General features: G+C 32.7%; 69 protein-coding genes, 1 pseudogene and 1 other annotated feature (1 of these 71 running past the window's edge). Of the genes and pseudogenes, 7 read left to right on the top strand and 63 right to left on the bottom strand.

Going from position 1 to position 57,671, the window contains the following annotated elements; genetic code table 11:
- The 13 genes from JG776_RS05295 to JG776_RS05235 all read right to left on the bottom strand — a co-directional run.
- Window positions 1-541, bottom strand: the beginning of a protein-coding gene (locus JG776_RS05295; RefSeq protein WP_291965372.1) for an acetyl-CoA carboxylase biotin carboxylase subunit. Its footprint begins 800 nt before the window's first position; 541 of the gene's 1,341 nt are visible here — the first part of the coding sequence; its start codon is at window positions 539-541; its stop codon lies beyond the left edge, outside the window.
- Window positions 542-555: 14 nt separating this feature from the next.
- The gene (fabZ, locus tag JG776_RS05290; protein WP_291965412.1) at window positions 556-987 is read right to left on the bottom strand and encodes a 3-hydroxyacyl-ACP dehydratase FabZ; all 432 of its coding nucleotides are present in this window, start codon (window positions 985-987) and stop codon (window positions 556-558) included.
- Window positions 980-1,447, bottom strand: coding sequence for an acetyl-CoA carboxylase biotin carboxyl carrier protein (gene accB / locus JG776_RS05285; protein ID WP_291965369.1), 468 nt, complete (start codon window positions 1,445-1,447; stop codon window positions 980-982). Before accB ends, fabZ begins: the two co-directional genes overlap by 8 nt.
- 4 nt (window positions 1,448-1,451) lie before the next feature.
- Window positions 1,452-2,684 carry a beta-ketoacyl-ACP synthase II gene (fabF, locus tag JG776_RS05280; protein ID WP_291965367.1) on the bottom strand — a complete coding sequence of 411 codons (1,233 nt, stop codon included), beginning with the start codon at window positions 2,682-2,684 and terminating at the stop codon, window positions 1,452-1,454.
- Between the two features lie 10 nt (window positions 2,685-2,694).
- The gene (gene fabG, locus JG776_RS05275) at window positions 2,695-3,426 is read right to left on the bottom strand and encodes a 3-oxoacyl-[acyl-carrier-protein] reductase (RefSeq protein WP_291965365.1); all 732 of its coding nucleotides are present in this window, start codon (window positions 3,424-3,426) and stop codon (window positions 2,695-2,697) included.
- Between the two features lies 1 nt (window position 3,427).
- Window positions 3,428-4,354, bottom strand: coding sequence for an ACP S-malonyltransferase (fabD, locus tag JG776_RS05270; protein ID WP_291965363.1), 927 nt, complete (start codon window positions 4,352-4,354; stop codon window positions 3,428-3,430).
- Window positions 4,355-5,299: an enoyl-[acyl-carrier-protein] reductase FabK gene (gene fabK / locus JG776_RS05265; protein ID WP_291965361.1), complete on the bottom strand. Its 945-nt coding sequence runs from the start codon at window positions 5,297-5,299 to the stop codon at window positions 4,355-4,357.
- A complete protein-coding gene (gene acpP / locus JG776_RS05260) occupies window positions 5,299-5,532 on the bottom strand; it encodes an acyl carrier protein (protein ID WP_291965359.1) in 234 nt (77 codons plus the stop codon). The genes fabK and acpP overlap by 1 nt, the downstream gene beginning before the upstream one ends.
- Before the next feature lie 10 nt (window positions 5,533-5,542).
- Window positions 5,543-6,502: a beta-ketoacyl-ACP synthase III gene (locus tag JG776_RS05255; RefSeq protein WP_291965357.1), complete on the bottom strand. Its 960-nt coding sequence runs from the start codon at window positions 6,500-6,502 to the stop codon at window positions 5,543-5,545.
- Window positions 6,503-6,964, bottom strand: coding sequence for a MarR family transcriptional regulator (locus tag JG776_RS05250; RefSeq protein ID WP_027308802.1), 462 nt, complete (start codon window positions 6,962-6,964; stop codon window positions 6,503-6,505).
- 230 nt (window positions 6,965-7,194) lie between these two features.
- The gene (locus JG776_RS05245) at window positions 7,195-7,971 is read right to left on the bottom strand and encodes a hypothetical protein (protein WP_291965355.1); all 777 of its coding nucleotides are present in this window, start codon (window positions 7,969-7,971) and stop codon (window positions 7,195-7,197) included.
- 23 nt (window positions 7,972-7,994) lie between these two features.
- Window positions 7,995-8,186 (bottom strand): PspC domain-containing protein, encoded by a 192-nt coding sequence (locus JG776_RS05240; protein WP_027308804.1) that lies wholly within the window; start codon window positions 8,184-8,186, stop codon window positions 7,995-7,997.
- A 202-nt stretch (window positions 8,187-8,388) separates the two neighbouring features.
- The gene (locus JG776_RS05235; protein WP_291965352.1) at window positions 8,389-9,306 is read right to left on the bottom strand and encodes a TIGR01212 family radical SAM protein; all 918 of its coding nucleotides are present in this window, start codon (window positions 9,304-9,306) and stop codon (window positions 8,389-8,391) included.
- Between the two features lie 80 nt (window positions 9,307-9,386).
- Here JG776_RS05235 and JG776_RS05230 point away from each other — a divergent pair, with 80 nt between their 5' ends.
- Window positions 9,387-9,836 (top strand): aromatic acid exporter family protein, encoded by a 450-nt coding sequence (locus JG776_RS05230; RefSeq protein WP_291965351.1) that lies wholly within the window; start codon window positions 9,387-9,389, stop codon window positions 9,834-9,836.
- 16 nt (window positions 9,837-9,852) lie between these two features.
- Window positions 9,853-10,290: a Fur family transcriptional regulator gene (locus JG776_RS05225; protein WP_291965350.1), complete on the top strand. Its 438-nt coding sequence runs from the start codon at window positions 9,853-9,855 to the stop codon at window positions 10,288-10,290.
- Here JG776_RS05225 and JG776_RS05220 read toward each other — a convergent pair.
- From JG776_RS05220 to JG776_RS05210, 3 genes are all read right to left on the bottom strand, one after another.
- The gene (locus JG776_RS05220; protein WP_291965347.1) at window positions 10,280-10,732 is read right to left on the bottom strand and encodes a threonine/serine exporter family protein; all 453 of its coding nucleotides are present in this window, start codon (window positions 10,730-10,732) and stop codon (window positions 10,280-10,282) included. The two genes, JG776_RS05225 and JG776_RS05220, sit on opposite strands and share 11 nt — an antisense overlap.
- A 6-nt stretch (window positions 10,733-10,738) precedes the next feature.
- The gene (locus JG776_RS05215) at window positions 10,739-11,494 is read right to left on the bottom strand and encodes a threonine/serine exporter family protein (protein WP_291965345.1); all 756 of its coding nucleotides are present in this window, start codon (window positions 11,492-11,494) and stop codon (window positions 10,739-10,741) included.
- A gap of 286 nt (window positions 11,495-11,780) precedes the next feature.
- Window positions 11,781-14,144 (bottom strand): glycoside hydrolase family 31 protein, encoded by a 2,364-nt coding sequence (locus JG776_RS05210; protein WP_291965343.1) that lies wholly within the window; start codon window positions 14,142-14,144, stop codon window positions 11,781-11,783.
- 287 nt (window positions 14,145-14,431) lie between these two features.
- Here JG776_RS05210 and JG776_RS05205 point away from each other — a divergent pair, with 287 nt between their 5' ends.
- Complete coding sequence (locus JG776_RS05205) at window positions 14,432-15,301, top strand: metallophosphoesterase (protein WP_291965341.1); 870 nt, start codon at window positions 14,432-14,434, stop codon at window positions 15,299-15,301.
- Between the two features lie 134 nt (window positions 15,302-15,435).
- Here JG776_RS05205 and JG776_RS05200 read toward each other — a convergent pair whose 3' ends face one another.
- The 3 genes from JG776_RS05200 to JG776_RS05190 form a co-directional block, all read right to left on the bottom strand.
- Window positions 15,436-19,719, bottom strand: coding sequence for a 2-hydroxyacyl-CoA dehydratase (locus JG776_RS05200; RefSeq protein ID WP_291965339.1), 4,284 nt, complete (start codon window positions 19,717-19,719; stop codon window positions 15,436-15,438).
- Between the two features lie 474 nt (window positions 19,720-20,193).
- Window positions 20,194-20,691 (bottom strand): SEC-C metal-binding domain-containing protein, encoded by a 498-nt coding sequence (locus tag JG776_RS05195; protein ID WP_073248133.1) that lies wholly within the window; start codon window positions 20,689-20,691, stop codon window positions 20,194-20,196.
- 40 nt (window positions 20,692-20,731) lie between these two features.
- Window positions 20,732-24,802 (bottom strand): diguanylate cyclase, encoded by a 4,071-nt coding sequence (locus tag JG776_RS05190; protein ID WP_291965335.1) that lies wholly within the window; start codon window positions 24,800-24,802, stop codon window positions 20,732-20,734.
- 171 nt (window positions 24,803-24,973) lie between these two features.
- Window positions 24,974-25,221 (top strand) — a binding site (T-box leader).
- 78 nt (window positions 25,222-25,299) lie between these two features.
- On the opposite strand from JG776_RS05190, the gene asnA reads away from it, so the two are divergent.
- Entirely contained in the window at window positions 25,300-26,307 is a 1,008-nt protein-coding gene (gene asnA / locus JG776_RS05185; protein WP_291965334.1) for an aspartate--ammonia ligase, read from the top strand.
- A gap of 316 nt (window positions 26,308-26,623) precedes the next feature.
- Here the strand turns inward: asnA and JG776_RS05180 are convergent, their stop codons facing one another.
- The 4 genes from JG776_RS05180 to JG776_RS05165 are packed head-to-tail and all read right to left on the bottom strand — an operon-like array spanning window position 26,624 to window position 32,828.
- Entirely contained in the window at window positions 26,624-28,435 is a 1,812-nt protein-coding gene (locus JG776_RS05180; protein ID WP_291965332.1) for an LTA synthase family protein, read from the bottom strand.
- 11 nt (window positions 28,436-28,446) lie between these two features.
- Window positions 28,447-28,620, bottom strand: coding sequence for a hypothetical protein (locus JG776_RS05175; protein ID WP_291965330.1), 174 nt, complete (start codon window positions 28,618-28,620; stop codon window positions 28,447-28,449).
- Between the two features lie 12 nt (window positions 28,621-28,632).
- The gene (locus tag JG776_RS05170; protein ID WP_291965328.1) at window positions 28,633-30,192 is read right to left on the bottom strand and encodes an ATP-dependent helicase; all 1,560 of its coding nucleotides are present in this window, start codon (window positions 30,190-30,192) and stop codon (window positions 28,633-28,635) included.
- An 8-nt stretch (window positions 30,193-30,200) separates the two neighbouring features.
- The gene (locus JG776_RS05165) at window positions 30,201-32,828 is read right to left on the bottom strand and encodes a DEAD/DEAH box helicase (RefSeq protein WP_291965326.1); all 2,628 of its coding nucleotides are present in this window, start codon (window positions 32,826-32,828) and stop codon (window positions 30,201-30,203) included.
- A 272-nt stretch (window positions 32,829-33,100) separates the two neighbouring features.
- Here JG776_RS05165 and JG776_RS05160 point away from each other — a divergent pair, with 272 nt between their 5' ends.
- The 3 genes from JG776_RS05160 to JG776_RS05150 all read left to right on the top strand — a co-directional run bounded on the left by JG776_RS05160 (window position 33,101) and on the right by JG776_RS05150 (window position 36,699).
- On the top strand, window positions 33,101-34,711 hold the full coding sequence (locus tag JG776_RS05160) for a Na/Pi cotransporter family protein (RefSeq protein ID WP_291965324.1): 1,611 nt from the start codon (window positions 33,101-33,103) through the stop codon (window positions 34,709-34,711).
- Between the two features lie 5 nt (window positions 34,712-34,716).
- A complete protein-coding gene (locus JG776_RS05155; protein ID WP_291965322.1) occupies window positions 34,717-34,932 on the top strand; it encodes a hypothetical protein in 216 nt (71 codons plus the stop codon).
- A gap of 165 nt (window positions 34,933-35,097) precedes the next feature.
- On the top strand, window positions 35,098-36,699 hold the full coding sequence (locus JG776_RS05150) for a Na/Pi symporter (protein WP_291965321.1): 1,602 nt from the start codon (window positions 35,098-35,100) through the stop codon (window positions 36,697-36,699).
- 48 nt (window positions 36,700-36,747) lie between these two features.
- Here JG776_RS05150 and cwlD read toward each other — a convergent pair whose 3' ends face one another.
- The 40 genes and pseudogenes from cwlD to JG776_RS04950 all read right to left on the bottom strand — a co-directional run.
- Window positions 36,748-37,425: an N-acetylmuramoyl-L-alanine amidase CwlD gene (gene cwlD, locus JG776_RS05145; protein WP_291965319.1), complete on the bottom strand. Its 678-nt coding sequence runs from the start codon at window positions 37,423-37,425 to the stop codon at window positions 36,748-36,750.
- A 118-nt stretch (window positions 37,426-37,543) separates the two neighbouring features.
- The gene (gene rpsI, locus JG776_RS05140) at window positions 37,544-37,936 is read right to left on the bottom strand and encodes a 30S ribosomal protein S9 (RefSeq protein WP_291965317.1); all 393 of its coding nucleotides are present in this window, start codon (window positions 37,934-37,936) and stop codon (window positions 37,544-37,546) included.
- A 25-nt stretch (window positions 37,937-37,961) separates the two neighbouring features.
- Entirely contained in the window at window positions 37,962-38,396 is a 435-nt protein-coding gene (gene rplM, locus JG776_RS05135) for a 50S ribosomal protein L13 (protein ID WP_035166393.1), read from the bottom strand.
- A gap of 123 nt (window positions 38,397-38,519) precedes the next feature.
- Window positions 38,520-39,254: a tRNA pseudouridine(38-40) synthase TruA gene (truA, locus tag JG776_RS05130; protein ID WP_291965313.1), complete on the bottom strand. Its 735-nt coding sequence runs from the start codon at window positions 39,252-39,254 to the stop codon at window positions 38,520-38,522.
- A 2-nt stretch (window positions 39,255-39,256) separates the two neighbouring features.
- A complete protein-coding gene (locus JG776_RS05125) occupies window positions 39,257-40,054 on the bottom strand; it encodes an energy-coupling factor transporter transmembrane protein EcfT (RefSeq protein WP_291965310.1) in 798 nt (265 codons plus the stop codon).
- Window positions 40,051-40,911 (bottom strand): energy-coupling factor transporter ATPase, encoded by an 861-nt coding sequence (locus tag JG776_RS05120; protein ID WP_291965308.1) that lies wholly within the window; start codon window positions 40,909-40,911, stop codon window positions 40,051-40,053. The genes JG776_RS05125 and JG776_RS05120 overlap by 4 nt, the downstream gene beginning before the upstream one ends.
- The gene (locus JG776_RS05115) at window positions 40,896-41,738 is read right to left on the bottom strand and encodes an energy-coupling factor transporter ATPase (RefSeq protein WP_291965307.1); all 843 of its coding nucleotides are present in this window, start codon (window positions 41,736-41,738) and stop codon (window positions 40,896-40,898) included. Before JG776_RS05115 ends, JG776_RS05120 begins: the two co-directional genes overlap by 16 nt.
- Window positions 41,739-41,810: 72 nt before the next feature.
- Complete coding sequence (gene rplQ, locus JG776_RS05110; RefSeq protein ID WP_027309152.1) at window positions 41,811-42,158, bottom strand: 50S ribosomal protein L17; 348 nt, start codon at window positions 42,156-42,158, stop codon at window positions 41,811-41,813.
- Window positions 42,159-42,170: 12 nt separating this feature from the next.
- Window positions 42,171-43,118 (bottom strand): DNA-directed RNA polymerase subunit alpha, encoded by a 948-nt coding sequence (locus JG776_RS05105; RefSeq protein WP_291965306.1) that lies wholly within the window; start codon window positions 43,116-43,118, stop codon window positions 42,171-42,173.
- Window positions 43,119-43,179: 61 nt separating this feature from the next.
- Entirely contained in the window at window positions 43,180-43,800 is a 621-nt protein-coding gene (rpsD, locus tag JG776_RS05100) for a 30S ribosomal protein S4 (RefSeq protein WP_291965304.1), read from the bottom strand.
- A gap of 18 nt (window positions 43,801-43,818) precedes the next feature.
- Window positions 43,819-44,217, bottom strand: a complete 399-nt coding sequence (gene rpsK, locus JG776_RS05095) for a 30S ribosomal protein S11 (protein WP_291965302.1) — start codon at window positions 44,215-44,217, stop codon at window positions 43,819-43,821.
- 17 nt (window positions 44,218-44,234) lie between these two features.
- Window positions 44,235-44,612, bottom strand: coding sequence for a 30S ribosomal protein S13 (gene rpsM, locus JG776_RS05090; RefSeq protein ID WP_291965300.1), 378 nt, complete (start codon window positions 44,610-44,612; stop codon window positions 44,235-44,237).
- Between the two features lie 95 nt (window positions 44,613-44,707).
- Entirely contained in the window at window positions 44,708-44,821 is a 114-nt protein-coding gene (rpmJ, locus tag JG776_RS05085; protein WP_018663678.1) for a 50S ribosomal protein L36, read from the bottom strand.
- Window positions 44,822-44,834: 13 nt separating this feature from the next.
- Entirely contained in the window at window positions 44,835-45,053 is a 219-nt protein-coding gene (gene infA / locus JG776_RS05080) for a translation initiation factor IF-1 (RefSeq protein ID WP_291965297.1), read from the bottom strand.
- A gap of 17 nt (window positions 45,054-45,070) precedes the next feature.
- Window positions 45,071-45,340 (bottom strand): KOW domain-containing RNA-binding protein, encoded by a 270-nt coding sequence (locus JG776_RS05075; protein WP_027309146.1) that lies wholly within the window; start codon window positions 45,338-45,340, stop codon window positions 45,071-45,073.
- Window positions 45,341-45,351: 11 nt separating this feature from the next.
- A complete protein-coding gene (gene map, locus JG776_RS05070; RefSeq protein ID WP_027309145.1) occupies window positions 45,352-46,101 on the bottom strand; it encodes a type I methionyl aminopeptidase in 750 nt (249 codons plus the stop codon).
- Window positions 46,098-46,751, bottom strand: a complete 654-nt coding sequence (locus JG776_RS05065; RefSeq protein WP_291965294.1) for an adenylate kinase — start codon at window positions 46,749-46,751, stop codon at window positions 46,098-46,100. The genes map and JG776_RS05065 overlap by 4 nt, the downstream gene beginning before the upstream one ends.
- Before the next feature lie 20 nt (window positions 46,752-46,771).
- Window positions 46,772-48,046, bottom strand: coding sequence for a preprotein translocase subunit SecY (gene secY / locus JG776_RS05060; protein WP_291965292.1), 1,275 nt, complete (start codon window positions 48,044-48,046; stop codon window positions 46,772-46,774).
- A 2-nt stretch (window positions 48,047-48,048) separates the two neighbouring features.
- Window positions 48,049-48,489: a 50S ribosomal protein L15 gene (rplO, locus tag JG776_RS05055; RefSeq protein WP_027309142.1), complete on the bottom strand. Its 441-nt coding sequence runs from the start codon at window positions 48,487-48,489 to the stop codon at window positions 48,049-48,051.
- 16 nt (window positions 48,490-48,505) lie between these two features.
- Entirely contained in the window at window positions 48,506-48,685 is a 180-nt protein-coding gene (gene rpmD, locus JG776_RS05050) for a 50S ribosomal protein L30 (protein WP_027309141.1), read from the bottom strand.
- Window positions 48,686-48,699: 14 nt separating this feature from the next.
- A complete protein-coding gene (rpsE, locus tag JG776_RS05045) occupies window positions 48,700-49,197 on the bottom strand; it encodes a 30S ribosomal protein S5 (protein WP_291965286.1) in 498 nt (165 codons plus the stop codon).
- A gap of 19 nt (window positions 49,198-49,216) precedes the next feature.
- Window positions 49,217-49,585 carry a 50S ribosomal protein L18 gene (gene rplR / locus JG776_RS05040; protein WP_027309139.1) on the bottom strand — a complete coding sequence of 123 codons (369 nt, stop codon included), beginning with the start codon at window positions 49,583-49,585 and terminating at the stop codon, window positions 49,217-49,219.
- 18 nt (window positions 49,586-49,603) lie between these two features.
- Window positions 49,604-50,146, bottom strand: coding sequence for a 50S ribosomal protein L6 (gene rplF / locus JG776_RS05035; protein ID WP_027309138.1), 543 nt, complete (start codon window positions 50,144-50,146; stop codon window positions 49,604-49,606).
- A 23-nt stretch (window positions 50,147-50,169) separates the two neighbouring features.
- The gene (gene rpsH, locus JG776_RS05030; RefSeq protein WP_027309137.1) at window positions 50,170-50,568 is read right to left on the bottom strand and encodes a 30S ribosomal protein S8; all 399 of its coding nucleotides are present in this window, start codon (window positions 50,566-50,568) and stop codon (window positions 50,170-50,172) included.
- Window positions 50,569-50,593: 25 nt separating this feature from the next.
- Window positions 50,594-50,779: a type Z 30S ribosomal protein S14 gene (locus tag JG776_RS05025; RefSeq protein WP_027309136.1), complete on the bottom strand. Its 186-nt coding sequence runs from the start codon at window positions 50,777-50,779 to the stop codon at window positions 50,594-50,596.
- A gap of 16 nt (window positions 50,780-50,795) precedes the next feature.
- Entirely contained in the window at window positions 50,796-51,338 is a 543-nt protein-coding gene (gene rplE, locus JG776_RS05020; RefSeq protein ID WP_051350702.1) for a 50S ribosomal protein L5, read from the bottom strand.
- Between the two features lie 21 nt (window positions 51,339-51,359).
- Entirely contained in the window at window positions 51,360-51,677 is a 318-nt protein-coding gene (rplX, locus tag JG776_RS05015) for a 50S ribosomal protein L24 (RefSeq protein ID WP_027309134.1), read from the bottom strand.
- 24 nt (window positions 51,678-51,701) lie between these two features.
- The gene (rplN, locus tag JG776_RS05010; RefSeq protein ID WP_018663705.1) at window positions 51,702-52,070 is read right to left on the bottom strand and encodes a 50S ribosomal protein L14; all 369 of its coding nucleotides are present in this window, start codon (window positions 52,068-52,070) and stop codon (window positions 51,702-51,704) included.
- Between the two features lie 25 nt (window positions 52,071-52,095).
- Window positions 52,096-52,350 carry a 30S ribosomal protein S17 gene (rpsQ, locus tag JG776_RS05005; RefSeq protein WP_027309133.1) on the bottom strand — a complete coding sequence of 85 codons (255 nt, stop codon included), beginning with the start codon at window positions 52,348-52,350 and terminating at the stop codon, window positions 52,096-52,098.
- Window positions 52,351-52,368: 18 nt separating this feature from the next.
- Complete coding sequence (gene rpmC, locus JG776_RS05000) at window positions 52,369-52,581, bottom strand: 50S ribosomal protein L29 (protein ID WP_291965276.1); 213 nt, start codon at window positions 52,579-52,581, stop codon at window positions 52,369-52,371.
- Window positions 52,571-53,011 carry a 50S ribosomal protein L16 gene (gene rplP / locus JG776_RS04995; protein ID WP_291965274.1) on the bottom strand — a complete coding sequence of 147 codons (441 nt, stop codon included), beginning with the start codon at window positions 53,009-53,011 and terminating at the stop codon, window positions 52,571-52,573. The genes rpmC and rplP overlap by 11 nt, the downstream gene beginning before the upstream one ends.
- A gap of 24 nt (window positions 53,012-53,035) precedes the next feature.
- The gene (gene rpsC, locus JG776_RS04990) at window positions 53,036-53,710 is read right to left on the bottom strand and encodes a 30S ribosomal protein S3 (RefSeq protein ID WP_291965272.1); all 675 of its coding nucleotides are present in this window, start codon (window positions 53,708-53,710) and stop codon (window positions 53,036-53,038) included.
- A gap of 25 nt (window positions 53,711-53,735) precedes the next feature.
- Entirely contained in the window at window positions 53,736-54,071 is a 336-nt protein-coding gene (gene rplV, locus JG776_RS04985) for a 50S ribosomal protein L22 (RefSeq protein ID WP_291965271.1), read from the bottom strand.
- 18 nt (window positions 54,072-54,089) lie between these two features.
- On the bottom strand, window positions 54,090-54,371 hold the full coding sequence (gene rpsS, locus JG776_RS04980) for a 30S ribosomal protein S19 (RefSeq protein WP_291965269.1): 282 nt from the start codon (window positions 54,369-54,371) through the stop codon (window positions 54,090-54,092).
- 65 nt (window positions 54,372-54,436) lie between these two features.
- Window positions 54,437-55,264 carry a 50S ribosomal protein L2 gene (gene rplB / locus JG776_RS04975; RefSeq protein WP_291965267.1) on the bottom strand — a complete coding sequence of 276 codons (828 nt, stop codon included), beginning with the start codon at window positions 55,262-55,264 and terminating at the stop codon, window positions 54,437-54,439.
- Window positions 55,265-55,327: 63 nt separating this feature from the next.
- A complete protein-coding gene (gene rplW / locus JG776_RS04970; protein ID WP_027309126.1) occupies window positions 55,328-55,627 on the bottom strand; it encodes a 50S ribosomal protein L23 in 300 nt (99 codons plus the stop codon).
- Window positions 55,627-56,247 carry a 50S ribosomal protein L4 gene (gene rplD / locus JG776_RS04965; RefSeq protein ID WP_291965264.1) on the bottom strand — a complete coding sequence of 207 codons (621 nt, stop codon included), beginning with the start codon at window positions 56,245-56,247 and terminating at the stop codon, window positions 55,627-55,629. The genes rplW and rplD overlap by 1 nt, the downstream gene beginning before the upstream one ends.
- Window positions 56,248-56,271: 24 nt before the next feature.
- Window positions 56,272-56,901, bottom strand: a complete 630-nt coding sequence (gene rplC, locus JG776_RS04960; protein ID WP_027309124.1) for a 50S ribosomal protein L3 — start codon at window positions 56,899-56,901, stop codon at window positions 56,272-56,274.
- Window positions 56,902-56,957: 56 nt separating this feature from the next.
- On the bottom strand, window positions 56,958-57,266 hold the full coding sequence (rpsJ, locus tag JG776_RS04955; RefSeq protein WP_027309123.1) for a 30S ribosomal protein S10: 309 nt from the start codon (window positions 57,264-57,266) through the stop codon (window positions 56,958-56,960).
- 307 nt (window positions 57,267-57,573) lie between these two features.
- Window positions 57,574-57,671: pseudogene (locus JG776_RS04950) on the bottom strand (elongation factor Tu); the annotation flags it as partial.

Below are 57,671 nucleotides of genomic sequence, written 5' to 3'. Positions count from 1 at the left end.
TAAAACTTTGTGCAAATTCTTCTTCTTTAAAAACAAGTCTCATTCCTCTTCCTCCACCTCCAGCAGAGGCCTTTATCATAACGGGGAAGCCTATATTTTTTGCAATCTTTAATCCCTCATCTAAGGATTTTACAGCACCCTCTGAACCTGGAACCACAGGTACCCCTGCTTTTTTCATCGTCTCCTTTGCCACTGACTTATTTCCCATAAGGGATATAGCTTCTGGAGATGGACCTATAAATTTAATTCCACACTGTTCGCACATCTTTGCAAACTTACTATTTTCAGATAAAAAGCCATAACCTGGATGTATACCATCACATCCTGTCATCAGTGCTGCTGTTAATATATTTTGCATATTTAAATAGCTATCCTTAGATTTTGCAGGACCTATACATATTGCGTGGTCAGCAAGGTGTGCGTGCAAGCAATTAGTATCTGCCTCTGAATAAACTGCTATTGTTTCAATACCAAGCTCTCTACACGCCCTTATAATCCTTACTGCTATTTCACCTCTATTTGCAACAAGTATCCTTTTCATACATAACCTCCAGCCTATGCTGTAATAAACATAATTTCAGCTTCACAGGCAATTTCATCTTTAACGTAGGCAACAGCCTTTCCAACTCCTGCCCTTGACTTTAGTTTTATCATTTCAACCTCAAGCCTTAGTACATCTCCAGGAACTACCTTTCTTCTAAACTTTGCATTGTTTATCCCTCCAAAATATGCCATCTTACCCTTGTAGTCCTCGTGGGATAAAACTGCAATGGCACCAACTTGAGCAAGAGCCTCAATTATTAAAACACCTGGCATTACCGGTTCTTGTTCAAAATGTCCTTGGAAGAAATACTCATTGAAGGTTACATTTTTATATCCTATTGCTCTTTTACCTGGCTCTAATTCATCCACTCTATCCACAAGCAAAAATGGATATCTATGTGGAATTATCTTTTTTATATCATTTATAGTAAGCACATTACTCACCATCCTTTTGAATTCTAAAGAGTGCTTGACCGTACTCCACCATTTCACCATTTTGTACACATACCGCCGCAATAATACCATCAACTTCTGCTTCAATCTCATTCATTATCTTCATAGCCTCAATTATGCACAGTATGTCTCCCTTCTTAACCCTTTGACCAACTACAACAAAGGGTGATGCATCTGGTGATGGTGCACTGTAGAAGGTGCCAACCATTGGAGACCTCACAATTATCTCATCCCTAATCTCCTGTATCTTTATATTTTCTACCTTTTCATAGGATTTTTCTTCAATCTTATCTACAGAGATAGGCCCTTCTATTTTTGGTACTTCCTTTAACAAAACGCCCTCACACTCTTTTTTCATAACTATCTTTGTGCCGCCCTCTTCGACCTCAAAATATGTTAAATTAGAGTTACTCACACATTCAATTAGTTCCTGAAGCTTCTTTACATCCATAACATCAACCTTCCCATTTCTTTAATAATATGCTGGCATTATGGCCACCAAAACCAAGTGAGTTAGATAATGCATAATTCACCCTCATTCTGCGTCCTGTATGTGGTACATAGTCTAAATCACATTCTTCATCCCTAACATTTAAGTTTATTGTAGGATGTACGAAATCCTCCTGAACAGACTTAACGCATACAATTGCCTCAACTGCACCAGCTGCACCAAGAAGATGTCCAATCATTGATTTTGTCGAGTTAACAGCTAATTTATACGCGTGATCTTTGAAAACTTTCTTTATTGCTGTTGTTTCAATTTTATCGTTATAGGGTGTGCTGGTTCCGTGGGCATTTATATAATCTACACAGGTTATATCAATACCCGCCTCCTTTATTGCCATCTCCATAGCATAGGCTGCACCTTCTCCTGATTCAACAGGTGCTGTAATGTGGTAGGCATCACAGGTTGCACCATAACCTACAACCTCTGCATATATTTTTGCTCCTCTTTTTACTGCGTGCTCTAAACTTTCAAGTATTAAAATTCCGCTTCCTTCTCCCATTACAAAACCTTCTCTTTCTTTGTCAAATGGAATTGAAGCCCTATTTTTATCTTCACTAAAGCTAAGGGCTTTAAGTGAGCTAAAACCTGCAAGGGTAAGAGGAGTTATTGCTGCCTCCGTTCCCCCTGTGATTGCAACATCAAGAATACCTGACTTTATCAATCTAAAAGCTTCACCTATTGCGTTGGTTCCTGATGCACAAGCTGTAACTACTGTATTTGCTATTCCCTTTGCACCAAATTTAATTGCAATATTACCTGCTGCAAGATTGCTTATCATCATTGGTATAAAATATGGAGATACTCTACCTGGTCCCTTTTCTAAAAGTGTTGTATGTTCATTCTCAAGTGTCTTTATTCCACCTACGCCTGAGCCTAAAACTACCCCAAATCTATATTTATCCACATTATCAACATTAATTCCTGAATCTAAAACTGCTTCATTTGCTGCTATAAGAGCAAATTGTGTAAATCTATCCATCCTTCTTGCTTCTTTTTTATCAAGATAATCTTCTATATTTATATCAACTTCTGCTGCAAGCTTAGCTTTAAAATTTTGATTATCAAAAGATTTTATGAAATCAATAGCGTTTTTACCTTCCTTAAGACCATTCCAAAAATCCTTAACATTATTTCCAAGTGGAGTTACCGCTCCAATTCCTGTTACAACAACCCTGTTCATACTACACCTCCTACATAACCATTCCACCATCAACGTTTATAACCTGTCCTGTTATATATGACGCCTTATCTGAAACTAAAAACGCGACCAAATGTGCAACATCCTCTACAGTTCCAACTCTCTTTAGAGGTATTAAATTTTTTATTCCTTCCTTAACCTTATCACTTAAAACCTTAGTCATATCTGTATCTATATATCCTGGTGCAACTGCATTTACTGTAACACCCCTTGGTGCAAGTTCCTTTGCAACTGATTTTGTAAGTCCTATTACTCCAGATTTTGATGCCGCATAATTTGCCTGACCTACATTACCAATAAGTCCTATTACGGATGATATGTTTATTATCCTTCCTGCATCTGATTTTATTATATAAGGTGATGCGTGTTTTATCATATTGAAGGTACCCTTTAGGTTAACATCTATTACTGAATCAAAATCCTCTTCCTTCATTCTCAAAATTAATGTATCCTTTGTTATTCCTGCATTATTTACAAGTATATCTACTTTCCCAAATTTATTTATTGCCTCATCTACAATAGATTTTGCTCCATTAAAATCACTTACATCGCCCTTAACAGTTAAAACTTCAACACCATATTTTTTAGCCTCTTCAACTGTCTCTTTAACATCATCTTCACTCTTTCTATAATTTAAAACCAGGTTTATTCCCATTTTTGCAAGTTCAATCGAAATTGCTCTTCCTATTCCACGGCTTGCTCCTGTTACTATTGCCACCTTCATATTACTTACCTCCAATATACTGTAATGTTTTTTCAAGTGATTTAATATCTTCAACATTTAGAGTTGTTAGTTTTCTATCTATCTTTTTCACAAAACCACTTAAAACCTTAGATGGTCCAAGCTCTACGAAGGTGTCATAACCATCTTCAATAAGCTTCTTTACTCCCTTTTCAAAGTATACTGGAGAAATCATCTGCAATTTTAAAATCTCTCTTACATTATCATTATTCTTATAATAATCTCCATTTAAATTTGTAATTACCTTCTTTTTAGGGAGATTAATATCTATCTCCTTCAATACACTATAAAATTCTTCACTTGCATCCTTTAGCATATCTGTATGGAAGGCACCACTTACATTTAGCTTTACTGCCTTTGCACCTAAGCCTTCTGCTATATTCATAGCCTTAAGTACTGCATCTTCTTCACCTGCAATTACAACCTGCTTTGGACAGTTGTAGTTTGCAGCTCTTACAAATCCAGCATCCGCTGCTTTTTTACAAATATCTTCTATCATATTCTCATCAAGCCCTACTATTGCAGCCATTGTCCCACTAACCTTTTCTGCACACCTTCCCATAATCTGCCCTCTTTTTCTCACAAGCTTTGCACCATCCTCTAAAGTAAAGCTTTCTGCAAAACATAGAGCTGAATATTCTCCAAGGCTAAGCCCAATTGCTGCATCTACTTCTATTAACTTACATTTCATAACATTTAATGCCGCCATACTCACAGTAAATATTGCAATCTGTGCATATTCTGTCTTATTTAAATTTTCTTGCTCTTCAAAACACAGCTTTGCTACATCTATATCGATACTTCTATTTACTCTTTCAAATACTTCCCTTGCTTCCTTTAATTCATAAAGTTCTTTTCCCATATTTAAGTATTGACTTCCCTGTCCTGAAAACAAATAGGCTATCTTCATTTATCTCACCATCCCGCCTAAAGCTTTATATAAATCTGATGCTTCTTTTACTATCTCCTCAATAATTTCACTACAAGTCTGTTCTCTTTTAACAAGCCCTGATACTTGCCCAGCCATTACAGAGCCAAAATCTATATCACCATCTATAGCAGCTCTTTTTAGAGAACCTGCTGCCTTTTTCTCAAAAACTTCAGCATCAAGACCTTGTTTTTCAATATTTAAAAGTTCTCTTGTAAATCTATTTCTTAGGGAACGTACTGGATGTCCTGTTGATAAGCCTGTGATAACTGTGTCAATATCCTTTGCTGATAAGACTCTCTGTTTATAGTTTTGATGTACATTACATTCCTTTGCAACTAAAAATCTTGTTCCCATTTGAACTCCAACGGCACCTAAAGAAAGTGCTGCTAAAAGTCCTCTTCCATCCGCTATTCCTCCTGCTGCAACAACAGGTATTGAAACAGCATCCACAACCTGAGGTACAAGTGCCATAGTTGTAAGTTCTCCTATATGTCCTCCCGATTCGTGTCCCTCTGCAATTACTGCATCTACACCACTTCTTTCCATTCTTTTTGCAAGTGCAACTGATGGAACCACTGGTATTACCTTTATATTATTTTGCTTCCACATTTCAATGTATTTTCCAGGGTTACCTGCACCAGTTGTCACTACTGCTACTTTTTCTTCACATACTACCTTTGCAACCTCCTCTGCATAGGGACTCAAAAGCATTATGTTTACGCCAAAGGGCCTATCTGTTAATCTCTTAGCTTTTTTTATTTCTTCCCTAACTATTTCACCCGGGGCATTTCCTGCTGCAATAATTCCAAGCCCACCTGCATTTGAGACAGCAGCCGCAAGGCTACTGTCTGCAATCCAAGCCATTCCACCTTGAATAATTGGATGCTCTATATTTAAAATTTCACAAAGCTTTGTTTTTATCATTATTCATCACCTATTCTTTCCTTTATGTACTCTACTACATCCTTTACAGTTTTAATATTTTCTGCATCTTCGTTTGGAATTTCGATTCCAAACTCATCCTCAAGGCTTATTAATATTTGGAAAAGGTCTAATGAATCAACACCTAAATCTGCAAATGTTGTATCCTCTGCTATTTCATTTTCATCTAAATTAAGTTGATCTGCTATTATATTTCTTATCTTTTCAAACATCATTGACTCCTCCTTATATACTCCAATTTATTATTAGGCCTCCTGAAGTTAATCCTCCTCCAAAGCCAACTAAAACAACCTTATCATCCTTCTTTAACATCCCCTTTTCATACATCTCACATAGGGCTATACCTATGCTTGCAGATGAAGTATTTCCATATTTATCTATATTAACATAGAATTTATCCCTTCCTATTCCTGTCTTATCTGCAGCATAGTCTATTATTCTTATATTTGCTTGATGTGGAACAATATAGGCTATATCATCCTTTTGTAAATTTGCGTCCTTTAAAAGAATATCAATGCATTTCACTATTGCATTTGTTGCAAACTTAAAAACTTCCCTTCCATCCATCCTTACAAAACTATCCCACGTGTTCTGTATTAAAATGTTTCTTAGAGGAAGCCCATTACACTCAAGGTATTTTCCCTTTTCTCCCTCTGATGAAAGGTACATACTTAGCACTCCATCCTTTGATGCTTCTACAACACAGGCAGAAGCACCGTCACCAAACAGAACGCAGGTATTTCTGTCATTCCAATCAACTATCTTTGAAAGAGTTTCTGCACCAATTATAAGTGCATATCTATAGTTCAACGTTTTTAGCATTGCGTCTGCAGTAACAAGACCATATATAAGCCCTGTACAACCTGCATTCAGATCAAAGCAGGCTGCATTCTTTGCTCCTATATTCTTTTGAACAACACAGGCTGTTGATGGAGTAAAATAATCGGGTGTTACTGTTGATACTATTATCAAATCAATATCCTCTGCACTTATTTTAGCCATATCTATTGCCCTTTGTGCAGCAATACTTGCTAAATCAGAGGTATTTTGTCCAAGGGTTAATCTTCTCTCTTTTATTCCTGTTCTTGTTACTATCCATTCATCTGATGTGTCAACAAAATTAGATAGTTCATCATTTGTTACAACCCTCTCGGGAACACATTTTCCAATACCAATTAGTTTCACTTATTCTTCACCACCTATTTTCTTAAGCCTTTTCTTAAAGAAGTTATTTAATTTTTCAAGGGAACTTACTAAAATCTTTTCTTCCTCATCAGTTAGTCCCTCAATTACTTCATTAATCATAGCACTATGGAACTTTTCGTGCATTCTATAGGCAAGTTTTCCCTTATTTGTTAGATGTACAAAAACTATTCTTCTATCCTCTTCTGAACGTTTTCTTTCTACATATCCTTTTTTCTCAAGATTATTTACTGCAACAGTAAGGGTTCCTACCGTTATGTTTAGTTTTTCTGCGACTTCAGACATAGTCTTATCTCCATACATTCCTATTGCCTCAATTGTATGGATTTCTGTGATTGATAAATCATTAAAATCCTTTGATTTTAATGCCTGCTGTTCAATCATAAGTATGTCATTAAATAATTCCACTAAAAGCTCGTTTAAAACTGAATATGTCTTTGACACAGTACCACCTCTATACTTTGATAATCAAATATTTTTATAATCAAAGTATATAAAAATAAATATATTCTGTCAAGGTGATATTCTAAATTTATTTCCAAAATATACATTATTATTTTAATTGTTCCAGAAATAAGAGTCAATAAAATGTATTACTGTTAATATTTTGTTCAAAAAATTAACTTTGTTAAATTTAAATCAAAAAAATAAAAGGGGGCAGTTGCCCCAATATATTATTCTACTATACTATCCTCTTGTGCTTGAACTTCCTTTGTATTAGATTCAAGTCCTATATAATCTTCTATATATTTATTAATTATATAAACAGTTACTAAAGTTGCCATATATGAATTTATTAGTGTTTGTATAATTTTTACATTATTGAATAATAAACTTACTAATAATCCTATGATGATATTAAATACGAAAACACCTAAAATATTAAAGAAATTTGAAAATCCAAACTCAAAAGACCTTTTAAATGCTCCTGTAAAACCTTCATCTTCAACCACAAGAATAGGAATCACAGGTGTTACCAATATAGCCATAAAAGCTAAAATTAAAACAAAAAGTAATATTCCAATTATAAAGACACCTGCTGAGCCTTTAGATGCAACATATAAGATACCTGTTATATATAAAGATAAAAATATATAAATAATCAGTGCAGCTATTAATGCCAAGGATACCACCAATACTCTAAGATAATATTTAAATGCCTTTTTTGAATTTTTATTAAAATCTATTTTGCCACTTAAAACCTTATCCTTTACCATCAAATTTGTCCAAGCTGTTAAATATGGTGATATAAATAATAATACAACCATCAGTAGCAGTGCAACCATAATTTGTCTTGAATAGGCTCTAATTATACTATTTATATCAAATCCATATCCAAAACCAATTTGATTTTTCACTGGTATTCTTGCATTCCCTAAAAAATTGCATATAAATAGAGGAAGCACCATAAGTGGTTCTGTAAAAATAAGCTTTAAACTTTTCTTAAACATAAAAATCCCCCTAACATATAATATCATTCAATCGGTTCAAGTGGAATTACTATTGCACATATTAAATATGCTAAAATACCTGAACCTCCAAGAAATGTAGCAAAAACCCACGCTAATCTAACTAATGTAGGGTCAATTTCAAAATACTTGGCAATTCCACCACAAACTCCTGCTATCATCCTCTCCGTCCTTGACCTATAAAGCTTTTTGTACATAACTTCACTCCTTTTTCATTTTCTAAAACATATATATTTTTATTTTTTCTATTTATGTATTTATTTTTATATATTTACTATTTTCTACTAAATAAAAGCTCATTTCAAGTAAATTTTGTTAAAGAATTTGTAACGTTAAAATAAAAAGGTGAAATGTTCTTTACAACATAATGTATAATGTCACATTTCACCTAAGTAGCATTTACACAAGTCTTCCCTGCCAAGTGTCTCTCTCTATAAACCTTCTGTCTATTGCATTTAGAACTTCCCATTTTTTCAAGCTCCACATTGGACCAATTAAAAGTTCCCTCGGGCTATCCCCTGTCATTCTATGAACCACCATATTTTCAGGAAGTCTCTCTATACAATCAACAACTAAATCTACATACTCATCCATCTCTAAAAATTTCAATTCCCCTCTTTGATAAAGTTCCACCATTTTTGTTCCCTTCATTAGATGTAAAAGATGAAGCTTTATTCCCTGTGTATTTGTCTTTGCAACAAATTCAACAGTTTCAAGCATTCTCTTTCTATCTTCTTTAGGCAATCCAAGTATTACGTGGGTTACTACATCTATATTTCTCTTTTTTAATTTTTCTACTGCATCAATATACGTCTCAAGGTTATATCCTCTATTTATTAGCTTTGCTGTATCATCGTGTATAGTTTGAAGTCCAAGTTCTACCCAAATATATTTTTTTTGATTTATTTCACTCAATAAATCTAAAACATCATCAGGTAGGCAATCTGGTCTTGTTGCTATTGCAAGTCCTACAACACCATCTAAATTTAATACGCTATAATACTTTTCTCTTAATACATCAACTGGTGCATAGGTATTTGTATAGGCTTGGAAATAAGGAATGTATTTACCTTCCTTCCACTTCTTATTCATTATTTCTTTTATATCATTAAATTGTTTAACTAAATCATCTCCACAACCTGCAAAATCTCCAGAACCTCTTGCACTACAGAATATACATCCTCCACTTGAGATCTTGCCATCTCTATTTGGACAAGAAAATCCAGCGTCAAGGGATATCTTAAAAACCTTCTCTCCAAACTTCTGTCTTAAGAAATAATTAAGGGAATAGTATCTCTTATCTCCCCACATCTTCATTTGTTTCACCACCTATATTTGAAAATTATTTCGTCTTTGATTATAATAATCTTAATAAACAAAATTGTAAAGGTGATGAAATGAATATTGGTCTTAGGAACATAAAAACTGCACTTTCGGTGTTTTTATCAATTTTAATTTCAAATTTTGTTTGGCTTGATTATCCATTTTATGCTGCTATAGCAGCACTTGTTTGTATGCAAACCACTTTAGAAAAAACATTTATAACAGGTAAAAATAGACTTTTAGGCACAGTAGTTGGGGCACTTCTTGGTTTTATATTTGCTTCTATATTTCCAACAAATGCAATATTTTCTGCTTTAGGTATAATTGTTCTTATATGCATTTGTAATAGGCTTGAGTGGAATGATGCAATATCAATGGCAGGAATTGTTTTTTTAGCAATTATGTTAAATGTAAAGGATAATAAACACGCCCTTATATACAGCTACAAAAGACTTTTTGAAACACTTATCGGAATTGTCGTTGCATTTTTAGTGAATTCCTTTATATTCCCACCAGAAAAATAATATGGAGTGTGTTAATATGAATGCAGTACAACTTGAAGAGATATTAAAGTCAAATGGATATAAAATGACAAACCAAAGAAGAGCTATATTAGAGGTTTTATGCGAAAACATTGGTAAGTTTTTATCTGCTGAAGACATACTAACTTTATCTAAAATTAAATGCCCTCAAACAAATTTTTCAACAGTATATAGAAATTTAGAAATTCTTGAAGAACTTGAATTAGTACATAAAACAAATATGGATGCAAATAGCACCTGCTTTTATGAAATAATTGATTTAGACAATCACCACCACCATATTATATGTACACAATGTGGCAAAACAAAGGCTATAGACTTTTGTCCCCTCGAAATGTTTAAATCAAATATAGATGATGAGGACTTTGAGCTTTTAGACCATAAGGTTGAACTTTATGGAATATGTAGTGAATGTAAAAAAAAGCCTAAGAAGTAACCTTAGGCTTTTTTCTATACTTTTCATTAACTTTGTATACAAATTGAAATACAGTAGATGCCAGCATTATCCCAAAGGCAATTGCACCTGCTGTTCCTATTGTTTCTATTCCCTTATTTGCAGCAAATATTAGTCTTCCTTCTACTATTGCTCTAACAGTAGTATAGGCAGTAATACCTGGAACAAGTGGATAAATCCCTGGAATTGAAAATACAAAGGCTGGAGTTTTACGCTTCCTTGCCATTGCCTCACTATATATTCCACAGACAAAAGCTGCAAGAAAGGTAGAAAAAACTACTCTATCTGTCTGTATAAATAATACCTTAAATACAACCCAAGAAATTCCTCCACATAAACCAGCCCATACTAAATTTTTTCGTTCAATGTTAAAAAGTATTGCACCTGCAAAACTTCCTACAAATGCTAAAACAAAATCCATCATATTACCTCACACCCAACTTAATTGTAGTATTAATGAAACACCAACACCAAGACCTATCGCTATTGCTATAAAGGATGCTTCAATTAACCTTGCAAAACTTGATATAAAGTCACCATATAGGGCATCCTTTATACCATTTGTAATGGCAACACCAGGAACAAGCGTCATTATAGCACCTATTATTACTTTGTCTACATTTATATAGTGAATTAACTTAGCAACTACTATTGATAATACTCCTGCCATAAGGCCTGACAGAAAAAACTCTAAAAATTGAAAGAATCCGTACTTTTGAATGTTATCTTTTATATAAAAAATAAACATACTTATTACAAAAGCAACTAATGAATCTAAAAAGCTACCTCCAAATAGTTTAGCAAAGCCAAAGGCAACAAAGCCCGATGATATAATCTGAAGATTATAACTAAAATAGGGCATATTTTTTATTCTATTTAACTCCTCCATTGCCTCTTTGTAGGAGGCCCTCTCATTTAAAAGCCTTCTTGAAAAGGTGTTTACCATCTCAACCCTATGAAGATCAACGCTTCTTTGCCTTATTCTTTTTACATTACTTAAGACATCTCCATTTTTGTTTCGTACTGTTAAAGAAAATCCTGTTGGCATAACAAAGCACTCACAATGGACTCCATAGGTATTACAAATTCTTGTTATAGTATCCTCAACCCTATATATCTCTGCACCACTTGATAAAAGTATCTCCCCTGAAAAGCTTGCTATATCCATAACTTCCTTAATATTCACACTATCACCTTTCCTTAATGTAATAATAACAATAAATAATATATCATAAATTTATTAAAAGGTTTATTGTTTATTAGTTAAAATAACTTAAACAAATTGTAAACCTCTGTAAAAATATTTTGACATTATTATTTACATTATGTTTACAATTTATCAACAACATCTTAATATTGAATGTGTATTATTAGATACGTAAAGTGAAGCTCAAATTTCCCCCCATAATAGTTCCCCCTTTAATATAGATTTATAAAAAATGGTATAAGCCGGCATTAAGCCGGCTAATTTCCTATATATAGAATTTTATTTGGCAATCTTTAATCTCTAAAGAAACTACTGTATCTTTTCCATTAACTTCCCATTCAATTTCAACATCATTTGCTGTAACCTTTTCTGCCTTTATGTTCTTTAATCTAATCTTTGCCTTTTTATAGCCCTTATCATATCCTTTCTGTTCAACACTAAAACTTATATTTACAAAGTCCTCTTGTTCAGTTTGTACTAATTTGTAAAGATTATATTCTCCTTCCCTATAATTAAAGGTCTCTCTATCATCTTCATAGTGAAGATAGCTTCCATTACCCTTATAAACTTCAAATTCTACTTCATCCAATTCCTTTTCTCCTACATAATTCATCTCTTTATATGTTGGTATAATACTACCTTCTTTTATATATATAGGACAGATATCAATTGGGGCATCCTTTAGAACTACCCTATTTCCTTCTAATACTTCTCCTGTCCAATAGTCATACCATACACCCTGTGGTAGATATACTGCTCTAAAGGTTTTTCCCTGCTCTAGTATTGGTGCAACTAAAATATTTTCACCAAATAAAAATTCATCATTTAATTCGTAGGTATTCTTATCCTCCATATAATGCATAAATAGAGGCCTCATTATTGGAAGTCCTTTTTCTTCTGCTTGGTAGAATAAATCATATAAGTATGGCAGAAGCTTGTATCTTAGCTTTATATACTTTCTATTTATCTCCTCTGTCTTTTCATCAAAGGCCCAAGGTTCTTGGTCTCTTGTGTGTATACAGGAGTGGTTTCTAAATAGTGGAGTAAAGCATCCAAGTTGTACCCATCTTGATAAAAGCTCTGGAGTACAATCAAACTGGAATCCTCCCACATCTGTTCCGCAGAAGGCAAAACCTGATAATCCTAAATTTAAAAGCATAGGAACAGCCATTCTTAAATGTTCAAAGAAACTATGGTTATCTCCTGTCCAAACTGTTGAATATTTTTGTGTTCCTGCAAAGCACGCCCTTGTTATAACAAAAGGTCTTTTATTCGTATATCTCTTTAACCCCTCATAGGTAGCCTTTGACATAAGATGTCCATATACATTGTGAATCTCCCTATGGTCTGTTGGATATCCATCGTTTTTAAATTGAACATCATCTGGAAGTGGTCCTCTAAAGGATGCTGGTTCGTTCATATCATTCCAAATACCAGCTACACCACTATCTACCATAACCCTTTGCTTTTCCGACCACCATCTTCTAACCCTTTCATCAGAAAAATCAGGATATAAAGATTCTCCTGGCCAAACCTCATTTATATAAGGAATACCATCCTTATCCGTTGCAAAATATCCATTTTCTATTCCTTCATCATAAACATAGTATCCCTTATCCTTTTTAACACCTGGGTCGATAATTGTTACAACCTTAAAGCCCATATCCTTTAGCCTGTCTGTAAAGGCCTTTGGATCTTTAAATTTCTCCTTATCCCAAGTAAACACCCTGTATCCATCCATATAATCTATATCAAGATATATTACATCACAGGGGATATCCCTTTTTCTAAAGTTTTCTGCAATCTCTAAAACCCTACTCTCAGGAGCATAACTCCATCTACACTGCTGATAGCCAAGTGTCCACATTTGAGGAAGTGGTGTTCTCCCTGTTAAATATGTATATGCATCAATAACATCAACTACCTTTGGGCCATAGATAAAATAATAATCCAAATTACCATCATCGGCACCAAAATAGTAGTAACTACTGTTTTCCTTTCCCATATCAAAATATGTTTTAAAGGTGTTGTCAAAGAATATACCAAAGGCCTTATTTTCTCTCAGTGTAATAAAGAAAGGAATAGATTTATATAGTGTTGTATAGTTTTCAACGTGGGGTTTTGGATCATCTGTATTCCACATCTCGTAATAATATCCTCTTTTGTTAAGATGTCCTGTTTTTTCTCCAAATCCATAAAAATATTCATCCCCAAGCATCTTTTTTATAACTTCTATTTTATGAGGTTTAAAATCTGTCTGTGTACTTATTCCTTCACCTTCTGCAATTGAAGTATTTCCACGTCTTATAAATGGGCATCTCTCACCATCATAATCTAAACATAATGGATTTTTCTGTTTATCATAAAAATCTACCCTAAAGTTGTCATACACTACAACAATAACATCATTAGTTTCTATCTCTACTCTATCTTCATATCTTTTTTCTAATATGTTTGCTTCCTTTATTTTCAAATTCTCAATAGCCTTTGAATTATGTTCCTTATATTTCATTGGAACAAAAACGTTTATAATTGTATCACTTATTACATCTATGATACCCTCTCCATTTTCGAAACTAAATATAAACTTATTCTCTCTCCTTACATATTCCTTCACCTTTCCTAACAAATAAATCACTCCCTTCTCTATAATTCTACAACAAAATTAAACGCTTAAGTAGTGGCAATTTGTATGAGTTTTTAAAATAATTTAAACAAAATAAAAGAGTATGTACTTTGCAATTTTTAGAAATTTATAACTATTTATTAATTACCTCTTTTTTTCATTATTGTTTGTTTTAATTGTTTCACTACCAATCAATGTTAGAAAAAGTATATTATTATTAATTATTTTAATGTATAATAATGGTAATAATACAGTAAGGCAAAATTTAGTAAATAAGTGAGGTAATAAAAATGAAGGTTAAACAAAAAAACATCCTTATTGCTGTAACTTTACTAATAATAATTATTTTTATAAAGATATATTTTGATAATAATTCAATTCAAGTATCATACTATACAGTAAAATCAAATAAAATTCCAGCTTCAATGAAGGGCTTTAAAATACTTCAATTATCAGATTTACACAGTAGAGAGTTTGGAAATAACAATAGTAAAATTATTGAAAAGATTAATAGTGAAAATCCTGATATTATTGTAATGACGGGTGATATGATTAATAAAAAAGATACTAATTATGAAGTCTTCTTCAATTTAGCAAATCATATTAGCAAAAACTTTGATACATATTATATCTTTGGTAACCACGAACAAAACTTAAATTATGAACAAAGAAAAATATTGAAAGATAAACTTAATGAATTTGGAATAAAAGTGCTTGATAATGAAAAAGTTACAATTAAAAAAGGCAATGATAGTATTAATATATATGGATTATGGTTTCATCTTAGATATTATAAAGATTTAAATATGCAAACTACAAAGGATTTATTTTTTGGTGAAAAACAGATAAAAGCTATTTTAGGGGATTTGGATACTAATTCATATAACATCTTGCTAACTCATAATCCCCTATATGCTGATACCTATTCCAATTGGGGTGCAGATTTAATTTTATGTGGGCATATTCATGGTGGTATGATTAGAATACCCTTTGTTGGTGGATTACTCTCTCCTGAGAGAAGTTTTTTCCCTAAATATGATTCTGGCAAATATCAAGTCAATGGTAAAATATTGATTGTAAATAGAGGATTGGGGTATGGTGATTTTAAAATTAGGCTATTCAATCCACCAGAAATATCTGTAATTACACTTTCCAATTGACCAAACATATCATATTATGCACCATCAAGGGCAAGTAAAATTCAGAATAATAGTATGATTATAAGAGCCAGTTGATTTAATTTTATCCCAACTGGCTCTTACATACTCCCTTATGGACTATTATTTTTGACCGTTTAGTTCTCCTCTGCTACGCTTGCCTCTTGTAGTATGTTGCTGTCCATATATTTTTGAGCTGATTCTAATACCCTCCTATGGGCTACAGACATCATAAGTTTAAGCCTGTTTACTTGATTTACTTCACTTGCCCCTGGATCATAATCTATTGCAACTATATTTACATCCTTATATCTTTCCCTTAATGCCTTTGCAACTCCCTTTCCTGTTACGTGGTTTGGAAGACAAGCAAAGGGTTGAAGACACGCAATGTTTGGCACTCCCATTTCAATTAGCTCAATCATCTCTGCCGTTAGAAGCCATCCTTCTCCTGTTTGATTTCCTAAATCTATTATTTCCTTTGCCTTTTCAGCTAAATGGTAAATAGTTGTTGGTACCTCAAATCTTGATGAATTCTCAAGAGCCCTTCTTATCACATTTCTATACATCTCAACTACTTTTATAGTTGCATTTCCTAAAATCTTTGCCTTTTTGCTACCCGATAAATACTTATGCTTATATTCTGCATCGTAGGCACTATACAAGAAGAAATCAACAAGGTCAGGAACTACAGCTTCTCCTCCCTCTTCTTCTATTAGCTTTACAATATCGTTATTTGCTGTTGGATGGAACTTAACAAGTATTTCACCTACTACACCAACTCTTGGCTTTCTTGTTTCTTCTATCTCTACAGCTTCAAAGTCTGCAATCATATCAGTTACAACCTTCTTATACTCAAAAACGCTTCCACTTCTCACTACTCTTTTACATCTATTAATCCATTTTTCATAAAGCCTGTCACAGCTTCCCTTTTCCTTTTCATATGGTCTTGTTCTATATAAAAGCCTCATAATTAAGTCTCCAAGGAGTAGTGCCATAACTCCTCTATGAAGCATTGGAAGTGTTACCTTAAAACCTGGATTTTTTTCAAGTCCAACGGCATTTAGTGATATTACAGGAATGTGTGAGAGTCCTGCATCTGAAAGTGCCTTTCTTAAAAATCCTATATAGTTTGTGGCTCTACATCCTCCCCCTGTTTGAGATATTATAACAGAAGTATTGTTAAGGTCATACTTACCTGACTTTAGTGCACTCATAAGTTGTCCAACTACAATAATTGAAGGATAGCAAGCATCATTATTTACATACTTTAGTCCCTCATCTATTGCATTTTTATCAACTGATGGAAGAACCTCAAGGTTATATCCTGCCCATCTAAAGGCCTCCTGTACTAATTCAAAATGAATTGGTGCCATCTGCGGTGCAAGTATTGTATGTTTTTTCTTCATATCCTTTGTAAAAGTAACCTTTTCACTGTATGTCTTTATTCTCTTTGGAACAAAGTTTAACCTATCTCTTTCTTCAACTGCAGCTTTAAGTGACCTAATTCTAATTTTTACTGCCCCTAAGTTATTTATTTCATCTATCTTAATTAAAGTATAAATCTTACCATAGGCTTCAAGTAGTTCTTTAACTTGGTCAGAAGTTATAGCATCAAGCCCACATCCAAAGGATGTAAGTTGAACAAGCTCTAAATTTTTACTTTTTGCCACAAAACTTGCAGCCCTATAGAGTCTTGAATGATATGCCCATTGGTCTACAACCCTTAAAGGTTCATCTAATTTACCAAGATGAGCAATACTATCCTCTGTTAAAACACAAAAGCCCTGTGATACTATAAGTCTATCTATTCCGTGATTTATTTCTTTATCTAAATGATATGGGCGTCCCGCAAGTACAATACCCTTATTATTATTCTTTTCAATATATTCTAATACTTCCTGTCCCTTTCTTCTTATATCCTCTTTAAATCTACTCAATTCCTTATCTGCCTTATCTACTGCCCTATTAATTTCTTCAAACGGTATATTAAAATCAGAAAGTTCTTCCGCCAATCTACTCTTTAGTTTTTCCTTATCATCAAAGGGTAGGAATGGATTTAAAAACTTTATTCCCCTTTCATTTAAAATATCCATATTGTTTTTAATTACTTCACTATAGGATGTTACAACTGGACAGTTATAGTGGTTGTGGGCATCACTAAATTCTATCTTTTCATAGGGCAATGCTGGATAGAAAATAAAGTTTGCTCCCTTATTTATTAAGTTTACAATATGCCCGTGCACAATCTTTGCAGGATAACATACTGTATCTGAAGGAATTGTATCCATTCCAAGTTCATATAACCTTCTTGTTGATGTATCTGATAATACAACTTTAAATTTAAGCTCAGTAAAGAAGATAAACCAGAAGGGATAATCTTCATACATATTAAGTACTCTTGGTATTCCAACACTTCCTCTTATAGCTTGGTTATCATCTAAAGGTTTATAGCTAAATAGTTTGTTATATTTATATTCATAAAGATTTGGTAGCTTCTCCCTTGTATTTTCTATTCCTGCTCCTCTTTCACATCTATTACCCGTTACAACACTTTTATCATTTATTCTTGTAATAGTAAGAAGACAATTGTTTGTACATAGTTTACACCTTTTTATTTCATTTGAATATGTTAAACTATTTATCTCCTCTAACTTTAATATTTTTGATTTTTCTCCATCTGTGTAATTATCCTTTGCTATAAGTGCAGCTCCAAAGGCACCCATTATTCCTGATATATCAGGTCTTACAACATTAAGCCCTGTTATTTTTTCAAAAGCCCTTAAAACTGCATCGTTGTAGAAGGTACCGCCCTGCACTACAACCTTGCTTCCAATATCCTTTGAATCCTTAAGTTTAATAACCTTAAAAAGAGCGTTTTTTATAACAGAGTATGAAAGTCCTGCTGAAATATCCTCAACAGTTGCACCTTCCTTTTGTGCCTGCTTTACCTTTGAATTCATAAAAACTGTACATCTACTTCCTAAGTCTACAGGATGTTTTGCAAAAAGTGCTGACTTTGCAAAATCCTCTATTGACATCCCAAGAGACTTTGCAAATCCCTCAATAAAAGATCCACATCCAGATGAGCAGGCTTCATTTAACATAATATTTTCAATTATTCCATCCTTTACAGTCAGACATTTCATATCCTGTCCGCCTATATCTAATATAAAGTCCACTCCATCTAAGAAATAGTCTGCTGCTCTAAAATGTGCAACAGTTTCAACTTCACCTATATCTATATTTAATGCATTTTTTAATAGCTGTTCTCCATAACCTGTAACTGCAGATTTTGCAATATATGTTTTATCGTTTAAGTTCCTATATAGATCCTTTAGAGCTTCTATTATAGAGTTTAATGGACTTCCTTGATTACTGGAATAAAAAGAATATAGAAGGTTTCCATCTTTATCTATTAATGCTACCTTTGTTGTAGTTGAACCTGCATCTATTCCTAAGAAACATTCGCCTTCATAGGTTTCTAAGTCTCTTCTTTTAACCTTGTTTTTCTGGTGTCTATTTTTAAATTCTATATACTCATCTTCATCCTTAAATAAAGGTTCTAATACATCTTCATCAACTTCTATTATATTTGCTGCTTCATCTAATTTATTTATAATTTCACTTAATTTGTACAAATTGCTGTTGCTACTTAAAAGTGCTGCTCCTATTGCTACAAATACTTGTGAATTTTGTGGTATATAAACATCCTCTTCTTTTAGGTCAAGAGTTTCTATAAACCTTCTTCTAAGCTCTGATAAAAAGTATAAAGGCCCTCCTAAAAATGCAACTTTACCCTTTATAGGTCTACCACAAGCAAGTCCACTTATAGTTTGGTTTACTACTGCCTGAAAAATAGATGCAGCTATATCCTCTTTTCTTGCTCCCTCATTTAATAGAGGTTGTACATCTGTTTTAGCAAAAACACCACATCTTGAGGCAATTGGATATATTATCTCATAATCCTTTGCAAGTTCATTTAATCCATCTGCATCTGTATTAAGCAAACCTGCCATTTGGTCTATAAATGCACCTGTACCTCCTGCACAGGTTCCATTCATTCTCTGCTCTATTCCATTTTTAAAATATGTAATTTTAGCATCCTCTCCACCAAGTTCTATAGCAACATCAACTTCTCTTATTAATTTTTCTACCGCGTAGGTTAAAGCTACAACTTCCTGCTCAAAGGGTATATTTGTCCACTTTGAAATTGAAAGTCCACCCGAACCTGTAACCTTAACCTTAAAATCTAAATCTCCAAATTCATCTAAAAGCTCCTTCAATAAAGCCCTAAGAGTTCCTTTAATATCAGAATAATGTCTTTGGTATCTTTTAAAGAGTATCTCTCCATTTTTCCCAAGCAAAACAAGTTTTACTGTGGTGGAACCTACATCTATACCACATCGCAAAACCTTCATCATACTAAGACCTTCCTTCTATAACAATTTAAATATTAATATTATACTATTGTTTTTTAATTTGATTACTAAAATTATAAGTTGTATTTGTAAATTTAATTTTATGTCAATAATAAAATTCACCTTAATTGGTGAACTCAAATAATTTATTATATTTACGCTAACTTATATTTTTACTTTTAAATTATATAAATTTCTTGAAAAACTAATAATATTTTATCATATTATTTTTAAAATGGTAAATTTAAAAGAAAATTTAAACTAAAATTTTTTAAATATACAAATTTCTATATAATAAAATACAATAGCAAGCTATCGTTTATATTTTTAGTCTACTACAAATAATAAGAAAAAAATATTTATTATTTAATTATATAATAATTCAGTTATTATATAAATACAATATATTATATCGTTCTTTAAAATATTATTCATTTTTAAAAATAATATAGTAAAAAAATAAGGTGCATCTGCACCTTATTTTCCACAACACTTCTTATATTTCTTACCTGAACCACAAGGACAAGGATCGTTTCTACCAACCTTATTTTCATTTACAACTATCTTTGACTTGTTGTATTCTTTTCTTATCTCTTTTCTTCTTTCAACTGTTAAAATGCCATCCCATTCTGGAAGTTCATACAACCAATTTGCCTTTGCATCAAGCATATTGTAGTATAGCTTTTCAAAATCTATTTCAAGCTTAAGTTCTGTATCTTCTTCTAATTTTTCTTCATCTACTGGATTTACTAAGCTTGTATTAATACCTGATACAAATGCAGCAAATGTAAGTTCATCAACACCATATTGATTAGCAAGGTCCTTTAACTTTCCTTCAATAATGTTTTTCTTATTTTCTAATATGTCCTTGTAGATTAATTGTTCCTTCTTTAGATAATCTGTCCAAAACTCTTCATAGTCTGGTGCATTAACCTTTGAATCTGCAAGCTCTTCCCACTTTTTATATAAGCTCATACCTAACGCTCCTTTGTATAAAAGTTTTAACAACACTTGATTATACCATAAGCAAGTATATTTGAGCAATAGTTGAAAGCATATTATAATCCTGTTGTGTCAGAAGCAAGTTTTGGTTATCAAATACAATATGTAAAACATATTCAATCTTTTCATTTTTTATTATAGGAACAAGTACATTTTCTTTAATGAAAAATGAATTATTATTTTTTATAGTTTCAACAAATACCTTTAGACTCTTATCTTCTATCATCTTTAATAGAGTATATTCGAATAAATTATCTTCAATAATTTTAGTTGAAGGTATAAATATGTCTACATATGTTGCTGATGTAATTTCCTTAATAATGTTTTTATATAATTCAACCTTTTGTTCTTTATTTAATCTCATTTTAACTATATTTATTAATTTATACATACCATTTAAATAATTTATATCCTTTAATATATTTCCAGTTGAAATAGATTTTTCATTATTTACTTTTATATTATTTTCTGCATCCCAAGCTGTACATTTATTTTTACCTGTATTTTTTGATAAATAAAGAGCCATATCTGCTTTTTCAATTGCTGAATTTATTTTTTCCTTAGTATTGTTACAAAAATATATTCCCGAACTTACTGTAAGTTTAAAGTCTACGCCCTCTATAGCCTTATTTTCTATAATTTTTCTTACTTCTTCACAAAAAACTAATGCTTCTTCCTTTGATGTATCTGGCATAAATAATAAAAACTCTTCTCCACCATATCTAAAGAGTAAATAATCTCTTTTTTTAGTTGTTAATATCACCTTAGAAAACTCCTGTAAAACCTTGTCCCCTAATAAATGACCATATTTATCATTTATATATTTAAAATTATCCATATCAAACATTGCTATACTATAATTCTTGAAATTATCCAACTCCTCAAAAACCTTATCCATATATTTTCTATTATATGCACCAGTTAACTTATCAATATAAAAATTCTGATTGATGTTAAATTGATGTATATTATATATCAATAAATTAGTCAACATTTTACATTGATTAAACGAATCTACATTTATATTATTGTAAAATTTATCGCTTTCAACTACCAAAAAAGCTTCATTAAATTCTTGATTTTTTATTTCAATTATCATTTTCGTTACCTTTTTATTTATATTATATTTATATGATTTATAAATACCTTCTTTTAAATCTTTTACTATTTGCCTATTTTTCAATTTATTATTTGTACTTACTATTACATTATTTGAAGTATCTACTATATATACTTCTTGAGACATAGTCATACATTGTATAAAATTTGTTATTAATTCTAAGTTTTTGACACAATCACCTGAAAACTCTTTGACAACTTGAATTATATCTTCAAATATTACTTTTCCTTTATTTTTGGTTTCATCTATCCAATATTTCTTTATAATATCATCATTTATTCTACTATGTTTATTATCTTCACTTAATACAAAATTAAAATATTCTATTAGATTTTCTCTTTCAAGTTCTTTTAAATATAATTCATATATTTTTATATAATTATTTTTGTACGAAAAATCTACTGCATAAAAAATATTATTTATTATATTTGCTGCTTGCATTATATCATTTATAGCTGAAAATTTATTATTTTTATTATTGTTTAATATTGATTTTATGCAATACAGCTTCCATAGTATGTGCTTATTTTTTACACTTCCTATAATTGATTCTATGGTTTCTAAATTTAAAGGATATCCTAAAAAATATCTTACTATATAGTCTTTTGCTATTGAATCTATATTACATTCTTCATCTAATTTTACGCCTTTATATATTGTCATTGCATAGCTATCAAAACCTTTTTCACATAACTGTAAACATATATCTAATTTTAAACTTGGATTAATATTGTCTATATTATCAATAAAGTATTGGGGATTATTTATATTAAATAACAACTCTATCTCTTCATTTATAGGCAGCTTATCCTCATTCAGCCTTATCTTATTTAAATAATTATTAAACTCTACTTCATTATTTATTAATAAGTTAAACAAAGCCATTGATAAATTATAGGCCCATAAATAACTATTATGTACCTTATCTATCAATTCCTTTTGTTCTTGAATATATTTCATTGCTTTTTTAAAATTTCCATTCCATAATTCTATAAAAGAAAGACATCCTAAAAGTATATTTTTTATAGCTAAATTATTAACTCTATTTATGTATCTTATAGCTTCTATACAATATTTTTTACATTCATCAAAGTTAAATTTATAAAATGATATAAATGCCATATTACATATAGGCATAATTTCTAAGGATGTAACGTTATTTCTCCTTGCAACTTCTAAAGACCTTTTTAAATATTTTAATCCCATTTCAAAATTCTTTAAATCATCAACCCATATTGTGCCACAATTATTTAGTGAATGCACAATACCTCTCACATATCCACACTTTGTAAATAGTTTATATGCCTTTAAAAAATTTCTTATCGCTCCCTTAGGATTTCCAGTAAATTTATCAACTACTGCTAAAATTTGATAAGCTTCACCTTTTAAAATCAATGCTGTTTTTTTATCTTTTAATATATTATTACAAATATATTTTGCAGTCTCTAATTCTCCATCAAATAGAGCATTATATGTATTAAGTATCCTTACACTATCCTTAAGTTTTTTATTGTTAATGTCTTCTATTTTATATTCTTTTATTTTTTGTAATATTGTTTTAAAATCCTTAACATTATTAGTCCTTACAAATACTTTTGCTTTTTTAATCAGAATATCTAATGTTTTATAGCTGTTGTTTTTATATTGATTTAACAAATTATCATAAATTTCAATTACTCTATTAGTTTCACCAACTAATTCATATATTCCTGATATTGACTCATAAATTTTTAACCCATCTTCATATGAATGTAATTTCATTAATTCAGACTTTATTTCTATAAGTGCATTCCATTTTTTCTGTTTTAAATAAAACCTCTGAAGTTTATTTAAATATTCTAATTTTAGTTTAATATCATTAATCTGGTTTATTTGAAATAAAACCTCATCATTAAATACAAAAAAATATGTTTGATCTGTATTTAGTAAGTTGATAATTTTTGTTCTTATTTTGCCCTTATATTCATTATCCATTTTTTCTAATATAAAGTCTTTAAATACCATATAGGGTACTTTATATATTAATCCTATATCTGTAATACTATAACTAATCAACCCTAACAGATATACCTTTTTTATTATTTGTTCTACTTTCGTTAATGGGTATCCTGTTAGTTCAGTTAAAATAAATGAATTAACACCATTTTTAAAAAAACAAATAAGCTCAATTATATTTTTTTCTTTTTCTTCCAATTCATTAAAAGTTTTTATTGGCCAAAGTTCATCAAAATACGTCTTTTCGCTATTATTTTTTTCGTAATTTAAATATTGTAATACTAAAAGAGGATTTCCATCTGTTATTTCAACGATTTTTTTTACTTTAATTTCATCATAATTATTAAATATTTCATAATAAATATCTTTTATTAGCTTTGTATTTATTTTCTTTAAACTATATTCAATAAAATCTGCCTTTTTAATTTTTTCAATAAAACTTGTAAAATTGTCATCCAGATCTTCAGAATATGCTACAACCAAATTAAATCCATCAAACAATTTTTCTTTTAATAAAAAAGAGATTAAGTCTAAAAAATTTTCTTTTTGATATTGTATATTATCTACCAGAACAACTAATTTCGTATATACTGTAATATCTTTTATTATTTGCCTTATATAATAAAATGATTTATATAGTTCCTCTTCACATTGTTTATTAATATTTATTAATGACAATTCTAAAATTTCTTTATTAAATACTGTGTAATTCTTAGATAACATATAAATATTCAATAACTGAGATAAAAAGTTTGACCATATATTTTCTTCTTCAGAATTTAAATAAATAGAATAAGTTTTATTACTTTTTAGTCTCTCCGTAATTCTCTTTAATATAAAAGTTTTTCCATATCCTCTTTTTCCATTAATAATTACATTTTTATTTTTATTTAATGAATCTATTATTTGTTCTTCAAATTTTAATATTTCTCTATGTAAAACAGTTTTAAAAATCAATTCATTTTGCATAGTCCCAAACACCCCAAAATTAAATATTTAAATTAACAAAACTAATTATATCATATTTTTATTGTAAAATTTAATAATATAATCAATATACAAAATATGAAACAAAATATAATATATTAAATTTTATAACAATTGAATGTTGACATATTTTAAATTTCATTTTATAATTATTAAAAAGCGATGAGGGGAAGAGTAGATATAGGAAGTAGTTAAAGCGAGCTGGTGACGGTGGAAGACCAGTACGATGCCTATATTGAAGAACATCCCTAAGCTCCCAACCGAAATCATTTAAATGAGAGTAGACTTGGGCGGATTACTCTACCGTTAAAAGGAGTACAGTATCGAGTTTTTCTCCGTACTGAAAGTGGGTTTTATACCAATTTGGGTGGTACCGCGGAAGTTAACCTTTCGTCCCATTATAGGGATGAAGGGTTTTTTATTTTGTAATTTTGTAGCGCTACATACATATAAATAAATTTTATTAAGGAGGAACTATTATGGAATGGAAGGTATGCTATGATTATAAACCTACACTTGATTTAAAGGAAACTGAAATTGCAATAAAAAGATTAAAGGACTACTTTGAATCTGCTTTATCTCAAAAGCTTAACTTAACAAGAGTTTCTGCTCCACTATTTGTTCAAAAGTCAACAGGCTTAAATGACTATTTAAACGGAGTTGAAAGAACAGTATCCTTTGATGCCTACGATATAAAAGAAGAAACACTTGAAGTTGTTCAGTCCCTTGCAAAGTGGAAAAGGTATGCACTAAAAAGATATGGATTCAAACCTGGAGAAGGCCTCTACACTGATATGAATGCAATAAGACGCGATGAGGAACTTGATGCACTTCATTCAATATATGTTGACCAGTGGGACTGGGAAAAAATAATTCTAAAGGAACAAAGAAACACTCAAACATTAAAACAAATAGTTAAAGATATTTATAGTGTGTTTAAGCAAACTGAACTTTATGTTTACAGCTTGTATCCCCATATTACACCTATTCTACCTGAAGAAATAACATTTATTACAACACAGGAACTTGAAGATATGTATAAAGAACTTTCACCAAAGGACAGGGAATATGAAGCCTGTAAAAAGTATGGGGCAATTTTCTTAATGCAGATAGGAGATTATTTAAAATCAGGTATAAAACACGACGGACGCTCTCCTGATTATGATGATTGGAAACTAAATGGTGATATAATATTCTACTACCCAGTTTTAGACTGTGCCTTTGAATTGTCTTCTATGGGAATTAGAGTAGATAAGGATGCTCTACTTTATCAAGTTGAAAAGTGTAATTGCAGTGAAAGATTAGAGATGCCATTCCACAAAATGATTTTACAAGAAGAGCTTCCATTTACAGTGGGTGGAGGAATTGGTCAATCAAGAATATGTATGTTCTTCTTAAGAAAGGCTCATATTGGAGAAGTTCAATCATCTGTTTGGCCAGAAGACGTAGTAAAAAAGTGTAGCGAATTAGGAATTACGTTATTATAAAAGATAAGGACTTTGCCCTTACAGGCTGTTGAAAAAGTTATATATTGATTAGCCCCATGAAGGATTTATTAGGCATCGGTTCATTTCGTTAAGCAAATCTAAGCTTTTCTTTGTTTAAAAAAGTCCTACCCTCGCAATGTCATCGTCCTGATGACTGCTCGGCTCGGCACGTCCTGTGCCGAATTACGGACTTTTTTAAAGTTGAAAAGCAAGATTTGCTAAACTCATGAAAGAACCTATTGAAATCCTTTCATGGGGCTTTTTCATACTTTAGCTGACAAATGGGTTTGTCAACAATCTGATAAGGACTTTGCCCTTATCTTTGTTTAAAATAATTTGAGCTTATGATTTTATCTGAAATTTCAATACCCTTTAGTGCGTGCCTCTTTATTTCTTCATCGACTTCTCCAATAACCCTTCCATCATCTAATACTGTAAAATTTAAATTAGTGTTAAGCAAAACTCTACCCATTGCAGTATCTTGATATTCTCTGCTTTCTATTCCAAGCAGATAACAGATTGTTGGTAAAAGGTCAACTTGTCCACCAATTGTATCAATTGTCTTTTGCTCAATTCCTTTATGGTACACTATGAGAGGTATCTCTTTATTATTAACAAGCCACCAATCCTCTTTTTGGCTTAGATTTTCTATACTATTTTGATAATACTTATGAACCCCCTCGTGATCACCTGATATTACAATTACCGTATTTTCTAATATCCCTTGCTTATCAAGTTCATCTATAAACATTCCTAAACACTTATCAGTATAATGAATACTTTCAAAATACCCACCTAAATATGATTCGTTAAGTTCTTTGTTTAAATTTAAACCCCTATATTTTTCATCAATATTAAAGGGCATATGGCTTGTCAATGTTACAATAAAGGTGTAAAAGGGCTGTTTCTGAGTTTTAATTAATGGAACTATCTGTTTTAAATAGGATTCATCACTTAATCCTAAACCTATCTTCTCATCGACATTAAAACTTGTTTCATCAGTACATTTATCAAATCCTATTGAATACAGTGCCCTCATCCAATTCCAATAGGGACCTTTATCAGAATGTATTGCGTGAGTATAATAGCCATATTTTTTTAATATTTTAGGTAAGGAATTGTAGGTATTATCTGGATATCTAAAGAATGTACTTCCTCTCCTAACTGGAAATAACGAAGTATTTACAATAAGGTCTCCATCTGAACTAATACCATTGTGAGTCTGTTCGTGATAATTATTAAAATAGATGCTATTTTTCAAAAGTCTATTTAAATTAGGGGTTATCTCTTTTCCATTAACGCTTTTATTTATAACAAAGTTCTCTAAGGATTCGACCTGTATATAAATCAAATTTTTACCTTTAAATAGACCCTTATACTCATTTTCCCCTTCTATATTTTCTTTTTTATTAAACCATTCCTTTATATCAATCTTTTCCTGTTCTGTAAGTTCTATATGCCTACATTCTTTTATATAATTGAATACGTCAAAAACGTGATATCCAATTGGGGATAAATTAGCTATAGTAACCTTAGGCGAATATGTAATTTGATATATTGCTTGTTTTTTAGTGTTAAATAAAATCTTTGCATCCACTGGTTCTATTATGAAAATAACTGAAAATAATAATGAAATGGTAAATGCTTTAGCTTGTACACTCTTTTTAGATACATACACCTTGTGTTTTTTATAAAAATGATAAAGTACCAATATATCTAAAAACAAGAATAAATCATAAAACTTTATTAAAGATTTTATGCTATCTGACAAATTATATAAATTACCAGTCTGCATCAATGAATGTACTGATAAAAAACTGCCAAAACCTCTAAAATACCAAATATCAATTAAAAACAATGTAGTAACAAAAAAGTTTATGAAGAACAAATAATAAACTTTAAACTTCCCTCTAAATAAAAAATAAAAGGACATCAAGATGATAATATATGAGAAGTATAATAGGTATGAAGGTATACAGCCTATTGTGTAAAAAAGGGCAAAACTCTTTGTATCAGTTACTATATATGCTAAAATGGATATACTTTTTATAAATAGTAAAAGCACTGCTAATATAAATAGTTTATTGTTTTGATAAATACTTTTTAGTCTCTCCTTCAAAAAGTGCATCTAATTCCTCCCTATTTAATCCAAAACTTCAATAGAATAAAAAATACTATACCCATTATACCTGCAAATAAAAGTGCAATAGGCAGAAGTACCTCAATTGCTGCGATTATCATTGCAAGCACATCTTTAAACCCAAGCCTAATTGGTTCATCATTTAAATCATTGTTATTTTTAAATTCTTGCACACAAATCCCCCCTTAAATAAATTCTCCTTGACAAAACAACTTTAAAAACTCCTTCTCTCCATAGGTATCAAATTTAACCTTTAAAATATTATCATCCTCATATATTACTAACCCTTCTCCATATTTTTTATGTGTAACCTTCTTTTCTATATTTTTCTTTTCTTTTTCTAATCTTAACATATCGTAAATTTCATTTAAAGTATATTTTGAGCTACTATCCTGCTCCAATAAAAGATTTTTAGGAAGCATAGATATATACTGACTCTTATATCCCTTAAACTCAAAATAGGACGGACTTTTTATATAAGATATTTCAAGAACTTCCTTTGCCCTCGTAACACCAACAAAGAAAAGCCTGAGTTCCTCTTCTTCAATCTCTCTTTTGGTTGATATTGGTATATTACCCTCATTTACCCCAACTATAAAAACATATCTAAACTCTAATCCCTTTGAGGAATGAAGTGTAAGTAGCTTTACAGACTCTCTGTTTATTCTTTCTTCTTCTCCCTCTGCATCCTTTATAAATTCACACTCAACTTCACGGCTCAATACATCATATAGAAGTTCTCCCTGCACCTGTCTTCGAAAAAGCACAGCAATATCCTTAAGATATACTCCTTTTTCCTTTAATTCCATTATTCTTCTTAATATATAGTTTGCTTCATTAAAGGCATCATAATGACTTGTTATCTTAATTGGTTCTCCATATTCCTTTTCACAATATATTTTCTCTCCAATTAGAGCTGCTGCCGCCTCCGTAATTGTTCTTGTTGACCTGTAGTTTATAAAAAGATCATAAGTTATCGCATTGTATTTTTCTATAAAGATCTTGAATATATTTTTTGTTCCTGTTCTAAAGGAGTATATTGTTTGATTTGGATCTCCTACAACAAATATGCTCCCTCTTTTTCCTGCAATCTTCTCTATAAGATTTAGCTGCATATAATCGGTATCCTGAAATTCATCTACTATTATGTATTCAAAATCTAATTCTTCATTTAAAAAGTCACAGCAGTTTATAATTAAATCCTCATAATCCATTAAGTTTTTTTCCTTCTTAACCCTTTTATATTCTTCATAGAGCTTTTCGATATCGTCTTCCTTTTTCATATTAGCATAAAGTAGATTACCATTTTTAAATTCTTCTATTCTTTTTTGTATTTTAGATTTGTATTTTATATTTAACCTTGCCTCTTTAGCTATATTATTTAATATCTCTCCAGCCTCTTCATAGGTTATTATTTTAAAATCTCTGGTATAACCATATCTATCTAAATCTACATTTTCTCTTAATATCCTATTTGCAATGCTATGGAAGGTACCTATATATTTTATTTCCTCATCTATATTATTTTTAAGTCTCTCCTTTAACTCCTCTGCTGCTTTGTTTGTAAAGGTAAGCACCATAATTTTATTTAATGGTACTTTTTTTATAAGATGAAGATACAATACCCTATAGACTATAACCGTTGTTTTCCCACTTCCTACACTTGCCCTTAATGCCACATACTTTTCATCTGTCTCAACTGCCCTTTTTTGAAAGCTATTTAACTTATCAAATAGACTTGTCAAATTCTCACCTACCTTATTAAATCATCGTATCTTCTTATTATTTTATCTATTTTGCTTTCAGATTTTTTTATATTAACATCTATTGAAAAATTATCTCTAACCTCTACATATCTTTTTATTATATTTTCAATCTTTGTCTTATTTAAAGTATCCATTATCCATTGTCTAAAGAAATCAGATGTAACATTTAAAATTAGTACATTACCTCTAACTTCAACTTCATCTACTATATTAAAAAATCCTAAAAAGGATTCACTTCTTGATTTTAAGAAATTTCTAAAATCATTCCATTTAAATTGAAGCTCTTCTAATTTAAAATATTTATTTTCTTCTACAACAACCTCTTTAACCTTCTTAGTTATTTTAGGACTCTCCTCCACCTGCTTCATCATACCCTCAAGTGCCCATAGAACCATCTTTTTATCCAAATGATAATCACCTACACAGGCAGGACATCCATCCTTACATTTGCAATTTCTAACCAAATTTACAGCATCAACCAAGATATCCTTTGCAAAATCAAAGGCCTTCTCTGTAAATCCTAATCCACCTGGATATAAATCATATAATATAACATAGGCCCTCTTTATTTCTCCATCCTTTTCAACTGTGTTAAACATAGTTGCTCCAATATCCTCTGATGTTGCCATTGTTCTTATTCTTGCTGCGGTAAGAAGTGAATGTTTAATGCCGTTATAATAATTAAATTCCGTATAGAGGTTTAAAACTTCATCAACATCTTCAGGTATTAAATACCAAATCCCTTCAGTTTCAAGAGTAGTAAATAGATTATCCTTTATTGATTCAAATCCCAAGTTTTGTCTATTGTGGAACTGTATCATTTTATATGCAACAACTGCCTCTTTAATTAAAACGTCACCAAAGGTAGCAGTAGTCCTTGCAAAATCAACACTTTTAAACTCCTTTATTATATTTACCATTGTATCTGTAAATGGAACAGTGAAGTAATTAACTTCTATAGGAAAAACTGTTGCTATTCTATTCACCAAATCAAGCTTCTCAACCATATATTGAACTCCATCGTGCATATATATAGCCTTTTCATATACTTCGTGGAAGGCCTGATACTCATCCATCTCTGTTAGCATTTCTCCATTTACTTTGTTTATAACCTTATAAATATCCCTTGAAATATTTCTTAGACTAAAATCTCCTGCAGGATGTTCTTTTCCTATCCAAGTAAATATTCCACCATCATTTTTTAGCTCTCCTGCCTTTAAGAGAACAGGTATTATCTCTGCTATATCTGGAAACAATTCTGCGTCATCAAGAGTAAGTGGTAATTCTGCTGCAGCTGCTCTTACGTGGGCAAGCTGAATAAAAAGATTATTCTTATCTAGAACTGCATTTTCTACACCTGTCTTTAATAAAAATTCGCTATTTACCGCTATATATTGGTCAATTGGGCCAACATCAAGTATTAGTATACCGACAGCTTCTTTACGCCTTCCTGCACGTCCTACCTGCTGCCAAAAGGATGCCTTTGTTCCTGGAAAACCTGAACATATTACAATATCAATATCACCAATATCTATACCAAGTTCTAGAGCATTTGTTGCAATTACACCATTTATGTCACCCTTAACAAGCCTCTTTTCTATATCTTTTCTTTCTTCCTTTTTATATCCTCCTCTATATCCTGCTATCTTATCTGTCAAATCAAGAAGGCTTGGTACATCTTCAACATTTGCTAACTTATCACGCGTTTCCTTTAAAACAACCTCAACTTCACGCCTACTTTTACAAAATGTAATAAATCTTCTTCCATTTTGAATCATATCAGGTATAATCTCTGCAGCCTCTTCCTCTGGAGTCTTTCGATATTCAGAATCTCTAACATATGGAGGCTGCCATATATAAATGTGTTTTTTATGGGATGGCGAACCATCCTTCTTAACGTGATAAAATTCTTCACCTGTTAATGTTTCTGCAAGTTCCTTTGGATTTGCTATTGTTGCTGAACTAAAAAGGTATTGAGGGTTTGACCTATAGTATTTACAAACTCTCTTTAGTCTTCTAATTATATTTGCCATATGAGAACCAAAGGCTCCTCTATAAACGTGAAGTTCATCTACAACAAAAAACTTTAACTTAGAAAAAACGTGGTTAAACCCATATAGACTATGATTAGGTAAAAATGCTGAATTTAACATTTCAGGGTTTGTTAGGATTATATTTGCTGTTTTTCTAATCCTTGTTCTTTCGTTAGGGGGTGTGTCCCCATCGTATATACCTGCTTGTATTCTATCTTCTCCAAAATGCTCAATAAAGGGAAGAATGTTTCTAAATTGGTCATTTGCAAGAGCCTTTGTAGGATATACAAATATAGCTCTTGTTTTATTATCTTTAAGTATTTCATCTATTACAGGAAGCAAAAAACTTAAAGTTTTACCACTTGCTGTTTGTGTTGTTATAATAACATTTTCACCCTGCTTTGAATGTTCAAACATCTCCCTTTGATGTGAGTAAAGTTTTGTAAAACCTCTCTTAATTAAAAACTCCTTTAATTCATCCGATATATTCTCTGGAAAATCCACATAACTTGCACATCTTTCATCTATACTAATTTCTGATATTATTCTATTTTTAAATGATTCTATCTCCTTTAAATACAAATTAATCACCCCTATTTAATTTTATACTTTTAAAAGTATTTATTCAAATGTATAATTAATATAGGGTGATATTAAGTTTTTGTTAATCCTATATTATTGCTTGGTTAAATATTTTGTTTTATTAACACAAACTTAACACAGATTTAACATAAGATAAGTATAATCTAAATCGTATGTAGAAAAACATATTTTTAAGAGTAATATTGTCGAAAATAAACGCGTAAAAATCTTTTTATTTACGCGTTTAATAATGTAAAAGATGGGGGTATATTATGAATGCAAAAATGGTTTTTGAACTGTTAGGTGGCCTTGGTCTTTTCGTCTATGGTATGCATATGATGGGAGGAGGGCTCCAAAAGACTGCAGGAGAAAAACTAAAAAAAATACTTGAAGTTTTAACAACTAACAGAATACTTGCAATTACTGTTGGTGCAATTGTTACTGCAATTATACAAAGTTCATCTGCTACAACTGTTATGACGATTGGTTTTGTTAATGCAGGACTTATGAATCTGTATCAAGCAGCAGGAGTTATAATGGGTGCAAACATTGGTACTACAATGACTGCACAACTTATTGCTTTTAAGCTAACAGATGTTGCACCACTAATACTTGCAATTGGTGCTGCAATGCTTATGTTCTCAAATAAGAAGAAAACTAAAGATATTGGTGAGATTGTATTTGGTTTTGGTGTTCTATTTGTAGGTATGAAAATGATGGAGCACTCAATGAAGCCACTTGCTCAAATGGATGGGTTTAGAAATCTAATTATAACCTTAGGTACTCACCCAATACTTGGAGTACTTGTAGGACTTGGAATGACAGCAGTTGTTCAAAGTAGTAGTGCTACAATTGGTATTCTTCAAGCTCTTGCTGGAATTAATGCACTACCACTTAATGTTGCTCTACCAATACTATTTGGTGATAACATTGGTACCTGTGTTACTGCAATGCTTGCAAGTATTGGAGCAAGCAAAAACGCAAGAAGAGCTTCATTTTTACACCTTTCCTTCAATCTAATGGGTACTTTGATATTTATGGCTATTTTACCTATAGTAGTAAAGCTAATTCCTATGCTTGGTGGAGATATAAAAAGACAAATTGCAAATGCCCATACAATATTTAATTTAACAAACGTAATTATACAAGCCCCATTTATACCTCTACTTGTTAAATGGGTTAAGTGGTTAGTTCCTGGTGAAGAAAAGGAAGCAACTGCAATGACTTTAGAACACATAGATTCAAGACTTCTTGAAACACCATCAATAGCTGTTGGCCAAGTTATTAAAGAAGTTTCAAGAATGGGACAAATTGCTTCAGAAAATTTAACAAGATCTATAGAAGCCTTCTTTAATGAGGACACTAACCTTATAAATAAAGTATTTGAGGTTGAACAGGTAGTAAACTTCCTTGAAAGAGAAATAACAGCCTTTATGGTAGCTCTATCTAATACTTCTCTTTCAGAACACGATTCAGAAATTATAACTTCACTATTCCACGTTGTAAACGACATTGAGAGAATTGGCGATCACGCTGACAATATAGCAGAACTTGCACAGTTTAGAATTGATAACAAATTGGTATTCTCAGATGAAGCTATAAAGGAACTTCAAGAGATTTATGATGTTGCAAAATATGCAGTGGATTCATCAATAGAAGCTCTAAAGAACTTTGATTTTAGCTTAGCACAAAAGGTTCTTGAGGCTGAAGGAAAAATAGATATGATGGAAAAGCAACTTAGAAATGAACATATAGATAGATTAAACAAAGGTGTATGCTCAACTGCAAGTGGTACAATATTCTTAGATTTAATTAGTAACATCGAGAGAATAGGTGACCACTCAAATAACATAGCACAAATGGTACTTGATTTTAAGGAGTGAAGAGGATGAGAAGATACGAAGAACCCTACTATGGTAAAAGATATCTATATGATATCGAAAAAAAGACTCTACACGATTTAGTAAATGAAAAAAAAGAATGTAATATTGATAGCATTGATAAAGAAGCTATTGATATGTATAGCTCATTAAATGAGGCTTCACTACTTTTAGACCATCCCTTCTACTATCCTTGTCCACACTGTATGAAGAAGGATGAATAATTAGTATAGGGTGCCACGAACAAGGTATTTTAAAATTTCCATTGTTCCTGGCACCTTTTTAGATATTTTTTTACGATAAAATAACTTTATTATAGTTTTTTATGTAATTTAAAAAATCCTTTTGTTATAATAATATTAATGAATATAACAATTGGGGGAATACATATGAAAACACAAATTTATAATTTATTAGGTGGAATAGGTTTACTTATTTTCTCGTTATATATGCTTAGTCATTCATCTCAAAATTATTTTAGCTCTTGGTTTCATAATAAATTTAAACACAAGAATGTAAGCAAATTGTACTCTCTGTTTGAAGGAATCATATTTTCCTTTATAACAGAAAGCAGTACTATTTCAGCAACATCCTATTCAAGTATTCTTGAAGCTGGTTCTATTGATTTTGTTAATATTTTATATTTTATATCTGGTGTAAATATTGGTGCCTCTTTAATCCCAGTTATTATACTTCTTAATATTTCAGTAGTACCTTATTTATTAATATTTGCAGGAACATTTATAGTTATATTTGTTAATAAAAATACTAAAAAAAATATATTTAATTTAGGTCAGATTCTTTTAAGCATAGGTCTTCTTTTTGTATCTTTAATTTATATTAAATCTGGAACAATAGAAAGCCAACTAATACACCTTATAAAAAACAACTACATTTCAAGCTTCTTTATAGGAATAATAATTGCACTTATTTTTAAAAGCAGTAATGCAGTAATCATACTTCTTATTCCATTTGTTCAAAACAACATTATAGGATTTAATTCTGCTTTATTCATTATAATAGGTGCTAATATAGGTTCTGCATTTTATGTTTTATTTAAATCCTATAAACAGGAAAGACACATTATTATTACATCCTTCATACATTTAATAATTAATATAACTGGTGCCTTTATAGTGTATATTATTTATATAATTAACCCTTTATATTTATATACAACATCTTATGTAGCATTAAATATAATAATCCTGCACATTTTAACTAACTTACTTGGTTCCTTTATTTCGATATTAATATCAAATCAAATAATAAAAGGGCTATTAAATAACATATATCCTCTTAAGACAGATAATAGCACAAAAAGATTTAAATATTTAAATCCTATTGTTACAAATACACCATCCGTTGCAATTGAGCAATGCATAAAGGAAATTAGTAGAATGGGTGAGATAGCACTTTTAAACCTTGAAAAATCCTTTAATCTTATATTTGATTTTAGAAGAAATAGCATAAATCAAATACAAAAAGATGAGGATTTACTTGATTATCTTGAGGATGCATTAATGAACTTTTTAACTACCTTGTCTATGAAAAATCCAACATATGGGGAATCAGAAGTAATTATGAGCCTTTATAATATGATTAATGATATGGAACGTGTAGGAGACCACGCTGTAAATCTTTTGGATCTTGCAGAATATAAATTTAACCACTATGTCAATTTTTCTGAAGAAGCCTCCGTTGAATTAAAGTACTTCTTTGAACTTTGCCATACATCCTTCAGCAAAGCTCTTGAGGCTTTAAAGAATAGAGATTTAGAGAAGGTAGATGAAGTTGTAGAACTTGAGCAGAAGATTGATTCTGTTGAAAAACAGTTAAGAAAAGACCACATAGATAGGTTAAATAAATGTATATGTAATCCTAACAGCGGTATGATATTCCTTGATTGTTTGACAAACCTTGAAAGAGTTGGAGATCACGCATATAAAATTGCTCTAACTGCAAGGGATATAGTAAAAACATTACAGTAGTATTTAAACAGCTCTTAAAGTAACACTTTAAGAGCTGTTTGTTTGTGCTTATTTACTATTTCCCAGGTAATACGATGAAATACCTTTAAATATAGCCCAAGCTATTTTATTTTGATAGATTTCTGATTTAAGTAGTTGTTCCTCTTCATAGTTTGATAAAAAACCACATTCTATTAAAATAGATGGTATTTGGTTGTCTCTTATTACATATATATCGTTTGTACCTTTGGCTTCTCTCTTATTGCCTCTATTTAGAGTTTTAATTAGCTCCTGCTGAATAAGTTTTGCTATTTTCTCACTCTCTGTATCATTTTTAGGATAAAAGACCTGTGCCCCATAATACTGGCTTTCAGGAAAAAAATTTAAATGTATGCTTACAAATAAGTCTGCCTTATATTTCTTTATAAACTGCTTTCTATTACGCAGATCTTCATTCTTTTTATCTCGTATCCTACCATATTCACTGTATAACCCCTCATCAATCTCTCTTATCATTACACACGTATATCCTGCATCCTCAAGATATCCTTTAAGCTTTTGAGCTATATTTAAGTTTATATCCTTTTCAATTGTTCCATCTCTTCCTATAGCACCTGGGTCTATTCCTCCGTGCCCTGCATCAATTATTACAACTTTATTTGTATTAAAGCCCCACACAGGTAGTTTAATATATAATATAATGCCTATTGTTACTGTTAATATTATTGCAAGATATCTCTTAATCATCCTATCACCCTATTTTCATTATTCATTAATTATTATATGCATCCATAAAATATTAATAACAAAAGCAAAAAATAAAACAGGAACTGCGAATGCAGTTCCTGTATATATAATCGGCAAATTATCTCTTTGAGAATTGTGGTGCTCTTCTTGCCTTCTTTAGACCGTACTTCTTTCTTTCTACCATTCTTGGGTCTCTTGTTAGGAAACCTGCCTTCTTAAGTACTGGTCTTAAGTCAGCGTCAGCTTGAACAAGTGCTCTTGCTATACCGTGTCTTATAGCACCTGCTTGACCTGTAAATCCACCACCGTGAACATTTACAAGTACATCGTACTTATCAATTGTTCCAGTTAGAACAAGTGGTTGCTTAACTATAACCTTAAGAGTTTCAAGACCAAAGTAGTTGTCTATATCTCTTTTATTTATAACGATGTTTCCTTCTCCTGGAACTAATCTTACTCTTGCTATTGAAGTCTTTCTTCTACCTGTTCCAAAGTATTGAACCTTTGCCATCTTTCCTTCCTCCCTTCACACCACATTAATACTTTAATTCAAGTACTTCTGGCTTTTGAGCGTGGTGATTATGTTCTGCACCTCTGTATACCTTAAGCTTCTTTGCCATCTTTCTTCCTAATGGTCCCTTTGGTAACATTCTTCTAACTGCTTCTTCTATTGCTAATTCTGGCTTAGTTTCTAATAATCTTCTGTATGGGATTTCCTTTAATCCACCTGGATATAGTGAGTGATGTCTGTAAAGCTTTTGATCTAACTTCTTACCAGTTAAAGCAACTTTATCAGCGTTTATAACTATTACAAAGTCACCAGTATCTACGTTTGGAGTATAGATTGCCTTATGCTTTCCTCTTAATATTGTAGCTATTTGGCTTGCAAGTCTTCCTAATGTCTTGTCAGTAGCATCAACAACATACCATTTTCTTTCAACTTCTTGAGCTTTTGCCATGTATGTTTTCATCGTTTTCCCTCCTTAACTTAATAAATCTCTCTATCGATAAAGATCCGGGGCCAGTGGATCTTAGTATCGTAAATTACACCATTTTTTATTTTAATACATCGAGCCGGGTGTGTCAAGCTTAATTTAATAATAAACTTCTTCCAGACACAAACCACAAGCTGGAGCAGTAAAACCTGCTAACCTTCTATCCTTTGATTCTAATATTTTTGGAATATCCATAGTACTTTTTTTGCCCCTGCCTACATCAATTAATGTACCTGTTATTATTCTTACCATATTATAAAGAAATCCATCTCCCTTGAAATCTAAACGAATTATATCCCCGTTTTTTATAATGTCTATACTATATATTGTTCTAACAGTTGTCTTGACTGAACTTCCTTCTGATCTAAAGGCAGCAAAATCGTGGGTACCAATTAAATACTGTGCTGCACTTTTCATCTTATCCAAATCAAGATTATATTTTATATGTGCTGAATATTTATTATAAAATGGAGATGGCTCTAATCTGTTAAAAATTGTATAGCTATACCATTTTCCTTTACTGTTATATCTTGAATGAAACTCCCTATCTACCTCTATAGATTTAACGATAGTAATATCTGTTGGGAGTTTACTATTAATTGCGTCCTTTAGCCTTTCAGGTTGAATTTTAGTGTCTATCAAAAAATTTGCCACTTGCCCTCTTGCGTGGACACCTGCATCTGTTCTACCTGAACCTATCAATTCAACGTTTTGTTTAGTTACCTCATAAATGGCCTTTTCTATAACTTCTGAAACCGAAAGCCCATTTTTTTGTTTTTGCCAGCCTACATAGTTAGTACCATCATATTCAATAATTAATTTAATATTTTTCATACTTATCTCCTACTTAATATAGAGATAATAATAAAACATACCATAACAACAATAGATATATAGTCATTTTTATCTATGTTAAACTGTTTCATCCTTGTTCTACCTTCTCCACCTTTATAGCATCTTGCTTCCATCGCTAACGCGAGTTCATCAGCACGTCTAAAGGAATTTATAAATAAAGGTACAAGTATTGGAATTAAGTTCTTTGCTCTGTTAATAATATTTCCTGACTCAAAATCAGCACCTCTTGCCTTTTGTGCTTTAATTATTTTATCAGTCTCGTCTATCAGTGTTGGAATAAACCTTAATGCAATTGTCATCATCATAGCAAGTTCGTGTGCTGGTATACCTATTCTTTTAAACGGATTTAATAATAGTTCAATGCCATCTGTTAACGCTATTGGTGAGGTAGTCAAGGTTAAAACAGAGGTTCCGACAATTAAAAATACTATTCTAATTATCATAAAACCTGCAAGATATATACCCTTATCTGTTATTGTAAATGGCCCAAATCTTGCATAAACTATTTCACCTGGAGTTAACAATACATTAAATACTGCTGTAAAAAGTAATAACCATATAATTGGCTTTAAACTTTTCATTATATATTTAAAGGGTATCTTAGCCAAAAATATCACAAACGCTGTAAAAATAGCTACATACATATATCCAATGAATTTATTTATTATGAATAAGTTAACAACATATAATGTTGAAAGTATTATTTTAACTCTCGGATCTAATCTATGAATTACAGAGTCTCCAGGAAGATATTGACCTAAAGTAATGTCCTTAATCATTTCTTTTCTCTCCTTAATGCCTTTAAAATAGCATCCTTTGCTTCCTTAACAGTTATAATATCTTCATTTAAATTGAAGCCCTTCTTATTTAGACTTTGTACTAAATATTTTACTTGAGGTACAGCAAGTCCTATTGACTCTAACGTTTCAACATTCCTAAACACTTCCTTTGGAGTACCCTGAATAATATTTTTACCTCTATACATTACAATTAATCTATCTGCCAATTCAGCAACATCATCCATACTGTGGGATACTAAAATGATAGTCATTTTTGATTCCTTATGCAGATTTTTTATGTTTTGTAAAATCTCATCTCTTCCCTTTGGATCAAGTCCTGCTGTTGGCTCATCCAATATTAAAACCTTAGGCTGCATTGCAAGTACACCTGCAATTGCAATTCTTCTTTTTTGTCCACCACTTAAATCAAAGGGTGAAACGTCCTTATATTTTTCATAATCAATACCCACTATATTAAGTGCCCATTTTACTCTTCTTTCTATTTCCTCTTCATCTAAACCTAAATTTTTAGGTCCATAAGAAACATCTTTAAAAACAGTTTCTTCAAAGAGTTGATGTTCAGGATATTGAAATACCAAACCAACCAACTCTCTTATTCTTTTTAAATCAACACCCTTAGCCGTTATACACTCATCATCTATATATATTTCACCAGATGTTGGTTTTAGAAGACCATTTAGATGCTGGATAAGAGTTGATTTTCCTGAACCAGTATGACCTATTAGACCTATAAACTCACCATCTTTTATTTCAAAGGACACATTATCTAAAGCTGTTTTTTCAAAGGGAGTGCCTACCATATATTTAAATGTTAGATTATTTACCTTAATTGACATAGCTCCTCCACCAACTCATCAATAGTTATTATATCCTGTCTTATATTCAATCCGCTTTTTTTAAGTTCATAGGCAAGCTCCGTAACCTGAGGAACATCTAATCCTAATTTTTTTAGTAGCTCTACCTTTGAAAAAACTTCTCTTGGAATTCCCTCTGCAACAATTTTTCCATCATCCATAACTACAACTCTATCTGCATCAACAGCCTCTTCCATAAAATGAGTAATTAATATAATAGTTATTCCTTCTTCTTTATTTAACTTCTTTATTGTTTCAATTACTTCTTTTCTTCCTGATGGGTCAAGCATTGCGGTGGGTTCATCTAATATAATGCACTTAGGCTTCATTGCCAATATACCTGCTATTGCAACCCTCTGTTTTTGTCCACCTGATAGCAGGTGTGGTGCGTGTTTTGAATATTCTTCCATTCTCACTGCCTTTAGTGCACTTTCCACCCTTTTTCTAATTTCATTTGGCTCAACCCCCATATTTTCAGGTCCAAAGGCTACATCCTCCTCTACTATTGTTGCAACTATCTGATTATCAGGATTTTGAAATACCATCCCTGCTGATTGCCTAATATCCCAAAGCTTATCATTATCTTTTGTATTCATTCCGTCAATTATTACTTCTCCTTCTTTGGGAAGATAGATTGCATTTATGTGCTTTGAAAGAGTAGATTTTCCCGAACCATTATGCCCAATTATTACAAGAAACTCACCTTTTTTTACCTTTAAATTGACACCCCTTAGTGCCAAAAACTCTTCTGCTTGGTCGTGTTTTTTATATCCATAAAAAACATTATTAATTTCAACCATATTTTCCATCTCAGGCACCTTCTAAACTTAATATAGAAAGGGATTAAGTATTAATATACTTAACTTAATCCCTCTTTTTTATTACACTAATTCAAGTATAACCATTTCTGCTGCGTCGCCTCTTCTTGGACCCATCTTAATGATTCTTGTGTATCCACCGTTTCTTTCAGCGTACTTTGGTGCAACTTCTGAGAATAACTTAGCAACTACTTCTTCTTCAGTTATGAAAGCAAGAACTTGTCTTCTTGCGTGTAGATCTCCTCTTTTTGCAAGAGTTATCATCTTTTCAGCAAGACTTCTTACTTCTTTAGCTCTTGCTTCAGTTGTTATTATTCTACCGTCCTCTGACTTAAAAAAGCTTGTTACAAGATTTCTTAACATAGCTTTTCTTTGGTCAGTTGGACGTCCTAGCTTACGATATCCTGCCACTGAAAATCCCTCCTATTCTTCGCTCTTTTTCAAGCTAAGTCCAAGTGCTTCAAGCTTTTGTTGAACTTCTTCTAATGATTTCTTACCAAGGTTTCTTACCTTCATCATATCGTCTTCTGTTTTATTAATCAGTTCTTGAACTGTATTAATTCCAGCTCTCTTTAAGCAGTTGTATGATCTTACTGATAAATCAAGCTCTTCAATTGTCATTTCAAGAACTTTATCCTTCTTTTCTTCTTCCTTTTCAACCATTATCTCTACTTTATCAGCTAAGTCTGTTAGTGAAAGGAATAGTTTAAAGTGTTCTATTAATATCTTTGCTGATAAACTTACTGCTTCTTCTGGTTTAATTGTTCCGTTAGTCCATAATTCAAGAGTTAACTTATCATAGTCTGTTATTTGTCCAACACGTGTATTTTCAACAGTATAGTTAACTCTCTTAACAGGTGTGTATATTGAATCTATTGGAATTAATCCTATTTGTTGACCTGGATGCTTATTTTTATCTGCTGAAACATAACCTCTACCTTTACCGATAGTTACTTCAGCATATAGTCTTCCGCTCTCACTTACTGTTGCAAGCACGTGATCAGAATTTATTATTTCAACATCTCCATCAACCTTTATATCCGCACCTGTAACTATAGCTGGCCCCTTTACATCGATTACACCAGTTCTTGTTCCTTCGCCATCCATTTTTATAGCTAAACTCTTTAGGTTAAGTATTAACTCAACTACATCTTCTTTAACACCAGGTATAGTTGAGAACTCGTGTAAAACACCATCTATTTTAACAAAAGTTACTGCTGCACCTGGTAATGATGACAGCAGGATTCTTCTCATAGCGTTACCTAAAGTTGTTCCGTATCCTCTTTCAAGTGGTTCAATTACAAATTTTGCATATGAACCATCTTCAGATTTTTCAACACATTCAACTCTTGGTCTTTCTATTTCTAACATTAATTTAACCCTCCTTTATTTAGAAGTATTAACTTGCGAGGGCAAATAATTCTACACTAAATTACTTGCTGTAAAGCTCAACTATTAATGTTTCATTAACTGGTATATCAATGTCCTCTCTTTGTGGAAGTGATACTACTCTACCTACCATATTTTCCTTATCAACAGTTAACCACTTTGGAACATTAGTTTCAACTTGCATTAGAGCCTTTATCTTTTCGCTTGATCTGCTCTTTTCTCTTACAGCTATTTCATCATTTACTCTAACTTGGTATGATGGTATATTAACCTTTTTACCATTTACAGTAAAGTGTCCGTGTCTTACTAATTGTCTTGCTTCTGCTCTTGAGCTTGCAAATCCAAGTCTAAAGATTACGTTGTCAAGTCTTAGTTCAAGAAGTCTTAGTAGGTTTTCACCAGTGATTCCCTTTAATCTATCAGCTTCTTCGTAGTACTTTCTGAATTGTGATTCAAGTACTCCGTATATTCTCTTTGCCTTTTGCTTTTCTCTTAATTGAACACCATAGTTAGTTAGCTTCTTCTTGCTGTGTCCGTGTTGTCCTGGTGCGTATGGTCTTCTTGCTAATGCACACTTATCTGAGTAGCATCTATCTCCCTTAAGATATAGCTTAACTCCTTCTCTTCTACATAATTTACATGATGGTCCTGAATATCTTGCCATTCTTTACACCTCCAATCATCAAACTCTTCTTCTCTTAGGTGGTCTACAACCGTTGTGTGGAATTGGAGTTACATCCTTTATTAGGCTAACTTCAAGTCCAGCTGCTTGAAGAGCTCTTATAGCAGCTTCTCTTCCTGATCCAGGTCCCTTAACATAGACTTCAACTGATTTCATACCATGTTCTATAGCAGTCTTTGCAGCTGTTTCTGCTGCCATTTGTGCTGCAAATGGAGTGCTCTTTCTTGAACCTCTAAATCCAAGTGCACCAGCACTTGACCAAGAAATAGCATTTCCTGCTGTATCTGTTATAGTTACAATTGTATTATTAAATGTTGACTTGATGTGTGCCGCTCCACGGTCAACATGCTTACGCTCTCTTTTTCTTCTAACCTTCTTAGCCTTTGCTTGAGCCGCCATTCACTGTCCCTCCTTTATTACTTTCCTGCTTTCTTCTTATTTGCAATTGTTCTTCTTGGGCCTTTTCTTGTTCTTGCATTTGTCTTAGTTCTTTGACCCCTTACTGGTAATCCTCTTCTATGTCTTAGTCCTCTATAGCAACCTATTTCCATTAGTCTCTTTATGTTAAGAGCAACTTCTCTTCTTAGGTCACCTTCAACAATAAAGTTCTTATCTATATATTCTCTTAGTTTGTTAACGTCTTGTTCTGATAAATCCTTAACTCTTGTATCTGGATTTACTCCTGTAGCTTCAAGAATCTTGTTAGCACTTGGTCTACCTATACCATAGATGTATGTTAGTGCTATTTCTACTCTCTTCTCTCTTGGTAAATCTACACCAGCTATTCTTGCCATTGAGTTTTTACACCTCCTGTATTTTACTTTAAACCACTAATACATTAATATATAAATCACCGAAGCGATTTAGCCTTCAGTGCAGCCGCGCAAAATTAACCTTGCTTTTGCTTATGCTTTGGGTTTTCGCATATAACCATAACTCTACCATGTCTTCTTATTATTTTGCACTTTTCGCAAATTGGCTTAACTGATGGTCTAACCTTCATTGGCTATCCCTCCTTACTTTCCTCTCCATATAATTCTACCACGAGTTAAGTCATAAGGTGAAACTTCAACTGTTACCTTATCACCTGGAAGTATTCTTATAAAATTCATTCTTAATTTACCTGATATATGAGCGAGTATTTTGTGGCCGTTTTCTAACTCCACTTGGAACATTGCATTAGGTAATGCTTCCACAACAGTACCTTGCAATTCAATTACATCCTCTTTTGCCATAGGCTAATCTAACCTCCTTATAATAAACCCATTGACTGCAAAGTTTTTTTAAGGTCTGCATTGGTGATGCGTTGATTTGTTTTAATTTTTTCAACTATGTCTACTGCAAATTTATCGTGAAAAACAAGATGCTTAATCTTCTTTTTCTTTGGCGATTCAATCTTTCTTAAATCTCCATCTGCAAGAAGAACATAGTTTTCATCTATAATTCCTACTACTATAAAGTATCTACCCTTATCTCTACCTGCTCTTGAATGAACTATTTGTCCCAGGGCAATGTTATCCATACATTCCACCTCTATTTTTTCAAAGTTAGAATCTCAGGACCGTTATCAAGTATAGCAACAGTGTTTTCATAATGTGCAGACAGCTTTCCATCGTAAGTAACTACTGTCCAACCATCATCTAATTCCTTAACTGCGAAGGTTCCCATATTAACCATAGGTTCTATCGCAAGAACAAGTCCCTTATTCAATCTCATTCCTCTTCCGCTTTTGCCATAGTTAGGAACTGATGGTTGTTCGTGCATCTCACGTCCTATACCGTGCCCTACATAGTCACGTACTACAGAAAAATTGTTTTTTTCCACATATTCCTGGATAGCTGCTGATATATCTCCTAATCTGTTGCCAACCTTTGCATATTTTATTCCCTCAAAAAAACTTTCCCTGGTAACATCGATTAGTCTTTGGGCTTCGGGAGTTACCTTACCTACTGGGAAGGTCCTTGCTGCATCACCATGAAAACCTTTATAAAAAGCACCGCAGTCAACACTTATTATATCGCCTTCCTTCAGTACTCGCTCTCCCGGAATTCCATGTACTACTTCTTCATTAACTGAAGCACAGATTGTTGCTGGGAACCCGTGGTAACCCTTAAATGAAGGACGGGCTCCACAGCTTATTATATATTCTTCTGCTATTTTATCAAGTTCTTTTGTGGTGATACCAGGTTTTATTGCCTCTTCTAAAATTAGAAGAGTCTCAGCGACTATCTGCCCTGCTTTTCGCATTATTTCAATTTCTTGATCAGATTTTAAATAAATCATTTTTTGTCGCTCCCTAAAACATTACATATTTCTTCAAATACATCATTTATATCCTGTTCACCATTAATATTTTTTATTAAACCATTCTTCGTATAATAATCTATCAATGGCTGAGTTTGTTTATTGTAAACTGATAGTCTATTCTTAACTGTTTCTTCTGAGTCATCTGCCCTCTGTACAACTTCTGCTCCACAATAATCACATACTCCTTCAACCTTTGGAGGATTAAATACCACGTGGAAGCTTGCACCACACTTTGGGCATACTCTTCTACCAGACAATCTTTCTATTAAATTATTCTCATCTACCTTGATATTTATAACATAATCAAGTTTAGTTCCTAAATCTGCTAACACATCATTTAGTGCATCCGCCTGAGCTACTGTTCTTGGAAAACCATCTAAAAGAAAACCGTTTTTGCAATCGTCTTCTTTAATTCTATCCTTCACTATTTCAACAGTTAGCTCATCTGGAACTAATTGTCCTTTATCAATGTATTCCTTGGCCTTAATGCCCAGAGGCGTCATTTCTTTAATGTTCTTTCTGAATATATCACCTGTTGATATATGAGGAATATTATATTTTTGAACTATCAATTTTGCTTGTGTTCCTTTTCCCGCCCCAGGTGGTCCAAGAAGCACTATTTTCATCTAAATCAACTCCATTTACTCTATTTCAAGAAACCTTCGTAGTGTCTCATTACTAAATTTGCCTTTAATTGTTTATCTATTTCTAATGCAACACCAACTACGATAAGTAATGCAGTACCACCAAATTGTAACTGTCCAAGATTGCTTACTTGACTTAGTATTATTGGAGTTACTGCTACGATTGAAGCAAATATTCCACCGATGATTGTCATTCTATTAATAACTCTTGTTAAGAACTCTTCAGTTGGTTTACCAGGTCTAAGTCCAGGTATAAATCCACCACTCTTTTGTAAATTTTGTGCTACTTCATCTGGTTTAAATGTAACTGTTGTATAGAACCAAGTAAAGAAAACTATAAGTATTACATATATTATTGGATATATTGGATACTTTGGACTTAGCCATCCTGCTTCAAATAACATTCTAAATTTATTAGTTGGTGGCAGTGTTAATTGTGATATTAATAATGGAAATTGCATTACTGACATAGCAAATATTATAGCAATAACACCAGCAGAGTTAACGTTTATTGGAATATGTGTGCTTTGTGCACCATACATACGCATTCCAACTTTTCTTTGTGCATATTGAACTGGTATTCTTCTTTCTGCTAAATCCATAGTAACAACACCGGCAACTAATGCAAGTGCAAATACTATGAATAAAACAACTTGTATAATGTTAACTGATTGACCCTTAACCAATATAGTTAATTGTGCAATCATAGCTGGTATTCTTGCTAATATACCGGAGAATATTATAAGTGATGTTCCATTTCCTAAACCATATTCAGTGATTTTTTCACCTAACCACATTAAAAATATTGTTCCAGTTATTAATGTTATTATTATAATTAAAATTTGTGTCCATCCCTCTTGTGCAAGTGCACCATTGTTTCTTAGATACAGGCTTATACTTAAACCTTGTATTGCAGCAAATATTAAAGCTGCATATCTTGTGTATTCTGCAATCTTCTTTCTTCCTTCTTCGCCTTCCTTTGAAAGCTGTTCAAGGCTTGGAATTGCAATTGTTAACAAGCTAAATACAATGGATGCATTGATGTAAGGAACTACACCTAATGCGAAAATACTAAAATCTTTAAAAGCTCCACCTGATATTATATCGAGGAAACCCAGAAACAGACCACCCTCTACCATTTGCTTAACAACGTCTGTTCTAACTCCAGGAACAGGAATAAATACTCCTGCCCTGAAAACTAATAGCAAGAACAGAGTTGTAAGTAGTTTCTTTCTTAATTCTGGTACCCCCCAAGCATTACGTAAGGTCTTAAACATAATTAAATCACCTCAACTTTTCCTCCGGCAGCTTCTATTTTTTCTATAGCTGACTTTGTGAACTTATGAGCCTTTACAGTTAAGCTCTTTGTTAAAGTTCCTTCGCCAAGTATCTTTATACCGTCTCTCACATTCTTAACGATTTTAGCTTCCTTTAAAAGTTCTGGTGTTACTTCTGTTCCGTTTTCAAATTTATTTAGAACTTCTATATTAACTTCTGTATATTCCTTAGCAAATATGTTTGTAAATCCTCTCTTTGGTAGTCTTCTGTGTAGTGGCATTTGACCTCCTTCAAAACCTGGTCTTACTCCACCACCTGATCTTGAAGTTTGGCCCTTTTGTCCTCTACCAGCTGTCTTACCTTGTCCTGTAGCTGTACCTCTACCCTTTCTCTTAGGCTCCTTTGTTGAACCGGGAGCTGGTCTTAGTTCATGTAGCTTCATTTTAGCACCTCCCTCATTACATTTCTTCAACTTTTAACATGTAATTTACTTTATTAATCATTCCCCTGATTGCAGGAGTATCTTGATGCTCAACTGTATGACCTATTTTTCTTAAACCGAGGGCTTTAACAGTAGCTACATGGTCAGGTTTTTTTCCTATTGTGCTTTTTACTAATGTTACTTTTAACTTTGCCATGTAAATCCCCCCTCTTATCCTAATATCTCTTCAACAGTCTTTCCTCTAAGCTTTGCTATTTGTTCTGGTGTTCTTAGCTTGGAAAGTCCGTTTATTGTTGCATTAACCATATTTCTTGGATTATTTGAACCTAGAGACTTAGCCCTAACGTCCTTAATTCCAGCAAGCTCAAGCACTGCACGTACAGGACCACCTGCGATAACTCCTGTACCTTCATTTGCAGGCATTATAAGTACGCTTGAAGCACCAAATTCACCAACTACGTCGTGTGGTACTGTAGTTCCAGTTAATGAAACTTTTATTAAGTTCTTCTTAGCATCTTCAATTCCCTTTCTTATAGCTTCTGGAACTTCAACAGCCTTACCGATTCCTACACCAACATGGCCGTTTTCGTCTCCTACAACTACAAGAGCACTGAATCTGAAGTTTCTACCACCCTTAACAACCTTAGTAACTCTGTTTATATATACAACCTTTTCTTTAAGGTTTAACTTGCTAGGATCGATTCTCATCTATTTCCCTCCTTCTCAATTAGAAGTCAAGGCCTGCTTCTCTTGCAGCTTCTGCAAGTTCCTTAACTCTACCATGATATATATATCCGCCTCTGTCAAATACAACCTTCTTAATTCCCTTTTCTAATGCTCTCTTTGCAACAAGTTCACCTACTACTCTTGCTGCTTCTTTGTTGCTTCCGCACTCAAGCTTTCCTTTTAGTTCTTTGTCTAATGATGAAGCTGCAACAAGTGTTACTCCCATTTCATCATTTATAATTTGTGCATATATATGCTTTTCACTTCTATATACATTTAATCTTGGTCTTTCTGCAGTACCATAAACCTTCTTACGAACTCTTAGGTGTCTCTTTTCCCTTTGTTCGCTTCTGGATGGCTTATTTAACATTTAGCTCACTCCCTTCTATTATTTCTTACCTGTCTTACCTTCCTTACGCCTAATTACTTCGTCAGCGTACTTGATTCCCTTTCCTTTGTATGGTTCTGGTTCTCTTACGCTTCTTATTCTTGCAGCTACTTGACCAACAACTTCCTTATCTATACCCTTAACAACTATTTGTGTAGCTGCTGGTACATCAAATTCAATTCCTTCTACTGGTTCTATTTCAACTGGATGTGAGTATCCAACGTTAATTACAAGCTTCTTTCCTTGCTTTTGAACCTTGTAACCTACACCTACAAGTTCAAGTGCCTTTTGGTATCCTTGAGTAACACCAACTATCATATTGTTGATTAGTGTTCTTGTTAAGCCGTGTAATTCTCTTGACTTCTTTTCATCGTTTGGTCTTGTTACTACAACTTTTCCGTCTTCAACATTTATATTCATTAATTTGCTAAATTGCCTTGTTAGAGTTCCTTTTGGACCTTTAACTGTTACAAGATTGTTTGCATCAACTGTAACAGTTACTCCTTGAGGAACAGCAATAGGTAATCTTCCTATTCTTGACATGACTGCACCTCCATTCGTTTATATTACCATATATAACAGATAACTTCTCCGCCTACTCCTTCTTTTCTTGCAACCTTATCAGTTACTATTCCCTTTGATGTTGAAAGAATAGCTGTTCCTAATCCTCCAAGCACCTTTGGTATATTGTCCTTTTGAGCATAAACTCTAAGACCTGGCTTTGATATTCTTCTAACACCAGTTATAACTCTTTCTCTGTTTTGTCCATACTTAAGAGTTACTCTTAACATTGGAACTGACCCGTCCATATATTCTTCAAGGTTAGCTATATAACCTTCTTCTAACATTATTTGGGCTATCGCCTTCTTTATCTTTGAAGCAGGAAATTCAACAAAGTCTTTCCTTGCTATATTAGCGTTTCTTATACGAGTTAGCATATCTGCAATTGGATCAGTCATTACCATATTTTCTGCCTCCTTTCATTTATCATTACCAGCTTGCCTTCTTACAACCTGGAATTTGTCCCTTATAAGCTAATTCTCTAAAGCAAATTCTGCATATTCCGTACTTTCTAAGAACTGCGTGTGGTCTACCACATATTCTACATCTTGTATATGCTCTAGTTGAGAACTTAGGTTCTCTCTTCCACTTTTCAACTAATGCTTTACGTGCCACAGTTTTCCCTCCTTTATTATTGAGCGAATGGCATTCCAAGAAGTCTTAGTAATTCTCTTGCTTCTTCGTCAGTCTTTGCAGTAGTTACAAACACGATATCCATTCCTCTTAGCTTTTCTACCTTATCATATTCTATTTCTGGGAATATTAATTGTTCCTTAACTCCTAATGTGTAGTTTCCTCTACCATCGAATGCCTTGTTTGAAACTCCCTTGAAGTCTCTAACTCTTGGAAGAGCAACGTTGAATAGCTTATCTGCGAATTCATACATCTTTGCTCCTCTTAAAGTTACCTTACATCCTATTGGCATTCCTTGTCTTAACTTGAAGTTAGCTATTGATTTCTTTGCTCTTGTAACAACAGCCTTTTGTCCTGTTATAAGAGTTAAATCATTTACAGCCGCATCTAATAGTTTTGAATTATCCTTAGCGTCACCAACACCCATATTGATAACGATTTTTTCTATTTTTGGTACTTCCATTATGCTCTTGTATCCAAACTTTTCGCGTAATGCTGGTACCACTTCTTTCTCATACTTTTCCTTAAGTCTTGGAATCATCTAGTGTACCTCCTTTCAGGATTAGAAAGTCTCATTGCACTTCTTGCATACTCTTACCTTTGTTCCGTCTTCTAAGAACTTGTATGCTACTCTTGTTGCCTTATTGCACTTTGTGCAGTAAAGCATAACATTTGATGCATGTATTGTTCCTTCTGTCTTTATTATTCCGCCTTCTCTATTTGCCATACTTGGCTTAACATGCTTTGAAATCATGTTAACACCTTTAACTATTACTCTATTCTTCTTTGGTAGAACCTTTAGAACTTCTCCTACCTTACCCTTATCCTTACCTGCTATTACAACAACTGTGTCTCCTCTTTTTACATGTACCTTAGGCATTGTCACTTCAGCCACCTCCTTGCATTATAGAACTTCTGGTGCAAGTGATAGTATCTTTGTAAATTCCTTATCTCTTAATTCCCTTGCAACTGGTCCAAAAATTCTTGTTCCTCTTGGTGTTTTGTCATCCTTTATTATAACAGCTGCGTTTTCATCAAATCTTATATATGAACCATCTGGTCTTCTTGTTCCTTTTACTGATCTAACGATAACTGCCTTAACAACGTCTCCCTTTTTAACAACACCTCCGGGTGTTGCACTTTTAACGCTAGCAACTATTATATCTCCTATATTTCCATACTTTCTCTTTGAACCACCTAATACTCTGATACACATAATTTCCTTAGCGCCAGAGTTGTCTGCAACCTTTAGTATGGTTTGTTGCTGAATCATATAAAAGCCCTCCTTTCACAACCAATTATTTTGCTCTTTCAACTATTTCAACAAGTCTCCATCTCTTATCCTTGCTTAATGGTCTTGTTTCCATTATCTTTACGATATCACCGATTTTAGCTTCATTGTTTTCATCGTGTGCCTTGAATTTCTTTGTTCTATTAACAGTCTTTCCGTATAATGGGTGACGTACTTTATCTTCAACAGCAACTACTATTGTCTTTTGCATCTTATCAGATACAACTTTACCTATTCTAACCTTTCTTAGTCCTCTTTCCACAGGAAGTACCTCCCTTCATTATTTATTTGCTTCTAATAGTTCTTTCTCTCTTATTATTGTCTTAAGTTGTGCGATTGACTTCTTAACTTCTCTTATTCTCATTGGATTTTCAAGCTGTCCTGTGGCAAGTTGGAATCTTAAATTGAAAAGTTCAGCTTTTAAATCCATAACCTTTTTATTTAATTCTTGAAGATTACTTTCACGTAGTGCCTTTAATTCATTAGCCTTCATTTACTTCACCACCCATCTCGAAGTCTCTTCTTGTAACAAACTTAGTTTTTACAGGAAGCTTGTGTGAAGCAAGTCTCATTGCTTCTCTTGCAACTTCTTCTGCAACCCCTGATAATTCGAATAGAACTCTACCTGGCTTAACTACTGCTACCCAGTATTCTGGTGAACCCTTACCTGAACCCATACGAGTTTCAGCTGGTTTCTTTGTTATTGGCTTATCTGGGAATATCTTTATCCAAAGCTTTCCGCCTCTTCTTACGTATCTGTTTATTGCTATTCTGGCAGCTTCTATTTGATTGCTTGTTATCCATCCCGCTTCTGTTGCCATTATAGCATAATCTCCGTATGCTATAAAGTTACCTCTTGTAGCCTTTCCTTTTATTCTTCCGCGTTGCACCTTACGATGCTTAACTCTCTTAGGCATTAACATGGTATTTTCCTCCTTCCCGTTACATTAGTTGTTAGCAGCTTCTTCAGTTTCGATAACTTCCTTTTTCTTTCCAAGAACTTCTCCCTTATATATCCAAACCTTAACACCTATTTTTCCGTAAGTTGTATGAGCTTCTGCAAATCCGTAGTCAATATCTGCTCTTAAAGTTTGTAGTGGAATAGTTCCTTCATGGTATCTTTCTGTTCTTGCCATTTCAGCTCCGCCAAGTCTTCCTGAAACAGCAGTCTTTATACCCTTTATATTGAACTTCATTGCTCTTGATATAGCTTGCTTCATTGCTCTTCTGAATGAAACTCTCTTTTCTATTTGAGCAGCTATATTTTCTGCAACAAGTTGTGCATCTATTTCTGGATTCTTTATTTCAACTATGTTTATAAGAATATTCTTTCCAGTCATCTTAGCTATTTCATTCTTTAACTCTTCTACACCTTGACCGCCTTTTCCGATTACTATACCAGGCTTAGAAGTGTGAATGTTAATTTTAATTGACTTGTTTGCCTTTCTTTCGATAACAACCTTTGAAATTCCTGCAGCATATAGCTTATTCTTTATAAATTCTCTTATCTTGTTATCTTCTATTAGTAAGTCTGCAAAATCCTTATCATTTGCATACCATTTAGCATCCCAGTCTTTAATAACTCCAACTCTTAATCCATGTGGATTTACTTTTTGTCCCACTATTAACCCTCCTTCTGGTTATGCTTTATGCTCTTTCTTTTAATACCATAGTTATATGGCTTGTTCTTTTTCTTATTCTGTAAGCTCTTCCTTGAGCTCTTGGTCTAAATCTCTTTAGTGTTGGTCCTTGGTTTGCATATGTTTCTGCAACAAATAACTTGTTTATATCCATATTGTGATTGTTTTCAGCGTTTGCTATAGCTGACTTAAGTAGCTTTTCTACAACAGGTGCTGCTGCCCTTGGAGTATGCTTTAGTATTGCTAAAGCCTCATTAACCTTCTTGCCTCTTATTAGGTCAAGAACAACCTTTATTTTTCTTGGAGACATTCTTATATATCTTGCATGTGCTCTTGCTTCCATGAATGCGCCCTCCCTTCATTATCTAACTTTTGATTTCTTTTCTGTGTCATCATGGCCTCTGTAAGTTCTTGTTGGTGCAAATTCCCCAAGCTTATGTCCTACCATATCTTCTGTAATATATACTGGAACGTGCTTTCTTCCATCATATACAGCTATAGTATGCCCAACCATTTGTGGGAATATTGTTGAACTCCTTGACCAAGTCTTTATTACCTTCTTTTCACCGCTTTTGTTCATTTCAAGTATTCTTTTGAAAAGTCTTTCTTCAACAAATGGACCTTTTTTTAATGATCTACCCATATTAATTCGTGCCTCCCTTCGCATAAGTTAACATTAGGAAGCAGAGCTTAGCCCTGCCCCTTATATTACTTTCTTCTCTTTACTATTAATTTATCTGAATACTTCTTATGCTTTCTTGTCTTATATCCAAGAGTTGGTTTACCCCATGGAGTAACAGGTGATGGACGTCCTATTGGTGACTTACCTTCACCACCACCGTGTGGGTGGTCAACTGGGTTCATAACAGAACCTCTAACTGTAGGTCTGATACCCATATGTCTCTTTCTACCTGCTTTACCTATTATAACAAGTTCATGTTCTGCATTTCCTACTACACCGATTGTAGCTTTGCATTCAAGTCTTACTAATCTAACTTCTCCAGATGGTAGTCTTACTTGACCATACTTACCTTCCTTAGCCATTAGCTGAGCTGCTGCCCCAGCTGCTCTTACTAATTGACCACCTTTTCCTGGATTTAATTCTATGTTGTGTATCATTGTACCCACTGGAATGTCCTTAAGCTTTAGAGCATTTCCTACTTTAATGTCAGCATTTTCACCTGACATTACTGTATCGCCTACTTGCAGACCATTTGGAGCAAGTATATATCTCTTTTCTCCATCTGCATAAGTAAGAAGTGCTATGTTAGCTGTTCTGTTTGGATCATATTCTATAGCAGTTACCTTCGCTGGAATACCATCCTTATCTCTCTTGAAGTCTATTATTCTGTACTTTATCTTGTATCCGCCACCTCTGTGACGTACAGTTATTCTTCCGTAGCTGTTTCTTCCTGAATGTTTCTTAAGTGTTATAACCAATGACTTTTCAGGTTCTTTTTTTGTTATTTCTTCAAATGAAAGCCCAGTCATATTTCTTCTACCAGGCGTAGTTGGCTTAAACTTTTTAATTCCCATTGCTAACCCTCCTTTACAGCTTATCTGGCAATCCTGCCAATAGCGCCAAAGTATCTATATCAATTACGCATTAAATCCTTCAAAGAATTCAATTGCTTTGCTATCTGCAGTAAGCTTAACTATTGCTTTTTTGAAGCTTGGTCTCTTACCAACATTCATTCCTACTCTCTTTGTCTTACCTTCGTAGTTTTGAGTCTTTACATCTTCAACCTTAACTCCAAAAACTTCTTCTACTGCTCTCTTTATCATTGACTTGTTTGCATCTACATGTACCATGAAGGTGTATTGTCTGTTTGCCATTTGAGCCATTGTCTTTTCAGTTATTACTGGTCTTCTAATTATATCATAGCTTGTTAGCTTCATTATGCATACACCTCCTCCACTTTAGAAGCGGCATCCTTAGTTATTATTAGCTTCTCATACTTTAATAGGTCGTAAACATTTATGTTGTTTACTGGTATAACATGTGCATTTTCTATATTTCTAACTGACTTGTAAATAACTTCATCTGATTCCTTAACAACTATTAAAGTCTTCTTAGCATCGAACTTCTTTAGCATTTCAACTATTGTCTTTGTCTTTGGAACATCTAACTTAAGTTCATCAAGAACTATTATGTTGTTGTCAACAACCTTTGATGAAAGAGCTGACTTTAATGCAAGTCTCTTCACCTTCTTTGGAACTGTAAAGCTATAATCTCTTGGTTTTGGAGCAAATACAATACCACCATGTGTCCATTGTGGAGCTCTTATAGAACCTTGTCTTGCTCTACCTGTTCCCTTTTGTCTCCATGGCTTTATTCCACCACCAGAAACTTCTGCTCTTGTTAATGCTGATTGTGTTCCTTGTCTCTTATTTGCAAGTTGCATTTTTACAACTTGATGCATAACATATGGATTTATTTCAACTCCAAATACTGCATCTGAAAGTTCGATTTCTCCAACCTTCTCAGCGTTCATATTGTATAAATCTACCTTAGGCATCGTTATTCCTCCTTTCCTTTAGAATCAAGCCTTAACTGAATCTCTTATAATTACTAGACCCTTCTTTGGTCCTGGTACTGCACCCTTAACAAGAATTAGGTTTCTTTCTGCATCAACCTTAACAACTTGTAGGTTTAGCATAGTTGATTTTCTTGCACCCATATGTCCAGGCATTTTCTTTCCTTTAAATGTTCTTGATGGGTCTGATGAAGCACCCATTGAACCTACCGCTCTATGATACTTTGAACCGTGGCTCATTGGTCCTCTGTTAGCATTCCATCTCTTTATAACACCTTGGAATCCTTTACCCTTTGATGTTCCTGTAACATCAACCTTATCTCCAGCCGCGAATACGTCAGCTTTGATCTCGCTTCCTACTTCGTATGCTGAAACATCTTCTAATCTAAATTCCTTAACAAATCTTAGTGGCTTAAGATTTGCCTTTTCAAAGTGTCCCTTCATTGGCTTATTAACAAGCTTTTCTCTTATTTCTTCGAAACCAACTTGAATTGAATTGTATCCGTCTGTATCCACAGTCTTCTTTTGAACAACAAAACATGGACCAGCCTTTATTACTGTAACAGGAATTACTCTTCCGTTCTCATCAAATATTTGAGTCATTCCAAGCTTTCTACCTAATATTGCTTTTTTCATCCTCTACACCTCCTAAACTTATCAGCGGAATGCAAATGCATTCATAATAGTTCATATTATAGCTTTATTTCGATATCAACACCTGCTGGCAGGTCAAGTCTCATAAGTGAATCAACTGTCTTTTGAGTTGGGTTTGTGATATCAATTAGTCTCTTATGAGTTCTTATTTCGAATTGTTCTCTTGAATCCTTGTACTTGTGTACTGCTCTTAGGATTGTTACTACATCCTTTTCAGTTGGTAGTGGTACTGGACCTGAAACTTGTGCTCCAGTCTTCTTTGCAGTTTCAACTATCTTTTGAGCTGATGCATCTAATAGATTGTGATCAAATGCCTTTAATTTGATTCTTATTTTTTGCTTTGCCATAATCTTACCCTCCTTTTCATCGCACGCTTTGATTTTTCTACGCACGACAATGGTCATTGTGTACACTATACCGGGTGTTTCTTGATTTTTCCCGTAAATTGACACATAACCTCGTCGCCCGATTCAAGATCTGGACATACTCGGCAAGAATTCCCCGTTTCCGGCAACCTCTTGCGTCATCGCAGCTTGACTCTTCACAACTCTTATATTTTACAATATAATTTATGATTTGACAATACCTTTATTTTATTTTCTTATTAGTATTTTCTTCATAATTTAAGGCGACTTAACGTCGCCCTAATTTTAATTATTCAAAAATCTTAGCAACAACACCAGCACCTACAGTTCTTCCACCTTCACGGATAGCGAATCTTAATCCTTCTTCCATAGCGATTGGAGTGATTA

Source organism: Caloramator sp., from assembly GCF_020054765.1.
GTDB classification, from domain to species: Bacteria; Bacillota; Clostridia; order Clostridiales; family Caloramatoraceae; genus Thermobrachium; species Thermobrachium proteoclasticum.
This window is presented reverse-complemented; position numbering and strand designations above follow the sequence as displayed.

Coding starts and splice junctions, on each gene's coding strand:
- accB (WP_291965369.1), bottom strand. CDS start 1,447: ATGGATGTAAAGAAGCTTCAGGAACTAATTGAATGTGTGAGTAACTCT.
- fabF (WP_291965367.1), bottom strand. CDS start 2,684: ATGAACAGGGTTGTTGTAACAGGAATTGGAGCGGTAACTCCACTTGGA.
- fabG (WP_291965365.1), bottom strand. CDS start 3,426: ATGAAGGTGGCAATAGTAACAGGAGCAAGCCGTGGAATAGGAAGAGCA.
- fabD (WP_291965363.1), bottom strand. CDS start 4,354: ATGAAGATAGCCTATTTGTTTTCAGGACAGGGAAGTCAATACTTAAAT.
- fabK (WP_291965361.1), bottom strand. CDS start 5,299: ATGATAAAAACAAAGCTTTGTGAAATTTTAAATATAGAGCATCCAATT.
- acpP (WP_291965359.1), bottom strand. CDS start 5,532: ATGATGTTTGAAAAGATAAGAAATATAATAGCAGATCAACTTAATTTA.
- JG776_RS05245 (WP_291965355.1), bottom strand. CDS start 7,971: ATGTTTAAGAAAAGTTTAAAGCTTATTTTTACAGAACCACTTATGGTG.
- JG776_RS05240 (WP_027308804.1), bottom strand. CDS start 8,186: ATGTACAAAAAGCTTTATAGGTCAAGGACGGAGAGGATGATAGCAGGA.
- JG776_RS05235 (WP_291965352.1), bottom strand. CDS start 9,306: ATGAAGATGTGGGGAGATAAGAGATACTATTCCCTTAATTATTTCTTA.
- JG776_RS05230 (WP_291965351.1), top strand. CDS start 9,387: ATGAATATTGGTCTTAGGAACATAAAAACTGCACTTTCGGTGTTTTTA.
- JG776_RS05225 (WP_291965350.1), top strand. CDS start 9,853: ATGAATGCAGTACAACTTGAAGAGATATTAAAGTCAAATGGATATAAA.
- JG776_RS05220 (WP_291965347.1), bottom strand. CDS start 10,732: ATGATGGATTTTGTTTTAGCATTTGTAGGAAGTTTTGCAGGTGCAATA.
- JG776_RS05205 (WP_291965341.1), top strand. CDS start 14,432: ATGAAGGTTAAACAAAAAAACATCCTTATTGCTGTAACTTTACTAATA.
- JG776_RS05200 (WP_291965339.1), bottom strand. CDS start 19,719: ATGATGAAGGTTTTGCGATGTGGTATAGATGTAGGTTCCACCACAGTA.
- JG776_RS05195 (WP_073248133.1), bottom strand. CDS start 20,691: ATGAGCTTATATAAAAAGTGGGAAGAGCTTGCAGATTCAAAGGTTAAT.
- JG776_RS05190 (WP_291965335.1), bottom strand. CDS start 24,802: ATGCAAAATGAATTGATTTTTAAAACTGTTTTACATAGAGAAATATTA.
- asnA (WP_291965334.1), top strand. CDS start 25,300: ATGGAATGGAAGGTATGCTATGATTATAAACCTACACTTGATTTAAAG.
- JG776_RS05180 (WP_291965332.1), bottom strand. CDS start 28,435: ATGCACTTTTTGAAGGAGAGACTAAAAAGTATTTATCAAAACAATAAA.
- JG776_RS05160 (WP_291965324.1), top strand. CDS start 33,101: ATGAATGCAAAAATGGTTTTTGAACTGTTAGGTGGCCTTGGTCTTTTC.
- JG776_RS05155 (WP_291965322.1), top strand. CDS start 34,717: ATGAGAAGATACGAAGAACCCTACTATGGTAAAAGATATCTATATGAT.
- JG776_RS05150 (WP_291965321.1), top strand. CDS start 35,098: ATGAAAACACAAATTTATAATTTATTAGGTGGAATAGGTTTACTTATT.
- cwlD (WP_291965319.1), bottom strand. CDS start 37,425: ATGATTAAGAGATATCTTGCAATAATATTAACAGTAACAATAGGCATT.
- rpsI (WP_291965317.1), bottom strand. CDS start 37,936: ATGGCAAAGGTTCAATACTTTGGAACAGGTAGAAGAAAGACTTCAATA.
- rplM (WP_035166393.1), bottom strand. CDS start 38,396: ATGAAAACATACATGGCAAAAGCTCAAGAAGTTGAAAGAAAATGGTAT.
- truA (WP_291965313.1), bottom strand. CDS start 39,254: ATGAAAAATATTAAATTAATTATTGAATATGATGGTACTAACTATGTA.
- JG776_RS05125 (WP_291965310.1), bottom strand. CDS start 40,054: ATGATTAAGGACATTACTTTAGGTCAATATCTTCCTGGAGACTCTGTA.
- JG776_RS05120 (WP_291965308.1), bottom strand. CDS start 40,911: ATGTCAATTAAGGTAAATAATCTAACATTTAAATATATGGTAGGCACT.
- JG776_RS05115 (WP_291965307.1), bottom strand. CDS start 41,738: ATGGAAAATATGGTTGAAATTAATAATGTTTTTTATGGATATAAAAAA.
- JG776_RS05105 (WP_291965306.1), bottom strand. CDS start 43,118: ATGTTAGAAATAGAAAGACCAAGAGTTGAATGTGTTGAAAAATCTGAA.
- rpsD (WP_291965304.1), bottom strand. CDS start 43,800: ATGGCAAGATATTCAGGACCATCATGTAAATTATGTAGAAGAGAAGGA.
- rpsK (WP_291965302.1), bottom strand. CDS start 44,217: ATGGCGGCTCAAGCAAAGGCTAAGAAGGTTAGAAGAAAAAGAGAGCGT.
- rpsM (WP_291965300.1), bottom strand. CDS start 44,612: ATGGCAAGAATAGCTGGTGTAGATTTACCAAGAGAGAAGAGAGTAGAA.
- rpmJ (WP_018663678.1), bottom strand. CDS start 44,821: ATGAAGGTTAGACCATCAGTTAAGCCAATTTGCGAAAAGTGCAAAATA.
- infA (WP_291965297.1), bottom strand. CDS start 45,053: ATGGCAAAAGAGGATGTAATTGAATTGCAAGGTACTGTTGTGGAAGCA.
- JG776_RS05075 (WP_027309146.1), bottom strand. CDS start 45,340: ATGGATAACATTGCCCTGGGACAAATAGTTCATTCAAGAGCAGGTAGA.
- map (WP_027309145.1), bottom strand. CDS start 46,101: ATGATTTATTTAAAATCTGATCAAGAAATTGAAATAATGCGAAAAGCA.
- JG776_RS05065 (WP_291965294.1), bottom strand. CDS start 46,751: ATGAAAATAGTGCTTCTTGGACCACCTGGGGCGGGAAAAGGAACACAA.
- secY (WP_291965292.1), bottom strand. CDS start 48,046: ATGTTTAAGACCTTACGTAATGCTTGGGGGGTACCAGAATTAAGAAAG.
- rplO (WP_027309142.1), bottom strand. CDS start 48,489: ATGAAGCTACATGAACTAAGACCAGCTCCCGGTTCAACAAAGGAGCCT.
- rpmD (WP_027309141.1), bottom strand. CDS start 48,685: ATGGCAAAGTTAAAAGTAACATTAGTAAAAAGCACAATAGGAAAAAAA.
- rpsE (WP_291965286.1), bottom strand. CDS start 49,197: ATGAGAATCGATCCTAGCAAGTTAAACCTTAAAGAAAAGGTTGTATAT.
- rplR (WP_027309139.1), bottom strand. CDS start 49,585: ATGTTAAATAAGCCATCCAGAAGCGAACAAAGGGAAAAGAGACACCTA.
- rplF (WP_027309138.1), bottom strand. CDS start 50,146: ATGTCAAGAATAGGAAGATTACCTATTGCTGTTCCTCAAGGAGTAACT.
- rpsH (WP_027309137.1), bottom strand. CDS start 50,568: ATGGTAATGACTGATCCAATTGCAGATATGCTAACTCGTATAAGAAAC.
- rplE (WP_051350702.1), bottom strand. CDS start 51,338: ATGATTCCAAGACTTAAGGAAAAGTATGAGAAAGAAGTGGTACCAGCA.
- rplX (WP_027309134.1), bottom strand. CDS start 51,677: ATGCCTAAGGTACATGTAAAAAGAGGAGACACAGTTGTTGTAATAGCA.
- rplN (WP_018663705.1), bottom strand. CDS start 52,070: ATGATTCAGCAACAAACCATACTAAAGGTTGCAGACAACTCTGGCGCT.
- rpmC (WP_291965276.1), bottom strand. CDS start 52,581: ATGAAGGCTAATGAATTAAAGGCACTACGTGAAAGTAATCTTCAAGAA.
- rplP (WP_291965274.1), bottom strand. CDS start 53,011: ATGTTAATGCCTAAGAGAGTTAAGCATCGTAAGGTGCAACGCGGAAGA.
- rplV (WP_291965271.1), bottom strand. CDS start 54,071: ATGGAAGCAAGAGCACATGCAAGATATATAAGAATGTCTCCAAGAAAA.
- rpsS (WP_291965269.1), bottom strand. CDS start 54,371: ATGGGTAGATCATTAAAAAAAGGTCCATTTGTTGAAGAAAGACTTTTC.
- rplB (WP_291965267.1), bottom strand. CDS start 55,264: ATGGGAATTAAAAAGTTTAAGCCAACTACGCCTGGTAGAAGAAATATG.
- rplW (WP_027309126.1), bottom strand. CDS start 55,627: ATGAAGCTAACAAGCTATGATATAATTAGAAGACCAGTAATAACTGAA.
- rplD (WP_291965264.1), bottom strand. CDS start 56,247: ATGCCTAAGGTAGATTTATACAATATGAACGCTGAGAAGGTTGGAGAA.
- rplC (WP_027309124.1), bottom strand. CDS start 56,901: ATGAAAAAAGCAATATTAGGTAGAAAGCTTGGAATGACTCAAATATTT.
- rpsJ (WP_027309123.1), bottom strand. CDS start 57,266: ATGGCAAAGCAAAAAATAAGAATCAAATTAAAGGCATTTGATCACAAT.